The sequence below is a fragment of the Parapedobacter defluvii genome (assembly GCF_014642075.1).
Lineage (GTDB): Bacteria > Bacteroidota > Bacteroidia > Sphingobacteriales > Sphingobacteriaceae > Parapedobacter > Parapedobacter defluvii.
On record NZ_BMIK01000030.1, the window covers coordinates 1 to 40,436 of the forward strand.

Annotated in this window: 40 protein-coding genes and 3 tRNA genes; 25 read left to right on the forward strand and 18 right to left on the reverse strand. The window is 44.4% G+C overall.

The annotated features are described in order from the left end of the window. Positions 1 to 84: 84 nt before the first annotated feature. The 8 genes from IEX60_RS23320 to IEX60_RS23355 all read right to left on the reverse strand — a co-directional run bounded on the left by IEX60_RS23320 (position 85) and on the right by IEX60_RS23355 (position 11,833). Positions 85 to 1,830: a chloride channel protein gene (locus IEX60_RS23320; protein ID WP_229717756.1), complete on the reverse strand. Its 1,746-nt coding sequence runs from the start codon at positions 1,828 to 1,830 to the stop codon at positions 85 to 87. Between the two features lie 222 nt (positions 1,831 to 2,052). Next, positions 2,053 to 3,504, reverse strand: coding sequence for an alanine/glycine:cation symporter family protein (locus IEX60_RS23325; protein ID WP_188753814.1), 1,452 nt, complete (start codon positions 3,502 to 3,504; stop codon positions 2,053 to 2,055). A 235-nt stretch (positions 3,505 to 3,739) separates the two neighbouring features. Beyond that, positions 3,740 to 5,143 (reverse strand): efflux transporter outer membrane subunit, encoded by a 1,404-nt coding sequence (locus IEX60_RS23330; RefSeq protein WP_188753815.1) that lies wholly within the window; start codon positions 5,141 to 5,143, stop codon positions 3,740 to 3,742. Positions 5,144 to 5,164: 21 nt separating this feature from the next. Then, complete coding sequence (locus IEX60_RS23335) at positions 5,165 to 8,320, reverse strand: efflux RND transporter permease subunit (RefSeq protein WP_188753816.1); 3,156 nt, start codon at positions 8,318 to 8,320, stop codon at positions 5,165 to 5,167. 9 nt (positions 8,321 to 8,329) lie between these two features. Then, on the reverse strand, positions 8,330 to 9,460 hold the full coding sequence (locus tag IEX60_RS23340; RefSeq protein WP_188753817.1) for an efflux RND transporter periplasmic adaptor subunit: 1,131 nt from the start codon (positions 9,458 to 9,460) through the stop codon (positions 8,330 to 8,332). A 128-nt stretch (positions 9,461 to 9,588) separates the two neighbouring features. Beyond that, a complete protein-coding gene (locus tag IEX60_RS23345) occupies positions 9,589 to 10,458 on the reverse strand; it encodes an AraC family transcriptional regulator (protein WP_188753818.1) in 870 nt (289 codons plus the stop codon). Positions 10,459 to 10,472: 14 nt separating this feature from the next. Beyond that, a complete protein-coding gene (gene ubiE / locus IEX60_RS23350; RefSeq protein ID WP_188753819.1) occupies positions 10,473 to 11,213 on the reverse strand; it encodes a bifunctional demethylmenaquinone methyltransferase/2-methoxy-6-polyprenyl-1,4-benzoquinol methylase UbiE in 741 nt (246 codons plus the stop codon). Between the two features lie 32 nt (positions 11,214 to 11,245). Next, positions 11,246 to 11,833, reverse strand: coding sequence for a TetR/AcrR family transcriptional regulator (locus tag IEX60_RS23355; RefSeq protein ID WP_188753820.1), 588 nt, complete (start codon positions 11,831 to 11,833; stop codon positions 11,246 to 11,248). A gap of 114 nt (positions 11,834 to 11,947) precedes the next feature. On the opposite strand from IEX60_RS23355, the gene IEX60_RS23360 reads away from it, so the two are divergent. The 4 genes from IEX60_RS23360 (at position 11,948) to IEX60_RS23375 (ending at position 14,347) form a co-directional block, all read left to right on the forward strand. Further along, positions 11,948 to 12,712, forward strand: a complete 765-nt coding sequence (locus tag IEX60_RS23360; protein WP_188753821.1) for an MBL fold metallo-hydrolase — start codon at positions 11,948 to 11,950, stop codon at positions 12,710 to 12,712. Positions 12,713 to 12,734: 22 nt separating this feature from the next. Beyond that, a complete protein-coding gene (locus IEX60_RS23365; RefSeq protein WP_229717760.1) occupies positions 12,735 to 13,253 on the forward strand; it encodes a GNAT family N-acetyltransferase in 519 nt (172 codons plus the stop codon). A 3-nt stretch (positions 13,254 to 13,256) separates the two neighbouring features. Further along, positions 13,257 to 13,715 (forward strand): DUF1572 family protein, encoded by a 459-nt coding sequence (locus tag IEX60_RS23370; RefSeq protein WP_188753822.1) that lies wholly within the window; start codon positions 13,257 to 13,259, stop codon positions 13,713 to 13,715. A 215-nt stretch (positions 13,716 to 13,930) separates the two neighbouring features. After that, positions 13,931 to 14,347, forward strand: a complete 417-nt coding sequence (locus IEX60_RS23375; protein WP_188753823.1) for a hypothetical protein — start codon at positions 13,931 to 13,933, stop codon at positions 14,345 to 14,347. Positions 14,348 to 14,585: 238 nt separating this feature from the next. Here the strand turns inward: IEX60_RS23375 and IEX60_RS23380 are convergent. After that, a tRNA-Ile gene (locus tag IEX60_RS23380) sits at positions 14,586 to 14,659 on the reverse strand. A gap of 65 nt (positions 14,660 to 14,724) precedes the next feature. Between IEX60_RS23380 and IEX60_RS23385 the strand changes: the two genes are divergently transcribed. Then, positions 14,725 to 15,363 (forward strand): HAD family hydrolase, encoded by a 639-nt coding sequence (locus IEX60_RS23385; protein ID WP_188753824.1) that lies wholly within the window; start codon positions 14,725 to 14,727, stop codon positions 15,361 to 15,363. On the opposite strand, the gene IEX60_RS23390 is transcribed toward IEX60_RS23385, so the two are convergent. Further along, on the reverse strand, positions 15,353 to 16,267 hold the full coding sequence (locus IEX60_RS23390; protein WP_188753825.1) for a diacylglycerol/lipid kinase family protein: 915 nt from the start codon (positions 16,265 to 16,267) through the stop codon (positions 15,353 to 15,355). The genes IEX60_RS23385 and IEX60_RS23390 overlap by 11 nt on opposite strands. 119 nt (positions 16,268 to 16,386) lie before the next feature. Between IEX60_RS23390 and surE the strand changes: the two genes are divergently transcribed. From surE to IEX60_RS23430, 8 genes are all read left to right on the forward strand, one after another. Further along, on the forward strand, positions 16,387 to 17,124 hold the full coding sequence (gene surE / locus IEX60_RS23395) for a 5'/3'-nucleotidase SurE (protein WP_188753826.1): 738 nt from the start codon (positions 16,387 to 16,389) through the stop codon (positions 17,122 to 17,124). A 58-nt stretch (positions 17,125 to 17,182) separates the two neighbouring features. Further along, a complete protein-coding gene (locus IEX60_RS23400) occupies positions 17,183 to 17,749 on the forward strand; it encodes a YqgE/AlgH family protein (protein ID WP_188753827.1) in 567 nt (188 codons plus the stop codon). 79 nt (positions 17,750 to 17,828) lie between these two features. Then, positions 17,829 to 18,302 carry a thermonuclease family protein gene (locus IEX60_RS23405; RefSeq protein WP_188753828.1) on the forward strand — a complete coding sequence of 158 codons (474 nt, stop codon included), beginning with the start codon at positions 17,829 to 17,831 and terminating at the stop codon, positions 18,300 to 18,302. A 117-nt stretch (positions 18,303 to 18,419) separates the two neighbouring features. Continuing rightward, entirely contained in the window at positions 18,420 to 18,611 is a 192-nt protein-coding gene (rpsU, locus tag IEX60_RS23410) for a 30S ribosomal protein S21 (protein ID WP_188753829.1), read from the forward strand. Between the two features lie 82 nt (positions 18,612 to 18,693). Then, a complete protein-coding gene (locus IEX60_RS23415) occupies positions 18,694 to 19,575 on the forward strand; it encodes a tyrosine-type recombinase/integrase (protein WP_188753830.1) in 882 nt (293 codons plus the stop codon). A gap of 14 nt (positions 19,576 to 19,589) precedes the next feature. After that, entirely contained in the window at positions 19,590 to 19,937 is a 348-nt protein-coding gene (gene hpf / locus IEX60_RS23420; protein ID WP_188753831.1) for a ribosome hibernation-promoting factor, HPF/YfiA family, read from the forward strand. A 229-nt stretch (positions 19,938 to 20,166) separates the two neighbouring features. Beyond that, complete coding sequence (locus tag IEX60_RS23425; protein ID WP_188753832.1) at positions 20,167 to 20,955, forward strand: ComEA family DNA-binding protein; 789 nt, start codon at positions 20,167 to 20,169, stop codon at positions 20,953 to 20,955. Next, a complete protein-coding gene (locus IEX60_RS23430) occupies positions 20,948 to 21,475 on the forward strand; it encodes an adenine phosphoribosyltransferase (RefSeq protein ID WP_188753833.1) in 528 nt (175 codons plus the stop codon). Before IEX60_RS23425 ends, IEX60_RS23430 begins: the two co-directional genes overlap by 8 nt. A gap of 11 nt (positions 21,476 to 21,486) precedes the next feature. Here IEX60_RS23430 and IEX60_RS23435 read toward each other — a convergent pair whose 3' ends face one another. Further along, positions 21,487 to 22,416 (reverse strand): DUF6263 family protein, encoded by a 930-nt coding sequence (locus IEX60_RS23435; protein WP_188753834.1) that lies wholly within the window; start codon positions 22,414 to 22,416, stop codon positions 21,487 to 21,489. 178 nt (positions 22,417 to 22,594) lie between these two features. Between IEX60_RS23435 and IEX60_RS23440 the strand changes: the two genes are divergently transcribed. After that, positions 22,595 to 23,746: an acyl-CoA dehydrogenase family protein gene (locus IEX60_RS23440; protein ID WP_229717761.1), complete on the forward strand. Its 1,152-nt coding sequence runs from the start codon at positions 22,595 to 22,597 to the stop codon at positions 23,744 to 23,746. A gap of 25 nt (positions 23,747 to 23,771) precedes the next feature. Here IEX60_RS23440 and IEX60_RS23445 read toward each other — a convergent pair whose 3' ends face one another. Next, entirely contained in the window at positions 23,772 to 23,915 is a 144-nt protein-coding gene (locus IEX60_RS23445) for a hypothetical protein (protein ID WP_188753835.1), read from the reverse strand. A gap of 57 nt (positions 23,916 to 23,972) precedes the next feature. On the opposite strand from IEX60_RS23445, the gene IEX60_RS23450 reads away from it, so the two are divergent. The 4 genes from IEX60_RS23450 (at position 23,973) to IEX60_RS23465 (ending at position 26,000) form a co-directional block, all read left to right on the forward strand. Beyond that, positions 23,973 to 25,088 carry a M42 family metallopeptidase gene (locus IEX60_RS23450; RefSeq protein ID WP_188753836.1) on the forward strand — a complete coding sequence of 372 codons (1,116 nt, stop codon included), beginning with the start codon at positions 23,973 to 23,975 and terminating at the stop codon, positions 25,086 to 25,088. 16 nt (positions 25,089 to 25,104) lie between these two features. Next, positions 25,105 to 25,413: a DUF3467 domain-containing protein gene (locus IEX60_RS23455; RefSeq protein ID WP_188753837.1), complete on the forward strand. Its 309-nt coding sequence runs from the start codon at positions 25,105 to 25,107 to the stop codon at positions 25,411 to 25,413. Positions 25,414 to 25,656: 243 nt separating this feature from the next. Then, positions 25,657 to 25,730 (forward strand) — tRNA-Arg (locus IEX60_RS23460). 182 nt (positions 25,731 to 25,912) lie between these two features. Next, positions 25,913 to 26,000: transfer RNA gene (locus IEX60_RS23465), tRNA-Ser, on the forward strand. A 159-nt stretch (positions 26,001 to 26,159) separates the two neighbouring features. Here the strand turns inward: IEX60_RS23465 and IEX60_RS23470 are convergent. Further along, positions 26,160 to 26,312: a hypothetical protein gene (locus IEX60_RS23470; RefSeq protein WP_188753838.1), complete on the reverse strand. Its 153-nt coding sequence runs from the start codon at positions 26,310 to 26,312 to the stop codon at positions 26,160 to 26,162. Between the two features lie 262 nt (positions 26,313 to 26,574). Between IEX60_RS23470 and IEX60_RS23475 the strand changes: the two genes are divergently transcribed. From IEX60_RS23475 to IEX60_RS23495, 5 genes are all read left to right on the forward strand, one after another. Then, on the forward strand, positions 26,575 to 27,585 hold the full coding sequence (locus IEX60_RS23475) for an NAD(P)H-dependent glycerol-3-phosphate dehydrogenase (protein ID WP_188753839.1): 1,011 nt from the start codon (positions 26,575 to 26,577) through the stop codon (positions 27,583 to 27,585). Between the two features lie 88 nt (positions 27,586 to 27,673). Continuing rightward, positions 27,674 to 29,392 (forward strand): gamma-glutamyltransferase, encoded by a 1,719-nt coding sequence (gene ggt / locus IEX60_RS23480; RefSeq protein WP_188753840.1) that lies wholly within the window; start codon positions 27,674 to 27,676, stop codon positions 29,390 to 29,392. 13 nt (positions 29,393 to 29,405) lie between these two features. Beyond that, positions 29,406 to 30,308 carry an oxygen-dependent coproporphyrinogen oxidase gene (gene hemF, locus IEX60_RS23485; protein ID WP_188753851.1) on the forward strand — a complete coding sequence of 301 codons (903 nt, stop codon included), beginning with the start codon at positions 29,406 to 29,408 and terminating at the stop codon, positions 30,306 to 30,308. Between the two features lie 26 nt (positions 30,309 to 30,334). Then, positions 30,335 to 31,582 carry a M16 family metallopeptidase gene (locus tag IEX60_RS23490; RefSeq protein WP_188753841.1) on the forward strand — a complete coding sequence of 416 codons (1,248 nt, stop codon included), beginning with the start codon at positions 30,335 to 30,337 and terminating at the stop codon, positions 31,580 to 31,582. Then, a complete protein-coding gene (locus IEX60_RS23495; RefSeq protein ID WP_188753842.1) occupies positions 31,572 to 32,852 on the forward strand; it encodes a M16 family metallopeptidase in 1,281 nt (426 codons plus the stop codon). The genes IEX60_RS23490 and IEX60_RS23495 overlap by 11 nt, the downstream gene beginning before the upstream one ends. A gap of 8 nt (positions 32,853 to 32,860) precedes the next feature. Here the strand turns inward: IEX60_RS23495 and IEX60_RS23500 are convergent, their stop codons facing one another. From IEX60_RS23500 to IEX60_RS23515, 4 genes are all read right to left on the reverse strand, one after another. Then, positions 32,861 to 34,147, reverse strand: coding sequence for an anthranilate synthase component I family protein (locus IEX60_RS23500; RefSeq protein WP_188753843.1), 1,287 nt, complete (start codon positions 34,145 to 34,147; stop codon positions 32,861 to 32,863). Positions 34,148 to 34,162: 15 nt separating this feature from the next. Next, positions 34,163 to 35,440, reverse strand: a complete 1,278-nt coding sequence (locus tag IEX60_RS23505; protein ID WP_188753844.1) for an adenylosuccinate synthase — start codon at positions 35,438 to 35,440, stop codon at positions 34,163 to 34,165. 156 nt (positions 35,441 to 35,596) lie between these two features. After that, positions 35,597 to 36,103 carry a Fur family transcriptional regulator gene (locus IEX60_RS23510; RefSeq protein WP_188753852.1) on the reverse strand — a complete coding sequence of 169 codons (507 nt, stop codon included), beginning with the start codon at positions 36,101 to 36,103 and terminating at the stop codon, positions 35,597 to 35,599. A 139-nt stretch (positions 36,104 to 36,242) separates the two neighbouring features. After that, positions 36,243 to 38,450, reverse strand: coding sequence for a RelA/SpoT family protein (locus tag IEX60_RS23515; RefSeq protein ID WP_188753845.1), 2,208 nt, complete (start codon positions 38,448 to 38,450; stop codon positions 36,243 to 36,245). Positions 38,451 to 38,596: 146 nt separating this feature from the next. Between IEX60_RS23515 and IEX60_RS23520 the strand changes: the two genes are divergently transcribed. Then, a complete protein-coding gene (locus tag IEX60_RS23520) occupies positions 38,597 to 39,220 on the forward strand; it encodes a DUF4294 domain-containing protein (RefSeq protein ID WP_188753846.1) in 624 nt (207 codons plus the stop codon). A 2-nt stretch (positions 39,221 to 39,222) separates the two neighbouring features. Beyond that, complete coding sequence (gene bshB1 / locus IEX60_RS23525; RefSeq protein ID WP_188753847.1) at positions 39,223 to 39,957, forward strand: bacillithiol biosynthesis deacetylase BshB1; 735 nt, start codon at positions 39,223 to 39,225, stop codon at positions 39,955 to 39,957. A gap of 16 nt (positions 39,958 to 39,973) precedes the next feature. Here bshB1 and IEX60_RS23530 read toward each other — a convergent pair whose 3' ends face one another. Continuing rightward, a complete protein-coding gene (locus IEX60_RS23530; protein WP_188753848.1) occupies positions 39,974 to 40,300 on the reverse strand; it encodes a HesB/IscA family protein in 327 nt (108 codons plus the stop codon). Positions 40,301 to 40,436: the final 136 nt, after the last annotated feature.

Genomic DNA, 40,436 nt, shown 5'->3' on the forward strand with positions numbered 1-40,436 from the left:
ATATTGTGGAAAACGCCGGAATAACAAACTTGCAGAAACAAAAAGGCTGCCTCAAGAAATTACTTTTGAGACAGCCTCTTCTTCTTATTCAAGGTATGCGCCCTGCCGCATGAGCAATGCACGGTATTTATTAAATACGGCTGATTTAGAGACAAATCCTTGATAATTGCCGGCGGAGTCTACCACGGGTAGTATCCAGATATCTTCACGATTCATCTTTTGCATGACGGACTCCATATTTGCGTCCATCCGTACAATGTCTACAGGCTTTTCAGCAAGCTCGCTCATGGTTTTGCTTTCCTTTTCCGGATTTTCGCCCAGTAATATTTCAAATAGGCGTTCGCTATAGATGATGCCAAGCAATTTACCGGTGCCGTCTACAACAGGGAAAATGTTGCGTTTTGTATGGATAATGTCATGCCGACGGTCGGCTGGCCGTTCATCGGGCTGTAATACCGTGAAATTTCGTTCAAGGACATAACGGAGCTTCATCATGCTCAGCACGGTGCGGTCTTTGTCTTCATGTGTAAGAAGATCCCCTTTTTCAGCTAGTACTTTCGTGTATATAGAATACTTGACAGTGGCCCGGTTAATGAGATAGGAAATGGCCGTAACAAGCATCAGTGGTACCATCAGGACATACCCCCCTGTTATTTCCGCAATCAGGAAAATTCCCGTAAGCGGCGCATGCATAATGCCGCTGAGTGCTGCCGCCATGCCGGCTACAACGAAGTTGGCTACGTTAAGATCAATCAATCCCGTGAGGTTGATGCCGTAGGCGAAAGCAAATCCAAGTAAACCACCCATTACCAAACTCGGACCGAAAATGCCGCCGTTGCCTCCGCTGTTAAGCGTAATAAGCGAGGCCAATGATTTGGCAAATACGGTGATGATGGCGTATAAGACCACCAATATCTCAATATGTCGGTAATCTGCGAAGACACTGTTAGCCAGCAACGAGTCCATGCGGCCGTCGAGGATTTGCTGTATGGTTAGATAGCCCTCGCCGTAAAGCGCAGGAAAAAGAAAAATCAGGATCCCCAAAGATATGCCACCAGCAGCTACTTTCTGATAGGGGTTTTTGATACGGGCAAAAGCCGATTTAGCCCAAGTGCTGATCTTGGCAAAGTAAATTGAAAATCCGCCGATGATAACTGCAAGCAGCAAGTAAAAAAAGAGCGCCTGGAATTCCCAATCATCAGTGACTAAATGGAAAAGTGGCTCAGCATAGAGCAGCCTCGATATCACCGAAGCTGTTGCGGTAGCCATTAATAGCGGAATAAATGCCGGAATCGAGAACTCCGGTAGCAGAATCTCAATTGCAAAAATCATCCCCGCAACGGGACTGTTAAAGGCACCCGCAATACCTGCTGCAGCGCCACAGGCCAACAGCATCGTTACCTCGCGGTAGTTCAATCCGAAAAACCGGCCTGCGTTGGCACCGATTGCAGCACCGCTGTAGGCTATTGGCGCCTCTAATCCGGCTGATCCACCGAAACCAACGGTCAATGCACTGGTAATAATTTGCGAATAAACATTATGTGGCTCTATGCGGCTCGATTTCCGGGATATAGCATAGATGATTGGTGTCATGCCATGTTCGAATTTGCCTTTTCGGATAAACCGGCGAACGTATAGCACGCTCAATAAAATCCCGATGAGTGGAAAGAAGAAGTAAAGGTAATACTTGTATTGCCACTGTACATCGTCTTGGAGGAATGCTGCTATCGAATGTGTCAGCCCTTTTAGCGCTGCAGCGGCGAGACCACCGATTATACCGACCAACACCGCAACGATGATGAGGAAATTTCGGTTCGAAATCTGTTGCATCCGCCACTGATTAAGGCGGTAGATAAGCTTTTTGCGCCGTCTGTCCATACTGTTGTGATCCAGCAAGCAAAGGTAGTGTTTTCTGCTAATGCACGTGGTACTGGCTTTTTTAAATCGACTCTACTATCATCACTTTCCTATACCCAGGTTCCTGAACAGGCAATTTTTCTCAAACTCCTATGTGGATCATCCGAATGGGAGAGCAATGGCGCTCGGCGCGGATTAACCTTTGTTACCACGATCGTGCATAGGCTTCTGCCAAAAATCAGCACGCTCAATGCCATGTTCCAGTGGGTGGAATTCCGGATCTTTTCCTGCTTTCTTTTGCTTCCGGTAATCTTTCAATGCACGGAGGGCGGGCTTGCGCAGTAACAGGATAGCAATGAGGTTTAGCCAGGCCATCAGTCCGACACCGATATCGCCTAACGTCCAGGCAACTGCGGCTGTCTTCACGGTTCCGTAATATGTGGCCGCTATGATGAGAACACGGAGTCCCCACACTGCCCATTTTTGCCGGCCCTTTTTATCAAGGTAACTCAGGTTGGTTTCGGCCATATAGTAATAGGCGAGAATCGTAGTGAACGCAAAGAAAAACAGTGCAACTGCTACTGCCGTTGCGCCAATTGCGGGGAAATGGGAGGCAATAGCGTGTTGGGTATATTCGGGCCCGATTTCCACACCGGGGATGTTTTCCACGATATAGCCACCCGTTGGGTTTTGTACGTTATATTTTCCGGTAAACAGAATCATGAAAGCGGTGGCTGTGCAAACAAAGAGCGTATCAACGTATACAGAGAACGCCTGTACCAATCCCTGTTTGGCGGGGTGGCTCACTTCGGCTGCAGCAGCTGCATGCGGAGCCGTTCCTTGTCCAGCCTCGTTAGAGTAGATGCCCCGCTTCACTCCCCAAGCGATAGCCATACCGATTACGCCGGAAAATGCCGGTTCGAAATTGAAAGCTGATTTAAAGATCAGGGCGAATACATCGGGTATTTGGTTGAAATGGTAGGCGATGATTACCAATGCTAACAAAATATATCCTCCTGCCATGAAGGGTACCACTACTTCGGACACCTTAGCAATCCGTTTTACGCCACCGATGATGATAAGTCCTAACAACAGCGTCACGGCGATGCCCGTGTATTCAACGGGGATGTCAAATGCATGCAGCGAGCTCAGGGCAATGCTGTTGCTCTGTACACCGGGCAGGAACAAGGCTGTGCTCAATATCGTTGCAACCGCAAAGACGATGGCATACCATTTGACACCCAATCCCTTTTCAATGTAAAAGGCTGGGCCGCCACGATATTGCCCGTCTTTTACTTCTTTATATATTTGGCCCAATGTAGCTTCGATATAGGCCGAAGCGCTGCCCAGAAAAGCGATGAGCCACATCCAGAATACAGCGCCTGGGCCACCCATGGCGATGGCCGTGGCTACTCCGGCTATGTTGCCGGTACCTATCCGACCAGACAGCGCTAACGCAAATGCCTGGAAAGAAGATACACCTGTTTTTGATGCACCGCCGCCGAACAATAACCTGACCATGTCTTTTAAGTATCTGATTTGCAGGAATCCCGTGGCAAATGAGAAGTAGATGCCTACGGCCAGACATAGAATTACGAGCGCATTACTCCAAATGATGTTATTGACGGCGTTGATTGCTTGTTCCATCCGGCGGAATTATAGTGGTTTAAAATAATGATGAGCACTAAGATACATATTTATCGTTCCGATGGAAGGCTGATGTTTCAAAAAAGTACCGTCGCAAATCCTATGTCTTTTTTACACTATTTTTATAATGAGTACTTTTTGAACATTTTTTTCCTGGAACGTCCACATATCCTGGTCAACGGTGTATATAGCCATTAAAACGGATATATGTCAACTCTCATAAAAAAGCTATCTTTTAGTCTCTATCTCTCCATCCGCCACCTAAAGATCGATATAAATAGATAAGCGATTGATATTTTAAAAGGCGTTCATTACTCATCTGCATCTGTGCCGATAACAACGCCTGTCGAGAAGCAAGGACATCGGTATAATTTGTTGAACTATGGTACAGAAGCAATTTTTGCGTATAGCCCAATGCTTCCTGTAATTTTTCAAGTTGATTTTGACGTTTTGTTTCTTGTTCTGATGCAGACTGGTAGCTATATAATGCGTCTGAAACCTCTTGTCCAGCTAATAGGAGTATTTTCTGAAAATCAAGCACTTTCTCACGATAATCGGATTTTGCTAATTCAAGCCTAGTTTTGTTAAGTCGCTTTGAGAAAACCGGTTGCAATAATCCCCCGCCAACATTCGCAAAGAAACCCGATGGCGTAAACCAATTTGAAAAACCAAAGTTCGTGAATCCACTTGCAGCCTGAATTGTCAAAGTCGGATAAAAGGCTTTTCTGGCGACGTTAATATTCTCGAAATACGATGCTATTTCAAATTCAGCGGCCATGACATCCGGTCTATTCTGCAATAATTGTAGCGGGACACCTATGTCAACAGATGGGAAAGATGGTTGAACCGTAAACGAACTACGCTCTACGCTACGTGGAGATATTCCTAAAAGAACATTTAGCGCATTTTCCCTCATTCTGATTTGTCTGTACACGGAGGGCAACATGTTTTGAGCATCCAGAAGAGCAGCCTCACTTTGTGCAACAGCAGCACCAGTTACAATACTGGATTCTTGTAGTCGTTTCATTGCGATTACTTCCTCCTGCCTGGTGGCTATGGTATGGTTAAGGATATCAACTTGTTCGTCCAATGCCAAGAGCTGATAATATAAATCGGCAATCTCGGCAATTAGTTGCGTTTGGATTGCACGATGTGTAGATTCCTCCTGCATCAACCTAAAGAAAATTGCTTTCTTGCTATTCTTCAATTTTCCCCATACATCAATTTCCCACGATGTTTTTAACCCCAATTCATAGGTGGTTGCATTATCTACAAATCCAAAACTTTGTGGGAAAGCCATGCGAGAACGTGCGACTTGTCCATTTAATGATAAGTCGGGCAAAAAGGCGGCTTTTGATTGTGATACCAAAGACCTGGCTTTGCTAATACGCTCCAACCCAATTTTTAGGTCTAGATTGTTCTTTAAACCTGTATCAATCAAATTCCGCAATTGTTTATCACCAAAGAAATCCTGCCAAGGTAACAAGGCTATATTTGCCGTGTCTTGTAGATTGACGTCCCTATACAATGACGCGTTTACCTGTGCAGTCTTTTCATATGTTCTCTTTGTCATACATGATGTGTAGACAATTGTACAAATTGAGCATATAATATATCGGTATATAAATTGTAACTTCATGATTTTCAAATAAATTTTAGTCTAGTAATGCCTCTTGGCATTGTTACTACCATCATTAAGAACTGTTGTTCCCGAAATCCTTTCCTGCAAATACTGAAAAAGAATAAAAAGGGATGGGATCACCAATACGCCGATAACCGTACCGATTAGCATACCGCCGACAGCAGCCGTTCCTATTGACTTATTACTTAAAGCGCCAGCTCCAGTGGCTAGCATAAGCGGTAGTAGGCCGAAAATAAAAGCGAAAGATGTCATTAGAATAGGACGTAGCCGCACTTTTGCACCTTCCATTGCGGCGTCTACGATGGTTTGTCCCAAACGCCTGTTCTGCAGGGCAAATTCGACAATCAAAATGGCATTCTTCGCTAATAGGCCCAACAACATAATCAAGCTGATTTGAAGAAAAATATTGTTTTCGATACCAAAAATCCGTGCAAATAAAAACGCTCCAGATAATCCTATTGGTAGCGATAATAAAACGGAAAATGGCAGAATATAACTTTTGAACTGCGCGCTTAAGAGAAAGTAAACGAAAAGTAAGGACAGGATGAAGATGATAACGGTCTGGTTTCCGCTCAGACTTTCCTCGCGGGTAAGTCCGGCATATTCAAACCCGTACCCCTTTGGCAATGTCTTTGATGCAACCTCTTCTATGGCACGTATCGCGTCCCCTGAACTATAGCCCGGATTAGGCGCCCCATTGACATAAGCAGCATTGAAAAGGTTGAACCTCGTAAGGAATTCCGGCCCATAGACTTTTTTCAGATCTATAAAACTGATAATCGGCGCCATTTTCCCATCATTGCTTTTCACATAAAGCTGTTCTATGGCCTCCCTGTTCTTTCGCGCATCTGGACCTGCTTGTATCATGACCTTATACTGTTTGCCAAACCGATTAAAATTGGTGGAATAGATTCCTCCCAAATAGCCCTGTAACGTCGTTAGTATTTCCGTTACAGATACATCTGCCTCTTTCGCTCTTTCTACATTTACCGTCACTTCATATTGCGGAAAGTTGGTGTTGAATGACGAGGTTGCATACATAATTTCGGGGCGTTGGTTTAATTCACCGAGGAAATTGCCGATAACTTTCTCAAATGCACCGTATGCACCGTTTGTCCGGTCCTGTAGCTGCACTTCGAAACCTGTGTTACTTCCGAAGCCCTGCAACGTAGGTCCGGCAAAGAATACAATATTGGCATCTTTGATAAATGCTGATTTGGCAAACAGGGTTTGTACGACGTGGTTAATGTCCTGTTCTTTGCGAGGGCGCTCTCTCCAGTGTTTCAGCTTAATAAAGACGACTGCGTATGAACTGCCGTTGCCACTAAAAAAATCCATACCTGCTAACCGTGAAGAATATTCCACTTCTGGGATGGTCATTGCCACGCTATCCACCAGATCGGTGATCCGTTCAGTTTCTTCTAAAGACGTGGATGGATTTAAAATAATATTAGCGTAAATAGATGAGCTATCTTCATTAGGTACAAATCCGGTTTGCGTATTTTTAACGAGATAATAAAAAAGTGCACCAAATAACGCTACGCTTCCCAATGACAACCATTTCCACTTGTTTAAGAAATGTAGTATCCCTAGATAACGATCCGTCATCCGGTCAAACCCCTTATTAAATGCTGTTTTGAAACGTGTCGCGAATCCTTTTTTCTTTTCGTCTTCTTCTACGGCCGGTTTCAAAAGCATAGCGCATAATGCGGGACTAAGCGTCAAGGCATTAACAGCAGAAATCAATATAGCGACTGCTAACGTTATGCCGAACTCTTTATAGAAAATTCCGACCGATCCATCAATGAATGTTACGGGCACAAAAACAGCCGCCATGACTAAGGTGATGGAGATAATCGCCGTCGTCAACTCATGCATCGCGTTTATTGTAGCTTGTTTTGCAGAACTCGCTCCATGATGCAATTTGGTATGTACCGCTTCCACTACAATAATCGCATCATCTACGACAATACCGATAGAAAGCACCAAGGCAAAAAGTGTCAACAAATTGATCGTAAAACCAAAAATATTCAAAAAGAAAAACGTCCCAATCAAGGCTACCGGAACTGCAATTGCAGGAATTAGGGTGGAACGCCAGTCTTGTAAGAATAGCAGTACAACGATAAAGACTAAAATGAAAGCCTCCACTAACGTGGAAATCAATTTGCTGATGGAAGCTAGTAGGAAATCATTGGAATTGGCATAAACCACAAACTTCGTTCCTTTAGGCAACTCGGCTTCGGCATCAAGTAGGATTTGCTCACATTCTTTTATAATATTATGAGCGTTTGATCCTGCGGTCTGATTTATGGCTACGTAGGTACCTGCCTTTCCGTAAGCGGTGATCGATGTAGCGTTTGAATACGCGCCCATTTCTATATCAGCTACATCCCTTAACCTTAAAAACCTCCCTGCTTCGGTAGCTCGGATAACGATATCCCCGAATTTCTCTTCATTTTCCAGACGGCCGGTGTATTTTAGGGAGTATTGAAATGTCTGTCCACTATTTTCTCCGATCTTTCCCGGAGCAGCCTCTACGTTTTGCTCAGCAAGAGCTTGAATTATATCGGACGGGGCCAGTCCATAGGAAGCCATTTCAGTTGGTTTCAACCAGACCCGCATACTATATTCTTTTCCTCCGGAAATGGAAGCGTCACCTACGCCATTGACACGTTTTAATTTGGGCAGGATATTAATCCGAACATAGTTCTCTAAAAATACCTGATTATAGTGCTCATCCTCACTATAATACATGAAACTGAATATCTCACTGCTCAGACGCTTTGTTGTCGTAATACCATATCTGACAACTTCTTCCGGCAATTGGCTCATCGCCTGATTTACCCGGTTCTGCACATTAACTGCTGCCATATCGGCATCGGCTCCTTGATCGAATACAATGGTAATCACACCGGATCCATCGTTACTTGCCTTAGAACTCATGTAGGCCATCTTTTCAACTCCATTGATTTCTTCTTCCAAAGGCACAATGACGCTTTTCATGACGGTTTCCGAATCCGCTCCTTGGTAGTTTGCAACAACCTGAACCGTCGGGGGAGCAATTTCCGGATATTGGGTAATAGGTAGCGATAGCAGCCCTAAGATACCGAGTATGACAATAATAACCGATATAACGGTTGACAAAACGGGATTTTCTATAAATTTTCTTAACATAATAACTCCCTATTTATTTACCGCCTTTATTTTCGTTCCCTCTTTTACATTTGCCAATCCCTCGGCAATAATCTTTTCTCCTCGTTGAAGCCCGCTGGAAACAATAAAATACTCGTTCGACGGGATCTTATCCATTATGCTAACCGGCGCACTTGATACGAGGCCCTCGTTGTCCACTTTATAGACATATTTCTTGCCCTGTAATTCATAAGTAGCCCTTTGCGGAATCAATATGGCTTCTTGGACTTTTTCATACATTCTTAAGGTTGCGCTGTTCCCACTTCTTATCATGCCGTCTGGATTTTGGAAAACAGCGCGAAAATTTATGCTTCCGGTTTTAGGGTCGACCTGACCACCTATCATATCTATTTTGCCTTTTTGGTCAAATTGATTGCCATCAGGTAGGATTAGCGCTATTTCCGCTTGCTGTTGAAGATAATCAACAAGTGATTTATTTTTAGCTTCATGCAAAAGGCGTATAAATTGCTTTTCGTTTATAGAAAAATAAGCGTGTATTTTGGATATATCCGAAAGTTGAGATAATGGCTCGATGGACGAACTACTGACCAGACTTCCTGTTTTATAGGGTATCAGCCCTATCACACCGGCAAACGGTGCACGGATCTGAGAATACGCTACATTCGCGCTTGCAGTGTTCTTAATTGCTTTCGCTTGGGAAAGCTGGGCATTCTTATTCGCAAGGTTTTGCAGAGCAGATTCCAGTTCATATTTCCCCATAATCCCTTCATCAACGAGCGGTTTAGTCCTATCAACAAGTAACTGGGCATCCGCCAACTCTGCCTCCATACTTTTTATCGCCGCTGACGATCGTTCAAGCTCTTCTTGGTATTCCGGGGCAAATATGCGGAATAGCAGTTGCCCTTTAGTTACGTACTGGCCTTCGTCTACGAAAATACCATCAATGAAACCATTTACTTTTGCGCGTAGCTCAATATCCTGAACTCCCTGCAAACTCACGGGAAAATCCGTATATACTGTGGTTGCTTGAGGTGTTAAGGTATAGGCAGGATATTCTTCAAGCGAAACGCCATCCTGTACGTGTTGCTGGCTATTATTACAGGCCAAAGTCGCCGCGAGTATACACGGGACGAATAATTTAATGATCGATTGATTTGCCATATATTGATTGTAAAAAGATTTAGATAACTACAGGCTCAACGACCTAAGTAGTTATAATTGGCAAAATTACCCCCTACAGAGGGCTACAAAAAGGGGTGAACGGCAGGTTAGTTGGCAAAAAGGTAAGGTTATGAGGTTAACCTTTGCCTGTATAGAATGGGGCTTATCCCCACATATTTTTTAAAATATTTCCCGAACGTGCTTTGATCGGGAAAGTTGAGCGCGTCCGCAACCGCTGAAATACTGAGTCTGTTATCTTGTAATAATATCTTCGCTTCAAGAATTACAACATGCTGTATCCATTCACTTGCAGGCATTCCTGTCTCTGATGAGACCGTCTGACTAAGGTGCTTAGGATGAACATATAACAGATTTGCATAGAATGATACGGCTCTGCTTTTTTTATAGTAGGTGAAAACGGCTTCCTTAAACTTAGTAACCAGCAACTTTGTATGACCAATGTTTGGAGGGTTTTTTAAGTACAAATGACCAATTTCATTGATCATACTGTAGACAATTCCACGCACAACTTCCTTGTGAAAGTGAGATTTCGAAGATTCTCTTGATTTTAAAACAGCAAACATTTTCTTGGATATTGCAAAATCTTCTTGCCCTAAGTTTATTACATAGCCGCCATTGTTAGCGAATAATGCAAACGCATGGAGAATATTGGACGCTATCAATTTCTCTTGAAGAAATTCTTCGGAAAACAGTAGCGACTCCATCTCGCAAGGCGTGTCTGTGGTAACCCAACGTTTGATCGATGAAGTTCCCGTAAAGATAATAGCGGGACCAGAAATGTAATGTTCGGTTAGGTCGGTATAAAATCTAATTTCACCTTGTTGTATAAGTCCGATGCCATAATAGTGTGAACGATAAGGTTCTGTAGGATAATATTCCACTTTGTTGGTTGGCATATAAATGTAATGTCTATCAGATCCTAACTCGGAAAATGCTTTCTGCAGGAGCTCTAATGTCATCCACTTAATATTGCCCATGTTTAAAATAACGTTTATCGGTAAAAGCAGAACATGGTGCACATACCAAACGATAGTGACTTTGCTTTCACGCTTGTAAATCCCACTTTCTTTAGTAACTCCACAAAACGCTTTTTATCAGGGAAACGTTTTACGGATTTTTGCAGGTAACTATATGCTTTACCTTCTCCGGTTATGACCTTGCCTAAAACAGGGACGAAATGATGAAAATAAAGTTCATGGAATAGTTTTACGGCAAGGTTTTTCGGCTCTGACAATTCCAAAATTACGCCAATGCCCCCAGGTTTTAAAACGCGGTACATATTGCTCAATCCTCGTTCGAGGTCTTCGAAATTGCGAACACCGAACGTACAGGAAACCGCATCAAAAGTATTTGCTTTGAATTTAAGATTTTCTGCATCTGCAATAGCAAAATCCACATTGTCCGAGTTTGCAATTTCACTTTTCTTCCGCGAAGCCTCCTTAATCATCTTTGAAGAAAAATCAACTCCAATCACATCCGATGTCGGCATGAGCCGTGCCAACTGGAATGCGAAATCTCCCGTTCCTGTCGCTATATCCAGCAATGCATTTGGGTGGTGTTTCTTGACACATATTGCAGCCTTGAGACGCCAGTTTTTATCGATGCCCAATGTCATAATCCTGTTCAAAAGATCATATCGGAAAGCAATCCTGTCAAACATATGTTCAATTTGTGTCGCTTTTGACCGTCTTCTGTCATTATATGGAAGAATAGCTTGATTTCTGTTGCTCATGAAATATTCTATTTAGTATTATCACTGGTTAGCTATCGTACATTTTTGCAATGGGGAGAAAGTATAGAGAGCATCGTGGAAACAAAATCCCGCTTTGCCTCCTCGCCAGTATACTGCTTGAACAATGCATTATAGGATATCCAAAAGTCTCCGACGATAAATAAATTTTTTATCAGCTGTTCCTCCACCAGATCGTCAAGCGGAAACAAAACTTCCTGATCTTGAAGTCTCTGCAACCACGTTTTAAATTGGTTCTCGCGCTTCGTAATCAATTTCCCGTAGTCATTTTTTATTTCCGGTATCCAGATACTGATCTCGACAAAATGAATAAAAAAGAAACGGAACTTGTCTACCTGCTCGTATATAAGTTCTAATGTGGGGGTTAGATCTTCGAGACGTTCCATTGGAAGTTCCTGAACCTTATCGACAATCCCGTCATACCAGTTGGTAAGCTCCCGGAAAAGCGCTATCACGATATCTTCGGTATGCTTAAAGTGGTAATGAAGATTACCCGGACTGATGGACATCGAACTGGCTATATGTCTCGTTGTCGTATTTCGGATTCCGTTTTCGTTGAAAAGGCTTCTCGCGGCATCCAATATCTTATCGCTGGTTTTCATTTTGTAAAAATAGAACAATTGTTCTATTTTTACAAAAAAAGCACTTACTTTTACCTCTCGGAGATAAGAACTCGCTAACAGAGCAGCTTTGATCCATGAGCAAATTAAATAGTTATGACAGAAATTTACCACTTAAACTGTGTCAATATCGTGTCTCCGTATGCTGATAATGTTTGCGGACATTGCCAGCTTTTGAAGCAAAAAGATCGGATGGCGCTGATCGATACCGGCATCGGTCTTCTTGACAGCCAGCTGCCCGAAGAAAGGATAGGACACGAACTTGTTAAAATAACAGGATATCGATTTGATGAAAATCAAACCGCTGTTAGGCAAATTGAACGTCTGGGATTAAACCCCGGACAGGTAGCCGATTGCATCATTTCCCATCTGGATAACGACCATATCGGTGGACTTGCCGATTTTCCCCATGCGACGGTGCATGTCGGCAGGGAGGAATATGAAAATTATATGTCGGGGAATCCGAGATATCTGAAAATACCGTTGCAGCATAACCCGGCCATTAAAACCTATGGGACATCAGATAGGCTGTGGTTCGGCTTCGAAGCCAGAAAAGTAGTTACTGCACTAGACATCGAAATATTGTTGATACCGCTTCCCGGACACACATTGGGCCATTGCGGGGTTGCTATAAAAAACGGTGACAGATGGTTGTTTTATGTAGCAGATGCATATTATCTACGGGAAGAATTGTCGGATATGGACCACCCTGTTCATGAACTGGCGGAGATAAGGGCAGACGATAATAAGATGCGCATGGATACCGTAGAGAAAATCCGTAAGTTGATGCAAGCCCATCCGGAAATCGAAATTTTCGGATACCATGACATCAGAGAATTCGAACAATATAATTCAAAGTAACCGATACAAATAACAGGACAAGATGATGATGATGATGATAAATAATAGTACAAAAGCTGATATTGACGAAATTTTTAGGCTTTATAAGATAGCAACGGACTTTCAAAAAACGAGGTTTACGGTCCACTGGCCGGAGTTCGAGCTTGCGCTGGTGGAAAACGAAATCAACGAGAAACGACAATGGAAACTGGAGATCGATGGCAGGATTGCTTGTGTCTGGGCGACGACGTTCGATGATCCACAGATATGGGAAGAGCGGAATGCAGATCCTTCCGTTTACATTCACCGGATAGCGACGAATCCTGATTTCAGAGGACAAAATCTAGTGGCTGAAATTGTAAATTGGGCAAAGGACTATGCAGCTGAAAACGATAAGAAATTTATAAGAATGGATACCGTGGGAGATAATACAAAATTGATTGCTTATTACGGAAAATGCGGATTCGAATATCTGGGACCTCTAAAGCTCAGAAATACGGAAGGACTTCCGGCACACTACGATAATGCAACCGTCAGTTTGTTTGAAATTAAACTAAAATAAAAAATGTCAGCATCCTTGATAATAACTTTGAAAACACTATTTGAGCGGGATCTTAACAAGCTCAAAGCGGAGATAGAGTCCTACCAAGATGAACGAAATATCTGGCGTACTGAAAAAGGAATAGCAAACTCTGCAGGAAACTTATGTTTGCATCTTATAGGCAACCTGAACAGCTATATCGGCGCTGAAATTGGCAAAACCGGTTATGTGCGTAACCGTGCCGGGGAATTCGCATTGAAAGATATTCCCCGTACAGAATTGATAAAGCAAATTGATGACTCTATCGGAGTGGTCAGCGAGGCACTGGACAGACTAACCGAAAAAAATATAGACGACGAATATCCTATGCTTGTATTTGAAAAGAAAACAACCTATGTATTCTTTTTGGTTCATCTGACCACTCATTTGGCTTACCATCTGGGACAGATAAATTATCATAGGAGGCTGATCGATGTCGCATAGGAATGGTGGGTAAAAATATTAGAACATTTGTTCTAATATTTCAAATATTGTACTTTTGCCATAAATTATGTTGTTATGGCAAAGAAATCAGGAAGTTGGTTATCGAGAAACCTATACGAAATACGGGAAACTTTATTCACCCCGGATCCCAATGATTCTTCTTTTAAAAAGAAGCAGAAAGCTGTTGGTTGGTATATGTTTTTAATCTTAATGGTATGTGGAGGCTTAGCTATGCTTATCGCAGTTTCTTTCGTGCATTAGTATACCTGCTGGACGACCCTTATTTCCAATTCTATAGTATCAGCTGGTTTTTAATCCGTTTTACAAGAACTTCGGGGCATCTCATTCCGGTTCTCAATAACTGGTTGACGGATTTTGTATTCGTACCGCTGATTATCCACGTAGCGCAATCGGTAAGTCTGTGTATACTTGGCACCTCCAAACCATACCGCTATCCCTTGTTTCAAATCCTCCTGATCCCGGTTTTAACCGCTTATATCTTTGAGTACATCATGCCACGGATCACACATCACCATACGTCAGACATCTTTGATGTTGTCAGTTATTTTGCTGGCGGCCTTTTTTATCGCTATATCCATCAGACTTATTCGATTAAAAAATATGCTAAGTAGCTTTTACTCAGCTTAACTTTTTTGCGATAACCCAGCCGCCTAAATGGCTGATAGGTCTGCCTCGACTGAACTATTTCAGTAATGATTTCTAAAACAATTCTTTGCAACAAGAAATTCCTGAAAGTAAAACCCGACTAAAACGGCGGTTGCCGAGTCAAGCTGCGCGGTTGGAAAAAATCGCCTTCTTAATGATACAAAAAAATGGCTTTTTTCGCAAGAAAAAAGCCATTTCTGTTAGTGCGCCCACCTGGGCTCGAACCAGGGACCAAAAGATTATGAGTCTTCTACTCTAACCAACTGAGCTATAGGCGCAAAGCAAATCCTTATTGTTTTGCGGCTGCAAATTTACATCTTTGCGCATACATTCTGAAATTTTTATGCAAAATACTGAGAACATAATCCTCGACTACGGCAATGTACTGTTCGACATCGATTTTTCGAGGTTACGTCAGTCATTCATCGACCTGGGAATTGCTGAAGTTGACCAATTTTATGGGCATCGCGCACAGCACGCCTTGTTTGACGCATTTGACAAAGGGCTTACCACGGCCGTCCAATTCCGTAATGAAATCCGTAAGGCAGCAGGCAATCCTGCTTTGACCGATGATGCGATTGATACGGCATGGAACAGCTTGCTCATCGGGGTGAGGTCCGGACACCATGAGTTGTTGCACCAGCTTAAGACGAATTACCGTACTTTCTTGTTGAGTAACAATAATGAAATCCATTACGATTGGATTATGGCTTACCTTAACCATGAATTTGGGTTGAACGGCAATGCCGGATTTTTCGAAAAAGATTATTATTCTCATTTACTACGGATGCGAAAACCCGATCGGGAAATCTTCGAATTTGTCCTGAACACCCATTCACTCCATCCAGAACGTACATTATTTGTAGATGACAGTCCGCAGCACATCGAAACGGCAAAGCTACTGGGGTTGCAGGCTCATCTGCTTGAGCCGGACGATTCGTTGCCTTCTCTGTTAGGGAGATTAGGGTTGATTAAACAATAACATCTACGATGCCCTTTCTGATTTCGACCTTGACAAGCTGAGCTTTTTTCAGGTTGATGAGTTCATCGTCGACATGCAGTAGCCGATGTTCACATCGCATGGTAATAGAATGTTTAACTTCGATAGTTTGCCAGGGAACCTTGGGATACTTGCCGGATCGCGGGCGGTGAGATTGTTGAAGATACTGAATGAATGCTTCACGGTGCACCTCTTTCAACAACGCCACGTGCAACTTGCCATCGGTAGGGTCGGCTTTCGGAGCAAGCACAACATTTGGACCTACCGACTGAATGTTTAATACTTCTACCAGTAGGTAGCTATCTTCATAGTGCACTCCGTCGATGGTTAATAGTCCTCGTTTTGGCATATAATCTTGGGTTATTTCAATTAGTTTATTTAATGCGAGAGCCAATTCTTCGTCAGTGGTCTTTACCTTCGACAGATCGACTGTTTTCATTTCCCGGATCAATCTTGGTAAAAGACCGTATCCCATGCCTTCCAGAAAAAAATTAGTCTCAGGTACGTTCCCAATGGCTCCCACATCGATTTTCCTGATCTGCCAACCTGTAATAGCACGTTTCAAACCTGGGAGTGAGGCGGAAATACCTAAGGTTTTCGCAAAGTTATTGGCCGTACCCGCTGGGAATAGTGCAATAGCCGGTCGCTTGTCCAATAGTTTTCGCCGCAATAACCGCTTCAATACTTGCCTTACTGTACCATCACCACCTGCGACAACCGCTAACGTGGTTTTGGTCTTCAGACGATCCCATCTTTGTGCTTTTGTTGAGACATATCCGCAGTTAAATCCACAAGAAACAATTGCGTTAACTAGGTCTTCTTTCATATGGTCGCCATCTCCTGCCTTGGGATTGTGCAACAATTGGGCGTATTTAGCGGCTTGCATGTGTTGTGTATGTTGCGTGACTATGCGTACTTGTCCAAACAAAAAATCCGGAAGACTTGTTTTAAAATCACAAGGGTTTACTTAGCATCCCTAAAATGTATCTTTAAACACAGTTATCTATGCGGATATTAGTAACCAACGACGATGGCATATACAGCCCCGGCATCGGCTCATTGGCAAGAATTGCAGCCAAATTTGGGGAGGTCGTGGTAGTGGCACCCGATGTAGAACAATCGTCTATGGGCCACGCCGTTACACACTCCCGCCCATTGTCCTATAAAAAATCTCCCATTGAATTTCCAGGCATTGAGGCGTACCGGGTAAACGGTACACCGGCAGATTGTGTAGCGCTGGGCACACACTTGCGTAATAATATTCAGGTGGTGCTATCGGGTATCAACATGGGACCAAATCTGGGCAATTCCATGTGGCATTCCGGCACGTTGGCAGCTGCTAAGCAGGCCGTGCTGCTGGGAAAAAAGGGAATTGCCCTGAGCACTCCGGCCGGTAATTCTGAACCGGATTTTAACGTGCTTACACCTTACGTTGAAAAAACATTAAAACTGCTGTTACGAAACCCGAACGAAATAGGGCTTTATAATGTCAATTATCCGCCGCAACCAACCGGCATATGTTGGACAAGACAGTCGGTACGATTTTACGACGGCAAGATCGTACCCGGAAAAGACCCCATAGATCGGAAACACTATTGGTTTACGGTGATCCCGTTGGAGCCTGCAGAAAAGGGTACCGACCGCTGGGCAGTGGAAAACGGTTATGTTTCTGTCACCCCATTGCGCCTCGATTTGACCGACGAGAAAAAACTGAGTAATCTGCTGGAAACGGAGAAATGGTAGCAATAGGCCGGATGAAGAATATTTTTATTACATTTACAGTACGTTAACGAGACAAATCATGTTCAATAAAAATATTCCCCAGATTGCGAGTTTACTTATTTCGGAACCATTCATGCTGGATCCGAATTTTCAACGAGCTGTTGTGCTATTGTGCGAACATCATGCCGAAGAAGGCACCGTGGGATATGTATTGAACCAGCCTGCAGTATTGCAGCTCAAAGATGTTATAGACGATGTTCCTGAAGCTGATTTTCCGCTATTCTTTGGTGGGCCTGTGGCGCAGGAAAGTATTCATTTCATACACAAATGTTATGACAGATTGCATAGCGGAGTGGGCCTCGGAAATGGTATTTATTGGGGAGGGAACTTTGAAAGCTTGAAGATCCTTATCCGTAATGGAGACATTACACACGATGAGATTAAGTTTTTTATCGGCTACTCGGGTTGGAGCCCGGGACAACTGGAGGGTGAGCTCAATGAAAACGCATGGGTAATCAGCAACCATTACAACCCCGATATCACCTTTGGCAATGATGGCGAGAACCTTTGGAAGGAGGCAATCGTATCTTTGGGACCGAAATATGCACACGTGGCTAACTTCCCGCAAAATCCCATGTGGAATTAAGGAAGTTTCATGCGGTTTGTACAACTGATACCCTGTAGGGGCCCAGTAGATTTTTCCCTATTTTAGTTACTTTCGCACCATGATATTCCGGGTGTTGATTCTCTTTCTTTTTCTCTGGGAGTCCTGTGCTCCTCGGTACCTCACTGGCGGGGTTGTCCGTGTGGCAGACGGCGATACGTTTACCCTGCTAATCGGAAAAAATCAGCAGCGGATTCGGCTCTACGGAATAGATTGTCCTGAACGTGGTCAGCCCTATAACCGGGTAGCCACGGCTTTCACCAAAGAATTGCTTTCTTCTGGCCCGGTTAAGGTGCGGGAGATGGACATAGACCGCTATGGCAGGGTGGTAGGGATTGTATATATTGCTGATACCATCAATTTGAATGAGCGCCTCTTGGAAGCAGGCTTGGCCTGGCATTGCGCGGTATATGACCGTAACCCATTATGGATGGCCAAAGAACAGGAGGCCCGGGAGGCCCGCCGGGGCCTTTGGACGGAATCCGGAGCAGTAGCTCCCTGGCATTGGAGAAAGGGAGAGAAAACATTGAAGTAACAGTTTGCCGATTATTCCAGTTTAATTTCCGTTTTATCAAAATATTTCTTGTCTTTCTATAAAGAAGTGATTACCTTTGCAATCCAAATTTTTGTACGAAAGGAGGTATAACAGGATATGATTATTGTAAATGTAAAAGAAGGCGAATCGTTGGACAGGGCATTGAAGCGTTTTAAGAAGAAATTCGAAAAAACCGGTGTGTTGCGTGAATTGCGCTCCCGTCAGGCCTATGAGAAGAAATCCGTTACCCGTCGTACGCAAATTAAGAAGGCGATTTATAAACAAAGCCTCAATCAGGATACGATCTAAGGATTCCATAAATAAGCAATTTATTTGCAACATCTGAAAACTATCTGTATATTCAGCAATTGGAATATATAGGTAGTTTTCGATGTTTATAGAGCGGTTTATCAATTTTATTCAATACGAGAAGCGCTATTCCAACCATACGCTGATTGCTTATCGCCATGAGATTCAGCGGTTCGTAACTTATCTGGCGCTACATGATATTGATATAGGTGACGTCACCCACCGGGAAGCGAGGACATATTTGGCAGCACTGCTCGAAGAAGGGCAGAGCCCTGCCAGCATTAACCGCAGCCTTTCAGCACTCCGTACCTATTATAAATTCCTGATGCGGGAAGGTAACGTGTCTCAGAATCCCTTTTCCTTGGTGAAGGCATTAAAAACTCCCAAGAAACTACCTGTGGTAGTGGATAAAGATAAACTGTCATCATTGCTGGATAGGGACGGTGTATTTCCGGATACATTTGAAGGCATCCGGGATAAAACCGTATTGGAGCTGCTATTTGGGACCGGTATCCGGTTGTCTGAGTTATTGCAAATTCACGACGAGCATATCGATTTCTACAATCGGAATATCCTTATCTTCGGCAAGCGGAACAAAGAAAGACTGGTCCCCCTGAACCAAACGCTAATGAGGCAACTTCAACTTTACATCAACGAAAAAAAAACACAGCGGTTTGATAACAATTCTACCTGCTTAATCGTTACTAAAGAAGGGAAGCAAGCATATCCTGGATTGATCTATGACATTGTAAAATACTATCTCGGTGCGATATCCTCGCAGCAAAAGAAAAGTCCCCATGTATTGAGGCATACGTTCGCTACGGCACTGCTCGACAATGGGGCTGATCTGAATGCAATCAAGGAATTGTTGGGACACGCCGGGCTTGCGGCGACGCAGGTATATACACACAATTCGGTCGAGCGACTTAAATCAGTTTATAAACAGGCCCATCCAAAGGCTTAAAAAAGGAGGAATCTATGAATATCATCGTGCAATCGATCCGGTTTGATGCGGACAAGAAGTTAATCCAATTCATTCAGAAGAAAGTGAACAAACTTGATCAGTTTTTTGATCACATTATTGACGGAGAGTGTTATCTAAAACTGGAAAATGTGGAAGATGAAGCAAATAAAATCACGGAGTTTAAACTGAATATACCGGGGAGCCAGCTGTTTGCCAAGGCACAGGCAAAATCCTTCGAAGAGGCTACGGATCTTGCAGTTGAATCGCTGCGGAGACAGATTAATAAACATAAAACCAAAACACGTACCAAAGCCAGTAATCATAAGGAAGTTCTCTCAATGGCAGAAATGCGTATTGCGTAAAATTCCTTGTAACATACGAAAACCGGTAAGTTCAGAAACTTACCGGTTTTTTTTAGTTTGCAGCCGTTAACCTTCCGAAACCTAAATAATCATGTATAAATGGTTTGAAAGATACTTTGCTTTTAGTCGCAGGGAACTAAATGGAATTTGTGTGTTGGGCGTGTTGTTATTTGTTTTGTGGTTGACCTTCAATTTGTTTTCCAGGAATCGCGATTCAGGTGCAATCGATATGGACAGCCGTATCAAAGAAATTGAACATTTTCTGGCTACCGTAGCGGAAGAGAATAGAGAAAGTCTGGCTGTTGGCCATGTAGCATCCGAGCCCATGCAACGGAAGCGAGCATCGGCCGATGTGGCGGAGTATTTTACTTTTGATCCCAATGGATTGCCTGTTGCCGAATGGAAGAGACTGGGACTTTCGGATGGGCAGATACGGATGATTAAGAATTACGAAGCCAAAGGTGGGCGGTTTTGGAAAAAAGAGGATCTACAAAAAATTTATGCGTTGCGTGACACCGATTACACCCGTTTGGAGCCTTATATCCGGATTCCGTCGGTAAGGTCAAAGTCGCAGCAGGATGAAAATACAATGCCAGAAGAAATACGGTCGAGGTTATCTATCGAGCTTAATGCGGCAGATTCACTTGAATTACAACAGTTGCCCGGTATCGGGCCGGTATATGCTTCGCGGATCGTGCGGTTCCGCAATCTTCTGGGAGGATTTCACCATGTAACACAACTGATGGATGTATACGGCATGGATACCACGCGATTTGAGAGGCTAAAGGAACATATTTATGTAGATAGCGCTTTTGTGAAAAAAATCGAATTGAATTCGGCCGACTACGAACGTTTAAGAAACCATCCGTTTATTAGCCCTAAGCTTGCCAATGCCATCGTGCAATTTCGTAAACAGCATGGTCCCTATCAATCACTCGCTGATTTATTACGAATTGAAATTATGAATGACGAGATTTTTTGTAAAATTGTGCCGTACTTAACTATATCTGATGATTGACCAGCAGCTTAGAGAGGTGATACGGGATGTACCCGATTTTCCGAAACCGGGTATCGTATTCAAAGACATTACACCGATCCTGAAAGATACCTACCTTTGCAATGCGATCTTGGATAATTTTATGGACCGGTTACAGCCGGATTTCATTGATGTGGTAGCTGGAATTGAGAGCCGGGGATTTTTATTCGGCTTGTCATTAGCCCAACGGCTTGGAAAACCTTTTGTACCTATTCGGAAACAGGGAAAATTACCTTATCATACTGTTACACAGTCATATAACTTGGAATATGGTGAAGCAATCATTGAGATTCATGAGGACGCGTTTAAGCGCGGATCGCGTGTGCTGGTTCATGACGATTTGTTAGCTACCGGTGGTACGGTTATCGCAGCCAGTCAATTGATTCATAAACTAGGGGGGACGATTGCTGGATACGCATTTGTCATCAGTTTGGATTTCCTTGAGGGTAAAAAAAGGCTGTTGGATTACAGCCAGCAGATTTTCTCGTTAGTGAGCTATTAATTGAGAACCTGTTACATTTTCTTGCCAGTAATGATAATGTCAGAAACGATGGTCATCGGTATCTGCATTCCCTGGATTTCGATGGATCCGCTAATATCCTGTTTCAGGATAGTCTGAATAGGTAGCCCAGATTCAATGTCTACTTCCAAAGTGCCCTTCTGAGTACCGCTTAAATTGAATTCCGCCCCTTGAAGCAACGGGTTGCCGCTGTTTTTTAGTTTAGAAAAGCCCATTTGTCCATTAACCGCGAGCATGGCAGAATTGCCGGTTATGTCGGATAGTGCGAAATCGGAAGTGACGGTCGACTGGAACATACCGGCTACCGGACCTGAGAAGCTTTTTGTCCATACATCGCCCTTGTTGACGGTTTGGTTTGGATAAATATTGATCATTTGGTTCATGTTCTGGATCATGGATGAATCGCCGAAGCTCTGTTTCAGTATTTCGGCGCGCTGCGCGTCTACTGATCCGATGATCTTATCTAATCCTTCCACCCGCTCTACACGTCCTTCTTCATTGATGTGCATGAGGAATGATTTGCCGACGAGGTTGGATATTACTTTCAGCTCTTCCGTGCCTGCCTCCGGATTGCTTGAGTCATAGTGAAGCTGTTGCATTCCCCCAGCAACGTCGGTATCCATTTTAATGGCACTGAATGTGACGTTAATGATCGTGGTACCACCTTGTGCAGATTGGACATCATAAATATAGTCAGATGACATATTTTGTGTGGTAACCACCTGTTGCCCCATCATTTCTTGCGTAATGTGTTGTTTGACGATAGATGAGAAAAGGTATTTATTGCCGGGTTTCAGGTTGAACTTTAGGTGTATTTCCTGGTTTACCCGGTTGGTTGTCTTCGATATCGGTTGGTCTGCGTGTGTTCCATTATAGGAAATGAAGAGGATAAACAATAATCCCCATATTTTGGTATGCATCATGATTTGCTTCTTTTTTGTATACTATGTTTCAAATGTAGACTTTATGCTGATTTTCTGTATATATTTTTGTTAAAAACCGAAATCATACCAAAAACTATTTCATTCCGCGTTATACCGTATTTTTTTTGGTTTGCTTTTCTGTTTGCATTGTTTATCATTGTATAAATACCTGTATATTATGCACACGGAATCAGTAATAATGGGTGACGAAAACCGGGACATGATGCGTCAAATGGTACGTGAGTTTGTGGATAAAAATGTCCGACCCTATGTGATGGAATGGGACGAGGCGCAGACTTTTCCGGTTGATACCTTTAAAGCCATGGGGCAATTGGGGATTATGGGGGTGTTGGTGCCCGAGGTCTACGGAGGGGCGGGGCTCGGCTATCACGAATACGTCGACATCATTGTGGAGGTGGCCAAAGTATGCGGCGCGGTCGGCCTTTCGTTAGCTGCGCATAATTCTTTGTGTACCGGGCATATCCTAACCTTTGGAAGCGAGGACCAGAAACAGCGATGGTTACCGAAGTTAGCCACCGCAGAATGGATTGGCTCTTGGGCACTTACCGAGGCAAACACGGGTTCAGATGCATTGCGTATGGGTACTACTGCTGTCTTGGACGGCAATACCTATGTAGTGAATGGCACGAAGAACTGGATAACACACGGAAAAAGCAGCGATATTGCTGTAGTGATGGCGCGGACAGGTGAAAAAAACAGATCCCACGGGGTTTCGGCATTTGTCATTGAAAAAGGTACACCGGGGTTTACCCACGGAAAAAAGGAGAATAAATTAGGTATGCGTGCTTCAGAGACCACCGAGCTCATTTTTGACAACTGCAAAGTGCCCAAGGAAAACCTACTCGGCGCGGAAGGAGAAGGTTTCAAACAGGCGATGAAAGTGTTGGATGGTGGGCGGATTTCCATCGCAGCGCTGGCTTTAGGTATTGCGAAAGGTGCGTTAGAAGCCGCTGTAAAATACGCAAAGGAGCGTCGGCAATTCGGACAGCCCATTGCCAATTTCCAGGGAATATCATTTAAACTGGCGGATATGGCGATCGAAGTGGAAGCAGCTGAATTGCTTATCAGGCAGGCTTGTGAGTTGAAAAATAAAGATAAAGAGGTAACCAAAAACTCGGCTATGGCCAAATATTATGCCTCAGAAATTGCGGTGCGTTGTGCGACGGAAGCTGTACAGATTTTTGGGGGATATGGCTATACCAAAGATTTCCCGGTAGAAAAATACTACCGCGATGCCAAATTGTGTACCATCGGTGAGGGCACGTCCGAAATCCAGAAGTTGGTTATTGCCCGGGAAGTGTTGAAATAACCCCAGTGGCCGACCGCAGCATTTCTCATAGTGAATGGATGAGGGCCCAGTAACGGAATCCCAAAATCGCACGCTGACCTTTGGTAAGTGTGGCAGGGTCTTTCCCCGCATATTTTGGGAGCAACTGGTTATTGAGCCTGACAAGTAACTTGAACACGACTTTCTTCATTTATTTTCTAAATTTGTCCGTACGCTATTTATTCGTTTCCATTTACTCAAATTTAACATGGCTAAAGCAAAAAAAGAAGAAAAACAACATATTCCTGTCGTAACTCCGAAGTCTCTTCGTTTTTTCGAAACCTATATCAACAACCCTTCACCTACCGGTTTTGAATGGGAGGGGCAGCGGCTGTGGCTGGATTACCTGAAACCGTATGTGGACGAAACGTTTACCGATGCCTACGGAACGGCTGTAGCGGTAATCAACCCAAAAGCGGAATATAAAGTGGTCATTGAGGCGCATGCCGACGAAATATCGTGGTTTGTGAATTACATTACCAAAGATGGGCTGATCTATGTAATCCGGAATGGTGGGTCTGACCATCAGATTGCACCGTCCAAGCGGGTAGACATTCATACCGAAAAAGGAATCATCAAAGCCGTTTTCGGATGGCCTGCGATCCATACGCGTTCGGGCGAGAAGGAAGAGGCCCCCACGTTGAAAAATATCTTTTTGGATTGTGGCTGCACCAGCAAGGAAGAAGTAGAAGCACTGGGTGTGCATGTGGGATGTGTGGTTACCTATGAAGACCAGTTTATGGTACTGAACGATCGGTATTATGTGGGGCGGGCGCTTGACAACCGGGCAGGTGGCTTTATGATTGCCGAAGTGGCCCGTTTGCTGAAAGAGCATAAGAAAAAGTTGCCCTTCGGGCTGTATATCGTAAACTCCGTGCAGGAGGAAGTCGGGCTGCGAGGGGCGGAGATGATTGCCCACCGGATTAAGCCTAATCTGGCTATCGTAACAGACGTTACACACGATACGCAGACACCGATGATTAATAAAGTCACACAGGGAGATTTGGCCTGTGGCAAAGGCCCTGTAGTATCTTATGCTCCGTCTGTACAGATCAATTTCAATCGATTATTGGTCGATACAGCAGTAAAAAAAGGAATCCCGTTCCAGCGTCAGGCTTCCTCGCGGTGGACAGGTACAGATACCGATGCATTTGCCTATTCAAATGAAGGAGTTCCGTCCGTCTTGATATCACTGCCACTGCGTTATATGCATACCACCGTGGAGATGATTCACAAAGAAGATGTTGATAATGTGATCCGTTTGATATATGAGGCTTTGTTGGCAATAAAATCAGGGCAGGATTTCAGATCATTTGTACAATAGTTAACTAAACAATCACATGACGGAAAAGAAGGAAAACCAACTGAACATAGAACTTTCGGAGGATGTTGCTGAAGGTATCTACTCTAATCTTGCGATTATTACCCATTCAAATACGGAGTTTGTGCTCGATTTTATACGTGTAATGCCCGGCATTCCGAAGGCCAAGGTGAAATCAAGAATTATCTTGACACCCGAGCATGCAAAAAGGCTACTAGGCGCATTAGATGACAATATTGCAAAATACGAGGCGGTAAACGGTAGTATCAACACACAGGATGACCCGCCGTTTCCAATGAATTTTGGTGGCCCAACAGCGCAGGCTTGAATCAAGCGCTTTTGGGTTTACTGAATATCGCCATAATGAACGCAATGGCAGCCAATATGATAAGGATATTGAATAAGCCCTTAAGTGCATACCAAAAAATGCCGATACCCCAGATAACAAGTAAGATTAACGCTAGAATAAATAGAAAACTTCTCATGATGTTTTACAATAGGTAACCATAAAATGGATGGATTGTTTTTGCAATTCAGGCAAGTTTAGCTATTTTTGCATCGATTTGCGTGAGCGCCAATAGCTCAGCTGGATAGAGCAACGGTTTTCTAAACCGTCGGTCTCAGGTTCGAATCCTGATTGGCGTACGAATAGAAACCTTCCGGTCTTTACTGATCGGGAGGTTTTTTTATTCGATAAATCATTTTCCGTTTGTTGCCGTTCAATTTATCGCTGTGTCCTTCACGTAGTTGGTGATTTTGGGGGCAAGGAATGAAAAAAAAGGTATAATTGAATTTGCAATATATCGCAGAGTTTGTACTTTTGCGCCGGAGAGTTGGCAGAGTGGTCGAATGCGGCGGTCTTGAAAACCGTTGACTGTAATAGGTCCGGGGGTTCGAATCCCTCACTCTCCGCCACCTGAAACGAAGCCCCGCAACAGCGGGGTTTTTCTGTTTAATAGGCGTACCTGAGCAAAGCGGAACAATCCCTCAAGCTCTGCCAAACAAAAACAAGCTTAAAAATAGTCAGTTTTTTGGTTTAATGCGGCAGGTCAAACTTGTTTAAATGAAGTCGGATTATCTGGAATTTGCCAATTTGGAATCGGTATGAAGGTTATTAAGTGAAATCCCTTGGTCTTTCCAGATATCAGCTAATGCGATGATATCGGGGGGTGACGCGCGAACAAGTCCTGCTTTTCTTCTGCTTTTCTTCTGCCTTTCTCTTGCCATCTTCCGTGAATTTATCGGGGTGTATGCGGCCAGTATGTGGGAAAACCATAGATGCCGTACGCATACGCCCTGCGCACAGCATGCGAGATGGGAGAATAAGGTCAGGAGAAAGTCGGGCGAAGAGGGGAGCAAACACCCAGCGCTCTTATTAGTACAAATTGAGTAATACTCATGAGAGAATTGATCGATAGAATGGGCAGTATTGAATAAAAAACCAGATCAATAGGACAGAAACGGCAAAAAAAGGGTATTTTTGCCGAATATGACAGACTTAACCAAGCCAACGGTAGGAGTTATTGGAAGTGGCAGTTGGGCAACTGCAATGATAAAAATGCTGGGCGATAACGGGGCTGATAAGTCCGTACATTGGTGGGTACGCAATGAAGATGCCGCGGAATACATCCGCACCTTCAGGCATAATCCGAATTACCTGAGTGCGGTTACTGTCGGTATACCTAAACGCCATATCCATACAAATGCCCAAACGGTAATCGCACATGCAAATTTGATCATTCTTAATACACCCGCGGCTTTTTTGAAAGATGCACTAAAAGGGGTTACGCCGGAGCTGCTAGCCGGTAAGATCATCGTGTCGGCCATCAAAGGTATCGTGCCCGATGAGAATTTAATTGTCGGTGATTACCTCCAGCAGGAATATCGCGTGCCAATCACCCAGATTGCTGTAATTGGAGGGCCCTGTCATGCTGAAGAGGTATCTTTAGAAAAGCTCTCGTACCTGACCGTGGCTTCACAGGATATGCAAGTTGCTGCACAGGTGGCTTCCTTGATCCAGACGCGCTACATAAAAACCAATATATCCGACGACATTTACGGCACGGAATACGCCGCAGTCTTGAAAAATATTTATGCGGTAGCCGCAGGTATTTGTCACGGAGTGGGATTTGGCGATAATTTTCAGGCTGTATTGGTATCCAATGCGATCAGGGAAATGGCCCAATTCGTAAATGTGGTACATCCCATTGATCGCGATATCAAGGAGTCGGCTTATTTGGGCGATTTGCTGGTTACGGTTTATTCCCAATTTAGCCGAAATCGTACGTTTGGAAACATGATCGGCAAAGGGTATTCAGTCAAATCTGCACAATTGGAAATGAATATGATAGCCGAGGGTTATTATGCTGCAAATTGCATCCAGCAGATTAGCGTTAAACACGGAATCGATCTGCCGATCTGCAATGCTGTATACAATGTGTTATATCGACATCTTTCGCCGGTAATTGAGATGAAGAAATTAGCGGAAAGACTAACGTAATGAAACCGAGATGTAAATAATATTGACACATAGGGAAAATGATTATTTACATCGAGCTCTCATCAGCCGTTAAAAAGAAAATGAATAGATGAAAACGAGTTTTTTACAAACTTTCTTTGGAAAGACAAGGCTTTCTTACCTATTGGTTTTTTTGGTTATTTCCAATATCTCTTGTGATTCATTTAGACGCAGAAATCTACAGATCTACCGCAATGGTGTTGTCGTGTCGGCTCATCCGGAGGCATCGGCAGTAGGATTACACATCTTGCAGGGTGGAGGAAATGCCGTTGATGCCGCGGTAGCGGTCCAATTTGCGCTCGCCGTTGTGTATCCCAATGCGGGAAATATCGGTGGTGGAGGTTTTATGGTTTATCGCAACGCTGATGGGGATTTTGATGCGTTGGATTTCCGGGAAGCCGCACCCGGGGCCGCAACAAGGGATATGTATCTCGATGCGGAAGGCAATCCGGTGGCCGAGTTAAGCCTGCGCGGACAGTTAGCTTCAGGCGTACCGGGTTCTGTTGACGGTATGGTAAAAGCACATGAAAAATACGGTAAACTCGAATGGTCTACCTTATTGAAACCGGCCATTGACCTTGCTCAAAGTGGGTTTCCTGTAACCGAAATGCAGGCCAAAGAGTTAAATAGCAGAAAAGAGAGTTTCCGGAAATATAACCCGGGTGGGACCGCCTTTTTGCGGGATGTCGAATGGATAGCGGGCGATACGTTGGTCCAACCCGAATTGGCGCATACGCTAACGCTGATCAGCCAGCGCGGTAGGGCAGGATTCTATGAGGGCGAAACGGCCGACCGCATTGTTGAAGAAATGGCTCGCGGAAACGGCATCATCAGCCACGCAGACCTGAAAAATTACGAGGCGAAATGGCGGGATCCGATCTCAGCAACTTACCGGGGCTACCGGGTGGTATCCATGCCACCCCCTTCGAGTGGCGGCATTGCATTGATTTCCCTGCTTAAATCTGTAGAGGCTTATCCATTGTCGCAATGGGGGTTCCAGCAGGATTCAACTATGCGTGTAATCATTGAAGCCGAACGCAGGGTATATGCCGACCGGGCCACCCATTTGGGGGATCCTGATTTTTACGATGTTCCCCAGTCTATGCTGATCGATTCTTCGTATAATGCCGAACGTATGCGGAATATCAATTTCAGGCATGCATCGTTTAGCAGTGATATATTTGCGGGTAGTCTGTCTATGGCCGAGCACGAGGAAACCACCCATTTTTCCATTGTGGATCGGGAAGGAAATGCGGTTGCTATCACGACTACGCTCAATGGATCATACGGATCACAGGTAGTAGTAGCCGGGGCGGGATTCCTATTAAATAATGAGATGGATGACTTTTCCGTGAAGCCGGGTGCACCCAATATGTATGGATTGATTGGTGGTGCGGCCAATGCGATTGAACCGGGTAAGCGGATGCTTAGTTCCATGACTCCCACGATTCTCGAGAAGGACGGGAAATTATTCATGGTATTGGGTACACCGGGCGGATCGACGATTATAACATCGGTATTCCAAACCATTCTCAACGTGGTTGATTTTGACATGGAAATACAGGAAGCAGTGGCTGCGCCACGCTTTCACCACCAATGGCTGCCTGACGAAGTGGCGCTTGAGGAAAATGCCGTGACTCAACCGGTCCGACATTCGTTGTCTGCCACCGGATATAAGCTTGTGGACCGGGGGAGTATCGGTAGGGTGGATGCGATACGGGTGCTGCCGGACGGGAGCCTGAGTGGCGGGGCAGATCCACGCGGAGATGACACAACAAGAGGATACTAATGTAACGACTAAGATAATGAATAAAGAATATATTGCGGATCGTTATAAACAGATACAGGATGAGATATGCCGGGCATTGGAGCAATTGGACGGCAAAGCATCCTTTGTCGAAGAGCTATGGGCGCGCGATGGGGGCGGTGGAGGGCGTACACGCGTCATCCAAAACGGTGACGTAATTGAGAAGGGAGGGGTGAATTTTTCAGCGGTGCATGGTGTGTTGCCTGAAGCGATAAAACGTGCATTCCAGGTTGATGACGAAAATTTTTTTGCTACCGGAGTTTCCATTGTGCTCCATCCCAGTAATCCCTTTGTGCCCATTATCCACATGAATATCCGGTATTTTGAACTGAATGATCAGATCCGGTGGTTTGGTGGTGGTATAGATCTGACACCGCATTATGTAGAGAAAGACGAAGCTGTTTATTTCCATCGGCAGCTTAAAGGTGTCTGCGATCGTTTTGATCTTTCTTTTTATCCGGAGTTTAAGGCGTTTGCCGACCGCTATTTCTACATTAAACACCGGGGGGAAACCCGTGGGGTGGGAGGTGTGTTTTACGACCGGCTCACACCTGAAAAAACAGCGTTGTCCTGGGAAGGAATTTTTGATTTTTCATATGCCCTGGGTAACGCGTTTGTGCCCACATATGCGGAATTGGTCAACAGGAACCGACATCGAGATTTTTCTGAGGCCAACAAGCAGTGGCAATACCTCCGACGAGGGCGGTATGTGGAGTTTAACCTTGTATACGATGCAGGAACCAAATTTGGATTAGAGACCAATGGGCGCATCGAATCTATCTTAATGAGTCTGCCCCCTCATGCAGGCTGGGCCTATGATTTCAAACCTGAGTCGGGTAGTGCTGAGGCAGAAACCTTATTGTGGCTCAGGCAGGGAGTGGATTGGCTGGCTCAATAACCTAGTTATACTTAGTAGATCTGTAAATGGTAAAATTCAGTCGGTTTACCCTTGATAATGGGTTGAGAATATTGGTACACGAGGATCACGCAACACCGATGGCGGTGGTCAATCTGTTGTATGATGTAGGCTCGCGCGATGAACATCCGGATAAAACGGGGTTTGCACACTTATTCGAGCACCTCATGTTTGGCGGGTCGGTGAATATTCCTAGTTACGACGGACCTTCGCAGGCAGTGGGTGCCCAAAACAACGCATTTACCAGCAACGATATTACTAATTATTACATCACGTTGCCTGCCGCTAACCTTGAGACCGCGTTCTGGTTGGAAAGCGATCGCATGTTGGGTTTGGCATTTAGTGAAAAAAGCCTCGATGTGCAGCGTAATGTGGTTTGCGAAGAGTTTAAACAGCGGTACCTCAATCAGCCGTATGGAGATGTGTGGCTTAGGCTCAGGCCATTGGCTTACCAGGTGCATCCGTACCGCTGGGCAACCATCGGCAAAGAGCTTTCCCATATTGAACAGGCAAAGATGGATGATGTCAGGGCATTTTTCACGAAGCATTATGCGCCCGAGAATGCGATTCTGGTAGTTGCCGGGGATGTTGAAGTCGACGCCGTAAAAGAACTGACAGAAAAATGGTTTGCTCCGATTGCTTCGCGTGGTAAGTATGTGAGGAAACTCCCCGCAGAACCGGAGCAACGGGAGGCCCATAGGGAAGTGATATACGCAGATGTTCCCTTAAATAGCCTGTATATCGCTTTTCACGGTCCTGCGCGATTGGAAAATGCGTATTACGCCATGGACTTGATTTCAGACCTACTGTCGCGCGGTACATCTTCCAGACTTTATCGTACACTGGTCAAAGAGAAAGAATTGTTCAGTGAAATCAACGCATATCATACGGGGAGTATAGATGGTAATTTGTTCGTGGTAGCCGGTAAGCCCCTGTCAAATATAACGTTGGAAGCTGCCGAGGAAGCCATTTGGGACGAATTAAGACAGTTGAAATATGAGCAAGTGACAGATTACGAACTGAACAAAGTAAAGAATCGGATAGAGTCTACGATGATTTTCGCCGAGATGGCCATTTTAGAAAAGGCCATGAATTTAGCTTATTTTGAGTTGCTTGGGGATGCCGATGGATTGAACCGAGAGGTAGATCGTTATTTTGCCGTTTCTGCTGAAGACATCCAGCGGCAAGCCAATCAGTTGTTCAGAAAAGAAAATTCTTCAACGCTTATTTACATAGCCGATAAACATGCTTACTAGAACGCAACCTCCCCCGTATCATCCAATAAGCGGGTTGGATTTAATTAAACCCCAAGAAATTACGTTTTCGAATGGATTGAAAGTTTTTATCTTCGATTCCGGTGAACAGGATTTGGTACGTATTGAATGGATTGTTGATCATCTTTTCGGCCGGGAGGATCAAGCGCTCTTGAATTCCAGCATCTGCGAATTATTACCGGAAGGCACGCTTACGCTTAGCAGTGCTCAGATTGCGGAATTAGTTGATTTCCATGGTGCATTTTTAATACCGGGAGTTGGTTATGATCAATCTTCATTGACGTTATTTTCGTTGAATAAGCATCTTGAGGAATTATTGCCGGTAGTCAAAGATATGTTGACGAATGCTGTTTTTTCTGAAAAGGAACTTGCAACCTATATCCGCAACAATAAGCAGAAGCTACAGGTTTCTCTTCAGAAAAATAGTTTTGTAGCACGCAGGCTGTTTAATAAATCCGTATTTGGAACAGCCCGTTATGGATATGTACCTGAGGTATCAGACTACGATGAACTGACCAGAAACAACTTATTGGTATTGTTCAGTCAGCAGTATAGACCATCAAATTGCACATTGGTTGTTTCTGGTAAGATTACCGGAAATGTTATAAATAGCCTGGATCGCTTGTTTGGAAATGACTGGGTGGATCAAAATGGAGCCCTGCCTATTGAGCAAATACCCAATGTGCTTCCCACAGCAGGGAAGCTAGCCGTTGACGTGCGTAAAGATGCGATGCAATCGGCCATCCGCATGGGATGCCTGAGCGTACAGCGCCCTCATCCTGATTTTCCCGGGCTGCAGGTGCTGAACACGGTATTGGGAGGGTATTTCGGTTCACGCCTGATGACCAATATCCGGGAGGATAAGGGCTATACGTACAGCATTAGCTCAGGTATGGCATCGTTAAAGCACAGTGCTTTTTTTACCCTTGGATCGGAAGTAGGGGTGGATGTAACGGCTGCAACGCTCGGTGAAATTGAAAGGGAAATTAATAGACTCCGGGATGAGCCGGTGAGCAATGAAGAACTTGCGGTGGTTAGGAGTTATATTATGGGGAGCCTATTGGGCAGTCTGGAGAATGTATTTTCTCACGCTGACAAATTCAAGAATGTATATTTTTCTGGGTTGGGACTGGAATACTACGATCGTTATACTTCCGTAATCAACACGATTACTCCCGACGAAATATGCCATTTAGCCAATACATATCTGGATTTTGATAAAATGGTCAAGGTAGTAGTCGGAAAGATTTAGCCATGATATTAGCCGGTAGCCATTGACTTCAGCACTTCAAACAGCGCCTTCCCTTTTAATAGGCATTCGTTATATTCTTTTTCCGGATCAGCATTGTCCGTAATTGCTCCTCCGGTATGAAACGATAGGTAACCATTGTCTGCATTGTAAATCAAGGTGCGGATGACTACACTGAAATCATAATTGCCCTGTGGACTAAAATATCCCAACGCTCCAGAATAGACTCCTCTACGGCTGTTTTCGTAACGATCGATCAATTTCATCGCACTGATTTTTGGAGCCCCGGTCATGGATCCGGCAGGAAACGTATTACGAATGGTATCCGCGGGGCTTATTCCTTCACGGATTTGGCAGGTGATGGTAGAAATCAACTGATGAACCTGTCTAAAGCTATGTATCTGAAGGAGATCAGAGGCCTTAACCGTACCCGGTTCGGCACTGCGCGTCAGATCATTTCTTACGAGGTCGACAATCATGATGTTTTCGCTGATTTCTTTCGGGCTGGTGGCGAGGGCGTTTTTCAATTGATCGTCTTCGCCCGCAGTTTTACCCCGCGGAGCGGTACCTTTAATGGGTTGTGACAACAAGGTTCGGCCGTTTTTGGAAAGGAAGCGTTCCGGAGAAGCCGATAAGATATATTTTTGTCCGAATTTGAAGAAGCATGAAAACGGAGTGGGTGATACTTCGTTGAGTTTCCGGTAGGCTTCCAGCGGATTGAGGGATATCTGCTCTGCAAAAAATTCCTGGCAAAGGTTCACTTCGTAGATGTCTCCCTTCCGGATATGTCTCTGTAGCTCAGCAAATGCCGAAAAATAGGTGGATCTGTTCATCCGTTTTTTCAGCTGCCCCTTGAAACCCAACGGTTCGTCTTTTATTTCAGTGGCCTCGATCTGCGTTATGATCGCCTTCGGATCAGATCCCTTGATTTCTGCATTATATTGACCGATAAGCAGCGTATATTCGGGTACAAAAAAATAAGCATCGGGGAACTCTGTGTAATTGGGATGTTGGGAATGCAGGTTTTCAATTTCATTCTTTAGGTCATATCCCAAAAATCCCGGAATCCACGCATCCGGATGGTTGTCAATAAATTGCTGTAGTTTAGTAAATGTATTGCTACCATCTGATAGGAAAGATGCAGCTGTCCCTACGGCGATAAACACGTCAATATTGCCGTAATTATCGCGGTATCCATTGGAGTCCAAGTAACAGACGCTGTTAAACTGCATTGCCCACTGCAATGCCTTTTGTGTAAAAGTTTCACTGTCGTTCAGATGGCATGCCAGTGATACCATGATACGGAATGCTAATTATTCACTCAACAGCAGGGTCTGTGTACGATCGGGTCCTACAGAAAGGTATTTGATCGGTACACCTAAGTGGGTTTCCAAATATTGAATGTATGACTTCAGTGTATCGGGAATTTGTTCCTTATCGGTAATTCCGCACAGGTCAGCATTCCATCCCTGCAGTTGCTCATATACTGGTTCCGGTTTAACACTTACAATATCGTAAGGCATGTAGTCGATTTTTTCTCCATTTTGGATGTAATGTGTACAAGCGTAGATGGTATCGAATCCGCTTAGCACGTCGGCTTTTGTCATCACTAACTCAGTGACCCCGTTGAGCATGATGGCATATTTGAGTGCAGGGAGATCGATCCAACCCGTACGGCGGGCACGTCCGGTAGTTGCACCGAATTCATGCCCCAATTGGCGGAGTTTTTCACCGGTCTCATTTTCTAACTCGGTGGGGAAGGGGCCGCCACCTACCCGGGTGCAGTATGCTTTGAAAATGCCAATGACGTGGCCGATTTTGGAAGGGGCTATGCCCAATCCGGTGCATGCGCCGGCCGTGGTCGTATTGGATGAGGTAACAAAAGGATATGAACCGAAATCAATATCCAATAAGGTTCCCTGTGCGCCTTCCGCAAGCACGCGCTTGCCTTCATTGAGATATTTATTTACAAGGTGTTCGCTGTCTACATGGGGGATTGTTTTCAGGAATTCCACCGCTTCCATGAACGCTTGTTCACGTTCGCTGAAATCAGGTATTTCGCCGTAATGGGAAAGGATGGACTTGTGTTTTTCAACCAGTCGTTGGTACCGCTCCATGAAATCGGGTAGGGTAGTATCACCCACACGTAATCCATTTCTGCCGGTTTTATCCATGTAAGTAGGGCCGATGCCTTTCAGTGTGGAGCCGATTTTCCCTGCACCCATTTTGCTTTCGGACGCTGCGTCGAGCAATTGATGGGTTGGCAGAATCAAGTGAGCTTTTCGGGCGATGACGAGTGTACCCGCCGCTACCGGATCAAAGCCGCTTTTCTTTAAGGTATCCAGCTCCCGCTTCAAAGTAATGGGATCGATAACTACCCCATTGCCGATTAGGTTGAGCGTATCTTTGTTGAATATTCCCGATGGGATTGTATTCAATACATATTTCTGGTTATCAAATTCCAGCGTATGTCCTGCGTTAGGCCCCCCCTGGAAACGGGCAATCAAATCATATTTGGGACACAGCACATCTACAATTTTGCCTTTCCCTTCATCGCCCCATTGCAGGCCTAAAAGCACATCAACTTGCATAGTTTAATTCAGCATTGAAAATGAAATCATTAAATGGAATACCAATTTTTGGCAAATCTAACATTATTTTGATATTCTACGAGGACTAATTCCAAAAGATCATTCCGTGCCGTCTGTTGACAGCAGTGAGGTATGGTTAGGCATGCACAGAAATACTTAATGGGTTTCAGCAAGTTCTTCTTTTCTCCTTGCCGGTGCGGCTTGTACGCTTTCCTTTTTGGCTGAGCAATCACTGCATACGCCATAGAGATTGAGGGAGTGGTGTTTGATATCAAATTTGAGGAGTTCACCCATCATGCTCTGTATTTGGTGGATACGGGGGTCGCAGAATTCGACGACTTTGCCGCATTCTATGCAAATAATGTGGTCGTGTTGCTTATATCCATAAGACTTTTCAAACTGCGCCATGTTTTTCCCGAACTGATGTTTTGTCACCAGGTCACAGGATACCAACAGTTCCAACGTGTTGTATACAGTCGCCCGGCTTACCCGGTACTTTTTATTTTTCATGTGGATATACAGCGATTCCACATCGAAATGGTCATTCCGGGAATAGATTTCTTCCAGAATGGCATAGCGTTCCGGGGTCTTACGAAGACTTTTATTTTCTAGGTAGGCCTCGAAAATTTTCTTTACTGTTTGATAGTTTTCCGTTTGAGTCATCATCCGAAAGTTTAACGTACAAACTTAGGTAAATTTGCGCTAATATGCAAATTTATCGATTTCTCATCTGCCGCCTAAGAATAAGTTCACAGATGGAATATACACAAAATTGTTGGGATACATAAGTTACCATTCGGCCTCAATCAACCGAGTCAAAACGGGTAATTCCTGTAATCCCTTTAATCTGCTTTAAATGCCGGATCAGGCTTTCCAAGTGGGCCGTATCATTTACGAAAATCATGATTGAACCTTCAAAGATACCGTCGTTACTGGATATGGTAATGGAGCGGATGTTTATTTTAAAGTCGTCTGAAATCACTTTGGTGATCTTATTGACCAGCCCGACATCATCGATACCAACAATATGTAATCCGGTCAGGAATGCCAGTTCTTTTTGCGAAGTCCATTTTGCCTTAACGATGCGGTAGCCGTAATTGGCCATCAGTTTGGCGGCATTGGGGCAATTCGTCCGGTGGATTTTGATACCATCATTCACCGTAATGAATCCGAAAACATCGTCACCGGGGATCGGGTTGCAGCAAGGGGATAGCGTATAGTCGATTTTCTGCAGGTCGTCTCCGATCAGCAGGGTTTCGTAGTCTTTTTTATTGATTTTATCTACCAGTCCACCAATATGCGACGCAAATTGCTGTCCGTTTGGCTGATCCACTGTTTTTTCGCTCAGTGCAAATTCCTTCAGGTTTTTAATATCAATTTCTCCTTTGGCAACATTATAAAACAGATCCTGCGAGGAAGGATATTTGAAAAACATCGTCAGCTTATTGATGTTCTCCGTATTGTAGGTAATTTTCAGTGATTTGAGTTTCCGTTCGAGGATTTCCTTTCCATCTTCGGCCACCCGCCGTTTCTCTTCTTTGAGCGCGGATTTGATTTTGGACTTGGCTTTGGCGGTAACTACAAAGTTGAGCCAATCCTCTTTGGGTGTCTGCTTACTCGACGTAATGATTTCCACTTGGTCGCCATTCTGCAACTTATGGCTTAGGGGAACCAGTTTGTGATTAACCTTTGCACCGATACAGCTGGCGCCGAGATCAGAATGTATCTCAAAGGCAAAATCCAGCGCAGTGGCGTTGTGAGGTAGCTGGATAAGCGCACCTTTAGGTGTGAAAATAAAGATTTCATCCGAAAACAGATTCATCTTGAAATCATCCAGGAAATCCATCGCATTCGGCTCCGGATTGCTCAGTATTTCACGTACTTTCTGTATCCATTGATCCAATCCGCTGTCGGAATTGGATTCTTTGTATTTCCAGTGGGCAGCAAACCCTTTTTCCGCAATTTCGTTCATCCGGATGGTGCGGATCTGAACTTCCACCCATTGGCCTTTCGGCCCCATTACCGTCGTATGGAGCGACTCATATCCGTTGGCTTTGGGAGACGAGACCCAATCTCTTAACCGGTCCGGGTTTGGCCGGTACAGGTCTGTTACGATGGAATAGGCCTTCCAGCAATCCGCTTTTTCGTTTTCCTGCGCGGTATCGATGATGATACGGATGGCAAAAAGGTCATACACCTCTTCAAAGGGGATGGATTTCTTACGCATTTTGCTCCAGATGGAGTGAATGGATTTCGGTCGGCCAAAAACCTGCGCTTTGATACCCTGCTCGTGTAATATTTCCTTGATAGGCTCTACAAAGTTATAGATGAAACGCTCGCGCTCTGCTTTTTTCTCATTCAGCTTCTTCGCGATGAATTTATACGTGTCTGGATCCGTGTATTTCATGGAAAGATCTTCCAATTCGGATTTAATGGCGTATAACCCCAGGCGGTGGGCCAATGGTGCGTACAGGTATGACGTTTCCGAAGCGATTTTAAGCTGTTTGTCCCGTGGCATAAAATCCATCGTCCGCATATTATGCAGCCGGTCAGCCAGCTTGATCAGAATGACCCGCACATCGTCTGCCAGGGTGAGTAACATTTTCCGGAAATTTTCCGCCTGCATTGAGCTGTTTGGATCAAATATGCCGGATATTTTTGTCAATCCATCAATGATGCGGGCTACTTTCTTGCCAAATTCACGCTCAATATCATCCAAGGTGATGGAGGTGTCCTCTACCACATCGTGTAACAATGCGCACACAATGGAGGTGGTTCCTAATCCAATTTCTTCTGCGGCAATTTGGGCCACAGCTATCGGATGGTAAATATAGGGCTCGCCCGATTTGCGGCGCATATCTTTATGGCTTTCGAGTGCCAAATCGAATGCCTTGCGTATCATCTGTTTATCCCCCCGCTGTAGTGTAGGTTTACACGCGCGTAATAATGCACGGTATCGCCTGCGTATTTCCTTGCTTTCTGCTTCTAAATCTATTACTAATTCTTTCATTCGTAACTCTTCTCCCGAAAAAACGACAAACTTGCATATCAATCCAAGTTTGTCTAAGTTTGTATGTCCGTTAGCAATGATTGGACACGTTTGTTGTCTGTTCGTTTAATCATATAAATATACGGATAATTATTGAAATAGCATAGATGACCCGCGTTACAGTGCTGATTTTTTTTGTGATGGTGTTCCTTGCAGGGGTAGCTAAGGCACAGGATACCTTGTCGCGGTCGTCCTACCCCAACCGGGCATCGTATCGGATGGTACCAACCACCGTGGTAGACGGGGAACTTCTTCCGTGGATGCTGATTCCGGAAGTGGAAGTTACCCGTAAACGTGTTTTTAGAAGCCCTGAAGATAAAGCGCGTTATCTTAGGCTTCGATACAATGTAATTAAGGTATTGCCTTATGCCAACTATGCGCAACGCCGGTACGAACAATTGTACCGGGATTTGGCACTCACCGGAAATAAACGCGAACAGAAGCGATTGGTAAAAGCCTGTGAAAAGGAAATCAAAGATATGTTTAATAAGGAAGTGAAAAATCTGACGATTTCGCAGGGCGAAATATTGATTAAATTGATCGATCGGCAAACCGGGAATTCGAGCTATGAGGTAGTTAAGGAACTCCGGGGAGGCATCACGGCGTTTTTCTACCAATCGATTGCCAAGGTGTTCGGACATAACCTGAAAAACAAATACAACATTGAGGATGATTTTGAGATTGAAAATATCATCCGCAGCCTTGAGCGGCCTACAAACCGGTATTTTTAACCATGAATGAAGATAAACAACTGGACATATTAGTAATTACCGTACATCCCGATGATGCAGAATTGGGTTGCGGGGGAACCCTGGCCAAACAGGTTGCGATGGGTCGTAAAGTAGGAGTAGTAGACCTTACACGCGGCGAATTAGGTACCCGGGGTACTCCGGAAATACGGAAGGCTGAAGCGGAAAATGCGGCTGCAATATTAGGGTTATCTGTCCGGGAAAATCTGGGGATGCGTGACGGTTTTTTTCAAAACGATGAACCACACAAACTCCAGGTAATACATGCCATACGCAAATATCGGCCGGAAATTATCATTACCAATGCATTGCATGATCGCCACCCCGACCATGGAAGAGCCGGTGATTTGGTAAACGATGCTGTATTTTTGGCAGGTCTGCGTAAAATCGAAACTTCCGAAGATGGTTCAAGCCAGGCGCCCCACCGTCCGCGGCTTATGCTCCAATTAATCCAAGACAATTATATCAAGCCTGATATCGTTGTCGATATCAGTGATTATTGGGAGCAAAAGATTGAGGCGATTAAGGCCTATCGGTCACAGTTCTTTAACGAGTCTTATCAGGCGGATGAGCCGGAGACGTACATTTCGAAACCGGATTTTTTGGAGTACATCGAAAGTCGGGCCAGGGAGTACGGTAAATACATCGGCGCGAAACACGGCGAAGGGTTTACATGCCGGAGGTTACTCGGCGTGGATGATTTGTTCGTATTGAAATAGCGTCTGATACGTTATGCTAAACGGCGAAGCTTTCCCCACAGGCACAGGTACGGGAAGCATTTGGATTATGGAATTCAAATCCCTTTCCATTAAGTCCATCAGAGTAATCCAATTCTGTACCAGCCAGATAAAGGTATGATTTGATATCCAGGCAGATCTTAATCCCTTTATCCTCAAACAACTGGTCGCCCTTTTTTTCTTCGTTGTCGAAGTTGAGTTTATAACTTAATCCGGAGCACCCCCCGCTTTCTACGCCCACACGTACAAAATAGGTGTCATCATACTGTTCATTACGCATGATGTCGAGTATACGTTGTTTCGCTTTCTCAGTGATTGTTACCATGAATACAAAGATCGGAAAATTCAGTCGACATTACAAAGAGCTCACCGTTTGTTCAGGGAAATCGCTTTTAAGATTTTGGGATTAGGAATAGTATCCGTATATTTATGGAAATGGTTAGGGTGAAAAAAAATGCCCT

What these genes read in the sequence shown, in the direction of transcription:
- IEX60_RS23320 (WP_229717756.1), bottom strand. Translation starts at nt 1,830, where the DNA reads ATGCAACAGATTTCGAACCGAAATTTCCTCATCATCGTTGCGGTGTTG.
- IEX60_RS23325 (WP_188753814.1), bottom strand. Translation starts at nt 3,504, where the DNA reads ATGGAACAAGCAATCAACGCCGTCAATAACATCATTTGGAGTAATGCG.
- IEX60_RS23330 (WP_188753815.1), bottom strand. Translation starts at nt 5,143, where the DNA reads ATGAAGTTACAATTTATATACCGATATATTATATGCTCAATTTGTACA.
- IEX60_RS23335 (WP_188753816.1), bottom strand. Translation starts at nt 8,320, where the DNA reads ATGTTAAGAAAATTTATAGAAAATCCCGTTTTGTCAACCGTTATATCG.
- IEX60_RS23340 (WP_188753817.1), bottom strand. Translation starts at nt 9,460, where the DNA reads ATGGCAAATCAATCGATCATTAAATTATTCGTCCCGTGTATACTCGCG.
- IEX60_RS23345 (WP_188753818.1), bottom strand. Translation starts at nt 10,458, where the DNA reads ATGGGCAATATTAAGTGGATGACATTAGAGCTCCTGCAGAAAGCATTT.
- ubiE (WP_188753819.1), bottom strand. Translation starts at nt 11,213, where the DNA reads ATGAGCAACAGAAATCAAGCTATTCTTCCATATAATGACAGAAGACGG.
- IEX60_RS23355 (WP_188753820.1), bottom strand. Translation starts at nt 11,833, where the DNA reads ATGAAAACCAGCGATAAGATATTGGATGCCGCGAGAAGCCTTTTCAAC.
- IEX60_RS23360 (WP_188753821.1), top strand. Translation starts at nt 11,948, where the DNA reads ATGACAGAAATTTACCACTTAAACTGTGTCAATATCGTGTCTCCGTAT.
- IEX60_RS23365 (WP_229717760.1), top strand. Translation starts at nt 12,735, where the DNA reads ATGATGATGATGATGATAAATAATAGTACAAAAGCTGATATTGACGAA.
- IEX60_RS23370 (WP_188753822.1), top strand. Translation starts at nt 13,257, where the DNA reads ATGTCAGCATCCTTGATAATAACTTTGAAAACACTATTTGAGCGGGAT.
- IEX60_RS23375 (WP_188753823.1), top strand. Translation starts at nt 13,931, where the DNA reads ATGTGGAGGCTTAGCTATGCTTATCGCAGTTTCTTTCGTGCATTAGTA.
- IEX60_RS23385 (WP_188753824.1), top strand. Translation starts at nt 14,725, where the DNA reads ATGCAAAATACTGAGAACATAATCCTCGACTACGGCAATGTACTGTTC.
- IEX60_RS23390 (WP_188753825.1), bottom strand. Translation starts at nt 16,267, where the DNA reads ATGCAAGCCGCTAAATACGCCCAATTGTTGCACAATCCCAAGGCAGGA.
- surE (WP_188753826.1), top strand. Translation starts at nt 16,387, where the DNA reads ATGCGGATATTAGTAACCAACGACGATGGCATATACAGCCCCGGCATC.
- IEX60_RS23400 (WP_188753827.1), top strand. Translation starts at nt 17,183, where the DNA reads ATGTTCAATAAAAATATTCCCCAGATTGCGAGTTTACTTATTTCGGAA.
- IEX60_RS23405 (WP_188753828.1), top strand. Translation starts at nt 17,829, where the DNA reads ATGATATTCCGGGTGTTGATTCTCTTTCTTTTTCTCTGGGAGTCCTGT.
- rpsU (WP_188753829.1), top strand. Translation starts at nt 18,420, where the DNA reads ATGATTATTGTAAATGTAAAAGAAGGCGAATCGTTGGACAGGGCATTG.
- IEX60_RS23415 (WP_188753830.1), top strand. Translation starts at nt 18,694, where the DNA reads ATGTTTATAGAGCGGTTTATCAATTTTATTCAATACGAGAAGCGCTAT.
- hpf (WP_188753831.1), top strand. Translation starts at nt 19,590, where the DNA reads ATGAATATCATCGTGCAATCGATCCGGTTTGATGCGGACAAGAAGTTA.
- IEX60_RS23425 (WP_188753832.1), top strand. Translation starts at nt 20,167, where the DNA reads ATGGACAGCCGTATCAAAGAAATTGAACATTTTCTGGCTACCGTAGCG.
- IEX60_RS23430 (WP_188753833.1), top strand. Translation starts at nt 20,948, where the DNA reads ATGATTGACCAGCAGCTTAGAGAGGTGATACGGGATGTACCCGATTTT.
- IEX60_RS23435 (WP_188753834.1), bottom strand. Translation starts at nt 22,416, where the DNA reads ATGATGCATACCAAAATATGGGGATTATTGTTTATCCTCTTCATTTCC.
- IEX60_RS23440 (WP_229717761.1), top strand. Translation starts at nt 22,595, where the DNA reads ATGCACACGGAATCAGTAATAATGGGTGACGAAAACCGGGACATGATG.
- IEX60_RS23445 (WP_188753835.1), bottom strand. Translation starts at nt 23,915, where the DNA reads ATGAAGAAAGTCGTGTTCAAGTTACTTGTCAGGCTCAATAACCAGTTG.
- IEX60_RS23450 (WP_188753836.1), top strand. Translation starts at nt 23,973, where the DNA reads ATGGCTAAAGCAAAAAAAGAAGAAAAACAACATATTCCTGTCGTAACT.
- IEX60_RS23455 (WP_188753837.1), top strand. Translation starts at nt 25,105, where the DNA reads ATGACGGAAAAGAAGGAAAACCAACTGAACATAGAACTTTCGGAGGAT.
- IEX60_RS23470 (WP_188753838.1), bottom strand. Translation starts at nt 26,312, where the DNA reads ATGGCAAGAGAAAGGCAGAAGAAAAGCAGAAGAAAAGCAGGACTTGTT.
- IEX60_RS23475 (WP_188753839.1), top strand. Translation starts at nt 26,575, where the DNA reads ATGACAGACTTAACCAAGCCAACGGTAGGAGTTATTGGAAGTGGCAGT.
- ggt (WP_188753840.1), top strand. Translation starts at nt 27,674, where the DNA reads ATGAAAACGAGTTTTTTACAAACTTTCTTTGGAAAGACAAGGCTTTCT.
- IEX60_RS23490 (WP_188753841.1), top strand. Translation starts at nt 30,335, where the DNA reads ATGGTAAAATTCAGTCGGTTTACCCTTGATAATGGGTTGAGAATATTG.
- IEX60_RS23495 (WP_188753842.1), top strand. Translation starts at nt 31,572, where the DNA reads ATGCTTACTAGAACGCAACCTCCCCCGTATCATCCAATAAGCGGGTTG.
- IEX60_RS23500 (WP_188753843.1), bottom strand. Translation starts at nt 34,147, where the DNA reads ATGGTATCACTGGCATGCCATCTGAACGACAGTGAAACTTTTACACAA.
- IEX60_RS23505 (WP_188753844.1), bottom strand. Translation starts at nt 35,440, where the DNA reads ATGCAAGTTGATGTGCTTTTAGGCCTGCAATGGGGCGATGAAGGGAAA.
- IEX60_RS23510 (WP_188753852.1), bottom strand. Translation starts at nt 36,103, where the DNA reads ATGACTCAAACGGAAAACTATCAAACAGTAAAGAAAATTTTCGAGGCC.
- IEX60_RS23515 (WP_188753845.1), bottom strand. Translation starts at nt 38,450, where the DNA reads ATGAAAGAATTAGTAATAGATTTAGAAGCAGAAAGCAAGGAAATACGC.
- IEX60_RS23520 (WP_188753846.1), top strand. Translation starts at nt 38,597, where the DNA reads ATGACCCGCGTTACAGTGCTGATTTTTTTTGTGATGGTGTTCCTTGCA.
- bshB1 (WP_188753847.1), top strand. Translation starts at nt 39,223, where the DNA reads ATGAATGAAGATAAACAACTGGACATATTAGTAATTACCGTACATCCC.
- IEX60_RS23530 (WP_188753848.1), bottom strand. Translation starts at nt 40,300, where the DNA reads ATGGTAACAATCACTGAGAAAGCGAAACAACGTATACTCGACATCATG.